The following is a 54,802-nucleotide window of genomic DNA, read 5'->3' on the forward strand; positions in this document are numbered from 1 at the left end:
TCGCCGGCTTCTACTTCTGGTGGCCCAAGTGGACTGGCAAGATGCTCAACGAGCGGCTCGGAAAGATCCACTTCTGGCTCCTGTTCCTCGGCTTCCACGGAACCTTCCTGATCCAGCACTGGCTCGGTGTCGAGGGCATGCCCCGTCGTTACGCTGACTACCTCGTGGAGGACAACTTCACCTGGATGAACCAGTTCTCTACCATCTCCTCCTTCGTTCTGGGAGCTTCGCTGATTCCGTTCTTCTGGAACGTCTACATCACGTGGCGCAGCTCGGAGCGTGTCGAGGTAGACGACCCCTGGGGCTTTGGAGCTTCGCTTGAGTGGGCCACGTCCTGCCCGCCGCCGCGCCACAACTTCACGTCCCTGCCGCGGATCCGCTCGGAACGTCCCGCATTGGACCTGCACCACCCCGAGCTGGCGCAAATCCACACCGTCGAGTCTCCGTCTGCGGCTGCAGCGGTGCTCGGTAACGCCGACCAGAAGGACACTGCCAAGTGAAGATCGAATCATGGATTTTTGGAGCCGGAGTCTTCTTCTTCGTGCCGGTCTCCCTGGTTTACGGTTTCCTGACCAACTGGCATGAATGGGTAGGCACGCTGGGCATCCTCCTGGTGGGCGGGCTCGCCGGAATGATCGGCGGCTACCTGGGCTTCACCGGCAAGCGTGTGGGTATGCGTCCCGAGGACCGCAACGACGCCGAGATCCACGAGGGTGCCGGCGAACAGGGGCACTTCAGCCCCTGGAGCTGGTGGCCCCTGGTACTCGGCCTTGCCTGCGCGGGCGGGTTCCTTGGCTTGGCCATTGGTTTCTGGATTACGTACGTCGCGGCCGGACTTGCTCTGGTAGCGCTCGTTGGCTGGGTCTACGAGTACAGCCGCGGAGACCACGCACACTAGGTCTTGCCAGACTGGCAGCAAAGACTCGATAACGACGGCGGGCCCCACCTTGAAAAGTGGGGCCCGCCGTCGTTATGCGTTAAATCGTTGGGGGAGGGGCGGCGCCACTGTGCCGCCAGGGGCGCCGCGTTACCTCGGCACAGGCTGCACGGCCCTTACTGAGCGCCCTGTGACTCCAAGAGCTCCACGAGGGCCTGGAGGGCTGCGTCGGCGGCGAGAAGGCCATGAGAGGCGTCCACAGCCGATTCATTGATGCTCAGCTCAACCTCGCAGCCGTGGTGGAAGTCCGCGGTCATCACTTCCAGCAGCGACCGGGCGTCAACGCTTTCGATACCGGCCTTGCGGATGGTGACGGGCAGTCCCGTATCCGTTACTGCCCGGACGAACACCGCGGCGGGACGGGCGTGCAGCCCGATCGATGCCGAAACCACTGCCTTGTGAACTGGCAACGCAACTCCTTTTCCCTGACGGCCCCCTCCGTCTGACGACAAATTTCCTGTCCAATATAGCCGTCCGCATGCGGCTGCGCCCAAACCGAAGCATAGAGGATGGCCGCTGGTCTAGACCTGCCGGCGTTTGACTTAAGATTGAGGGGTGAAGAGACAAGCAGGGAACCTGCATCATGGCTGCTAGCGCGGCCGCCGTTGCCGGTGAAATTGATCGCAGCAGTGGGACCGCAATCTATGTCCAACTCCGTGAGATTCTCAGGCAGTACATAGCGGACTCCTGTCCGCCCGGATCTGCGCTGCCGTCGGAACGGGATCTTGCGGAGCGCTTCGGGCTGGCCCGGATGACTGTACGCCAGGCCATCGATGCCCTGGTGGGTGAAGAGGTCATCGAACGCGTAGTCGGACTTGGCACCTTCGTGCGGAAGCCCAAGCTCGACCTGCAGGTGAAGCTGACCTCCTACAGCGAGGAGATGCAGCGTCGCGGGATGGTTCCCGCGGCCAGGGTCCTCAGTTTCGAACAAATTGGCGCCAGCGCCTTCCTGGCCCGCGAACTCCAGCTCGATGAGGGCACGCCCCTCGTCCGGTTCCGCCGGCTCCTGCTTGCCGACGGTGAACCCATGAGCGTGGACGAAAACTTCATCCCGGCCCACCGCGTTCCTGGGTTGCTGGACGGCGAACCGCCAACGTCGCTGTACAACGTCCTCAGTGAACAATTCGGCCTGGTGATGGAGTGGGGGGAGGACATGATCGAAGCTACCGCCGCCTCACCCTCCACCGCACGCCTCCTCAACGTCGATGTCGGTGCACCGCTGCTCAAGATCCAGCGCCATGCCTTCGTTGCCCGTTCCATGGTGGACTATTCGGTGTCCTACTACAGGGCAGACCGTTACAAGCTTTGGGTACCGCTGCAGCGCCCGGGGGCCAGGCCTGCCAGGCACCACGGCTCCGGCTACCGCAACACCTAGTCGCGGCCGCCCGAAACGACGATCAACGAGAAAGGCCCGGTCCAAACGGACCGGGCCTTTCTCGTTGACACCGAAGGTGTCCCTTAGTGGCTGAGGCTCTTGCTTTCCTCGGCAGCTTCCACTGCAGGGTGTGCATGGTGGCCGTGGGCGGCCTCCAGCTCTGCGGGGGTGGCCGGGGCTACCCGGTCCTCGAAGAACCACCTGGACAGGAACGCACGCTGCTTTTCCTTGCGAGTGACGATGCCGTGGTCGTTGGGGACTGCAGGCAGCGGCACCGGCGACTCGAAGCCGACCAGCTTGTAGCGCTTGTATTCATCCAGGGGAGCGTGCACCTCAATGAACTCACCGTGAGGGAGGCGCACGATGCGGCCGGTTTCGCGGCCGTGGAGTGCAATTTCGCGGTCCTTGCGCTGGAGGGCCAGTGCAACGCGCTTTGCAACAATGAACGCGATGATGGGGCCGATGAAGAACAGCGCGCGGAGCCAGTAGGTGACATCGTTCAGCGACACATGGAAGTGCGTGGCGATGAGGTCCGAGCCTGCCGCCGCCCACATCACGCAGTACCAAACGAAGCCTGCCACGCCAATGGCGGTGCGGGTGGGGGCGTTTCGCGGACGGTCCAGTACGTGGTGTTCGCGGTTGTCCTTGGTGATCCAGCTTTCGATCCATGGGTACATGAACATCACTGTGAACAGGATGCCGGCCGGCACCAGGGCTGGCAGCAGGACGTTCAGCGTCAGCGTGTAGCCGAAGATGACGTACTCGAAATGGAAGTCGCCGATGACGCCGGGCATCAGGCGCAGTGCGCCGTCAACGAAGCCGATGTACCAGTCAGGCTGGGTACCCGCGGACACCGGTGAGGGGTCGTACGGGCCGTAGTTCCAGATCGGGTTGATCGTGAAGAAGGCCGCCATGAGGGCGACGACGCCGAACACGATGAAGAAGAAGCCACCGGCCTTCGCTGCATAGACAGGACCCAGGGGGTAACCGACGACGTTGCCGTCGTTGCGGCCCGGACCGGGGTACTGGGTGTGCTTGTGCACAACCACCATAAAGAGGTGCAGCACGATCATCAGCAGGATGAGGGCAGGCACCAGCAGGATGTGCAGCATGTAGAGGCGGCCGATCACGGCAGTGCCGGGGAACTCGCCGCCGAAGAGGAAGAACGACGTGTACGTACCGATCACCGGGATGGACTTGATGACGCCGTCGATGATGCGCAGGCCGTTGCCGGAGAGCAGGTCATCGGGGAGGGAGTAGCCCGTGAAGCCGGCCGCCATGGCCAGGATCAGCAGGACCCCGCCGACAACCCAGTTCATTTCACGGGGTTTGCGGAAAGCGCCGGTGAAGAAGACACGCAGCATGTGGACTGCGATGGACGCCACGAAGAGCAGGGCTGCCCAGTGGTGGACCTGGCGCATGAACAAGCCGCCACGAACATCAAAGGAGATGTCCAGCGACGAGCTGTACGCTACGGACATTTCGACGTTCTGCAGCGGAATGTACGAGCCGTCGTAGTGCGTTTCCGCCATGGACGGATCGAAGAAAAACGTCAGGAACGTGCCCGACAGCAAGAGGATGACGAAGGAATACAGCGCCACCTCGCCGAACATAAACGACCAGTGGTCGGGGAAGACTTTGCGTCCGAATTCCCGCAGGATTCCAGAGCCTCCCACACGTGCATCCACGAAATCGGTGATGCGTCCGGCTTTTGTCGTGGCGACGAAGGCGGGGGCTTTAGCTGTTGATGATGCGCTCATGCTCATCACGCTCCCAGTAACTCGGTCCAACAGGTTCTTTGAAGTCGCTGGTAGCGACCAGGTAGCCCTCGTCATCAACTGCGATCGGCAGCTGGGGGAGTGGCCGGCTGGCGGGGCCAAAGATCACCTTGCACTCATTCGTGAGGTCAAAGGTGGACTGGTGGCACGGGCACAGCAGGTGGTGCGTCTGCTGCTCGTAGAGAGCAACGGGGCAGCCAACGTGGGTGCAGATCTTGGAATACGCAACGATTCCGTTGTAGCCCCAGTCTTCGCGGCCCGGTGACGGGTTCAGCGACGCGGGGTCGAGGCGCATGAGGAGCACAACGGCCTTGGCCTTTTCGTTGAGCTTTCCCTCATGGAGCTCGTTGAGCCCTTCCGGAATAACGTGGAAGGCCGAGCCAAGGGTGACATCGGAAGCCTTGATGGGGGTGCCGTCAGGATCGCGGGTAAGGCGCTTGAGTTTGCCTTCCACGGGTGCCCACATGGTGTGCGACAGCGCCTTATCCGGGCGCGGGCCCAGGTCGCCGAAGATGGCGAGGGCGGGCAGCGGTGCCAGTGCGACAGCTCCCAGGAGGGTGTTGCGGATCAGCGGGCGGCGCTTGATGCCCGTCTCGTCAACGATGTCGTCGACGATGCGGACTGCGGCCTGGCGGTCGTCCTCTGTGCGGATCGCGTGGCGTTCCTCGGAGACTTCGTGGTCAGGCATCAGGGCCTTCGCCCAGTGCACGATGCCCGTACCGATGCCAAGCATGGCGAAGGCGGTGCCTACGCCGAGCAGGGCGTTCTGCAGCCGGATGGTGGCGATGTCGGCGCCTTCACCCAGGTCGATGGCGAAATATGCCACCAGGAAGATCAGTGTGCCGACAACGGAGGTGCCAAAAAGTAGCGCGACCTGCCGTTCTGCACGCTTGGCGGCCTTCGGGTCCGTGTCAGCCAGGCGCAAACGGTGCGGAGGAAGCCCAGGATCCTGGAACTTCTCCACCTCATTCTGACCAGCCGTAGCTACGGTGCCCGAGTGGTTCGGACTGCCGTCACTATGGTTGCCCATAATTCGCCTCATCCTTCTCTCGTCCCGGCTTATGCCGAGTTAGTTTTGCAATTTCAAACTGCTGACGGATCAGCAGGAGTTCTAATGTGTCGCGGAGCGCCTAGGACGTCCGGGACGTCAGCCAGATGGTGAACGCAATGATGACGCCCAGACCGGCAACCCAGACAAACAGGCCTTCAGCCACGGGGCCGAGGGAGCCCAGGTCAGCGCCGCCGGGGGAGCCGTTGGACTCGATCTGCTTGAGGAAGGTGATGATGTCGCGCTTGCCTTCAGGGGAAACGTTGGCGTCGCTGAACACCGGCATGTTCTGCGGGCCGGTGACCATGGCCTCGTAGATGTGCTTCTCAGAAACATCTGCGAGAGCAGGAGCGAACTTGCCTCGTGTCAGGGCACCGCCTGCTGCGGCAGCATTGTGGCACATTGCGCAGTTCACGCGGAACAGCTCGCCACCCTCGGCGGCATTGCCCTTGCCGTCGAGCAGGTGTTCTTCAGGGATTGCCGGGCCGGCTCCCAGGGAGGCTACGTACGCTGAAAGCTGGTGGGTCTGCTCATCGTTGAACTGGGCCGGCTTCTTGTAAGCCTGCGGTCCGTTCATCTGCATCGGCATACGGCCGGTTCCGACCTGGAAGTCAACCGCTGCTGCACCTACACCGACGAGCGAGGGACCATCCTGCGTGCCGCTGGCACCCATGCCGTGGCAGGTCGCGCAGTTCGCTGCAAAGAGCTTCTCGCCCTCCGCGGTGTCGTTGGCGCTGTAGCTCGTGGTGGATGCCTTCGCCTCGTTGACGGTAGTGGCGACTGCGTAGAGCCCACCCGTGACGAGTAGCCCCATCAGGAGCAGCGCTATTGCTGCTAGTGGGTGACGCCGCTTTTGCGAGAGTGCCTTCACGTGGTGGTTCCTTTTTTCGATCGTGCGCCGGCTCCGAGAGCCGCTTCTTGAAATTCTGCCTCTTGTAGAAAAAGAATCAAAGCGTGGCTACTTGAGGACGTAGATGACCAGGAAGAGGCCAATCCACACGACATCCACGAAGTGCCAGTAGTAGGACGTGACAATCGCTGACGTCGCCTCGAAGTGGCCGAACTTCTTGGCTGCAAACGCGCGGCCGATGATGAAGAGGAACGCAATCAGGCCGCCGATGACGTGGAGGCCGTGGAAGCCCGTCGTGATGTAGAAGGCGGAGCCGTAGGCGTTGGACGACAACGAGACGTGCTCGGAAACGAGCATTGCGTATTCGGTGGCCTGGCCTGCAACGAAGAATGCGCCCATGAGGAAGGTCAGCGTGAACCATTCATTCATGCCCCAGCGGGAGAACTGGAACGGGCCACCGGTCTTGCGGGGCTGCAGCCGTTCGGCGGCGAAGACGCCCATCTGGCAAGTAAAGGAACTGGCCACGAGGACGATCGTGTTGACGAGCGCAAAGGGGAAGTTGAGCTTGGCCGTCTCTTCCGCCCACATCTGTCCGCTCGTGGAGCGCAGTGTGAAGTACATGGCGAAAAGACCGGCGAAGAACATCAACTCGCTGGAGAGCCACACTACGGTTCCAACGGAAACCATATTGGGGCGGTTCAGCGTGGGGTGCGCCGGGGTACTGGGGGCATGGGTCGCAGATGTCACATAGACATTATGTCTATAAAAGTCCGTACTTCCCAACGCAAACCGCCTTTTGGGGGGACTTTTTCTACAAAGACGCGAAATCACTGGGAAAAGTTCCCGGAGGGGTTCACATTGGTCAGGGCGCGGCGTCGCTCGATAGCATCAGGGAGTGACTTCACTCGCATCCGCACCGGCGGCAGGCAATACTTGGCCACGGCTCATCTCGGCACTCATCAGCGGCACGGACCTCACTGCAGATAACACGGCGTGGGCAATGGACACCATCATGTCGGGCGAAGCGACGCCCGCCCAGATCGCCGGGTTCCTGGTTGCGCTCAGTGCCAAGGGTGAGACCGTGGAAGAGCTGTCCGGCCTGGTGGAAGCCATGCTGGGCCACGCGAATCCCGTCAACATTTCCGGTGAAAAGCTGGACATTGTGGGCACCGGCGGTGACCAGCTGAACACTGTAAACATCTCCACCATGGCCGCACTGGTGGCGGCCGGGGCAGGCGCCAAGGTGGTCAAGCACGGCAACCGGGCGTCGTCGTCCTCCTCTGGTTCCGCCGATGTTCTGGAGGCGCTGGGCGTCCGGCTGGACTTGCCCATCAGCCAGGTTGCACGGAACGCCGAAGAGGCGGGAATCACTTTCTGCTTCGCGCAGGTGTTCCACCCTTCGTTCCGCCACACGGCAGTTCCGCGCAGGGAACTGGCCATCCCCACTGCCTTCAACTTCCTCGGCCCGCTGACCAACCCTGCCGGTGTCCAGGCCTCGGCTGTCGGTGTGGCAAATGCCAGGATGGCGCCGCTGGTGGCAGGGGTGCTGGCCCGCCGGGGCAGCCGTGGCCTGGTTTTCCGGGGCAATGACGGTCTTGACGAACTGACCACCACGGGCCCGTCCACTGTGTGGGAAATTAGGGACGGCGCCGTGACCGAGCTGATGTTTTCGCCGTCCGATCTGGGTATCCGCCGCGCAACCGTGGAGGAGCTTCGCGGGGGAGACGCGCAGGTGAATGCCGCCGTCGTGCGTGATGTCCTTGCGGGCCATCCCGGGCCTGCCCGAGATGCGGTCCTGCTCAACGCCGCCGCCGGGCTCGTGGCTTTTGACCCTTCGGCTGACGGCGACTTTTTGGAGCGCATGCGTTCAGCGCTTGCGCGTGCGGCCGCGTCTGTGGACTCGGGCGCCGCGGCGGCCGTCCTCGACCGCTGGGTGTCGCTGAGCCACGGCTAGAAATGCCCGGAAATGAGCAGGGCCCGGTTGGAAGCCGGGCCCTGCTCATTTAACTTTTGACGCTACTGTTCGAAACCGAGAGAGAAAGCGGCGTCGAGATCGTGTTGGGAGTACGCGCGGAAGGCGATGTGCGTGGTGGTGTGAACCACCGCGGGGACCTTGGAGAGCCGGTCGGCGATGACATCGGCGAGGTCCTCGTGCTTGGCCACCCTGGCGACGGCAATCAGGTCCCATTCCCCGGTTACCGAGTACACCTCACTGATGCCCTGGATCGCGGAGATTTCCTCGGCGGTTTCAGGGATGCGGGCGGCGTCTGTTTTGATCAGAACGAATGCGGTGATCACTTCAATCCTTCCGGATCTGTTGCGCCGTAGCAGTGCCCGGCAAGACTGGTCAGTGCTGCCAGCCTATTACATGGCCACCGGCGGCAGGCCCTTGTTTCGAGTGCCTCAGGAATTCCTCATCCTGCGGACCAAAGCCAGCAGTGCCCGGTAGCCCACCAGAAAGAGTCCCAGGCTCAGCAAGGCCACGGTCACAAAGGCCACCACCACTGTCTGGCCGGTGAGAGCCCGTAGGATCATGCCGCCGGCAACGGCGCTGAGCCACACGGCCACACCCGTTGAAAGTGACAAGGGACGCCGTCGTACCTTGCCCGACATCCATGCGAGCGCTGCTCCGGCGAGGAAGGGCCAGGCAGTGAGAAATACTCCTGTGACGATTTCACCCCTTTGGTGCGCGTCCCTCCCTATCGCCGCAAAAACCAGGATCAGGACCACGTCGGACAGGGCTGCGGCGATGACGGCCATGGGGCGGGAAGAGGTCTTGAAAGTCATGACTTCGAGCCTAGCGTTGCGGCCAGGACGTTCGGGAACCCATGGTTGCTCCCTGCTTCCCGATTGCGGAAGATTGCAGGGAAAGACCGTGGGCATACCACCAGGGAGGCAGCATGCGCTTGATTCAGGTGGCCCAGCAGGCCAAGGACCTGCAACGCGCCTCCGCCTTCTATGCCCAATTGCTCGGGGTGCAGCCAACCGCTGTCTATGACCCGCCCGGGCTGCTGTTTTTCGATCTCGACGGCGTCAGGCTGCTCCTCGAGCGCGGGGCGCCGTCGTCAGTGCTCTATTTGGAGGTCACCGACGTCCGCTCCACGATCGAGTCACTCCAGGACACGGCTGTGGAAGTTATTGCCCCGCCGCAGGTGATTTATCACCATACTGACGACAAACTGGGCCCCGCCGGAACGGACGAATGGATGGCCTTCATCAAGGACTCTGAAGGGAACACTGTGGGTCTGGTCAGCCGGCTTCCCCCCGCCGTTGTGCCATAAACGCCCCCGGACTAGGCTCAAGCCGGAAGGGAGCACCCATGCAGAAGATTTCCACTTGCCTGTGGTTCGAGAACCAGGCCGAAGAGGCTGCCGAGTTCTACGTCTCGGTTTTTGATGATTCCAGGATCCTGGACGTGTCGCGTTACGGCGAGGGTGGTCCCGGACCGGCTGGGGAGGCCATCACCGCCGAGTTCGAGATCGAGGGGCGCAGGTTTCTGGCTCTGAACGGTGGAGCGGCGTCCAACTTTACCGAGGCTGTCTCGTTTGTTGTTGACTGTGCAGACCAGGAAGAAGTGGACCGCTACTGGGAGGCCCTGACGACTGGGGGAGCGGAGAGCCAGTGTGGATGGCTCAAGGACCGCTATGGCGTGTCGTGGCAGATCGTCCCCTCAGTCCTGTCGTCCCTGATCGCCGGACCGGATCCCGAGGGCTCACAGCGCGCCATGCAGGCCATGCTGGGAATGCGCAAGCTGGATATTGCCGCACTTCGAAGCGCCTATGAGGGCTAACGGCCTTCCTGTGACGCGCCGATGAACAAGGCTTTGTGGATCGGGACGCTGCTGGGAGCTGCCGTTGGCATAGCTGTTGGACTGGCGTATTTCGACAGTCCTTTTGTTGGCGTGGCCGTTGGAGACGGTTTGGGAGCCGTCGTCGGTGCCGGGGTTCGACCGCGACGGTGAGCCAGCCCACCCACCGACCGGGGGCCGTCACGCGGTGATGCCGATTCCAGGAGTGTCGTTCAGCGGAGCTCCTCAACCTGCCTGATGACGTCGCGACCGCGTCGGCGACGAACGTGAAGCGAACGGTGCCCGGCACGTTAGAACTATTCTCAGCTGGTACAGAGCCCGCATTTAACCGGTAGAGCCGATAGTCCCGCCCAGCGGTCTGGTGATGGCCAGTTGAGGAACTCTGCCACCGAGGTTATCTGGCCGAGACAAGCCCAAGGATCGCAATGGCGACGCCGATCCCAACCCAAGCCCCAGCCATGATCCGCAGTATTCTGACGTTTCGACGCTTGAATGCCAGCCGGTTCAGATTTGGCTGAAACCACTCGACGCGGATCCTCGCCACCCGTTCCGTCAGGGCAGCTGAAATAGCGAACAGAATGATTCCTGCCCCCACCAGTACCAGGCCGAATATAGTTCCGGGCGCCATGCGTTCTCCCTAGTAGCGGAGTATCTGTGCGGCCATTATCCATGCCATCTCTGTGCTTGCGTAACGCGACCACGGTTCTGCCGCTGCGGCGGCGTGTTTCTGGGTGACTCGGTAGCTGTAGCCGAGCATTTGGGCAACCAGCGGGGTGTCGATGTTGCCGGTGAGGCAGGCTTTGGGCATGGCGAGCCGCCGAGTCCTATGCGGGCGCTGGGCGCTGCAGATCCCGCTTAGCTGTCGGTTTCCCGATCGTTCCTCGCTGCCACCGGCTATTAGAAATACGTACCGAATATGGACGCCACGTAAGCAAGGAGCAGGACGTATCCCAGTGCGAAGGCCGTTTGGTAGGGCCATCGAGTGCGGCGAAGTTCAGGTTCACCTACTGAGTGCTTCGCTGCCGTCCCGGGGCGGACCGGCCGAATTGGCGGCAGCTGGACTCGAAAGATGCTCACAGCGAAAACTTGGAGGATTGCGGCCGCGTAGGCCAGCAAGGGCTGACCAAGAAAACCTGTGACGGCGGGAAGCAGGAGTTCCACTCCGATGGCGACTACGTTCCCTGCCAACTGGAGCCGTTCGAAGAAGTGATCTGCTCGGGATCCTTCTTTGATGGGGTATCGATAGCGTCCGGCTGTGCAGACTGCCACTGAAGCTAGGACTATGGCCAGCAGTATCAGAAACCGTTCCAGTCGGGTCACCTCCTGCGTGTCGTCGGGGCATCGCGATCATGAATTCGGAACACGCGCTGCACTCGGCCACGTCCCCGGGGAGAAACCGTGCAGACCACCCGTCACAAGACCGACCTTAGTTGTGCGGGGACCCACGGTGCTGCAGCTGAGGAGGACGGGGATGTTCCAGGCTTATTGATTCATCTGATGAGATACGCAGAGTCCTACTGGTAAGTGTGCATATTCAATTCGGCACTATTCGAAGACCACCACGCCGCAGTGAAGGACTCCATACAGGGCTGGCGGGATGGTTGGCCGGACGGTGCGCTTGTGAAACGCCGGGTTCACACGGGCGCGACGCTCACACGAACTTTGCGTAAATCGTTGCCACATACCATGCAGCCAGAAAGTAGCCTGTGGCCCACGCAAAGGAATATGGCCATTTAGTCCGACGCTGCTCTGGCACCGGCTTCGCCCTTGAGCCCGACGCAGGACTGAGCGACAGGATAAGGCTTTTCGTTTTGAGATTGAAGAGCGCGAGGGCTGCTATTAGTACAGCTCCGGAGGAGTAGGCAAGCTCAGGACGACCATGAAAGTCAGTCATGGGTGGCAACGCAAACATGAAGACCGCAAGTAGCGCCATCAGCCCGAGATGTATGGTCTCTAGGACCAGTTCCGTTGTCGAACCACTTTTCAGATCCAGTCTGAAGCGTCCGCTCCAGCCCAGCGAGTATCCGAATATCAGGAACGTCACAAGTATCATTATCCTGATCATCACTAGTACTTCCGGGTTGTAACGATGTCTTGGCCCGATACAGCGCGGCCTCTCGCGCTGATCCTAGTCGCTTGGCAATGTAGCGGGACCAAAGCTCGGCAGCGCCGTGTTTTTGGGGTGACCTGGGTAGCTGCAGGGCCTGAATGATTCATCTGATGAGATACGCGGTGGAACTATTCAGCGTCGGCCGACGGAAACCGCTCCGGATGTTTAGGATCTCTTCCTCGTTCTCGCCAGTACTCGTCCCTCTGCCATAGCGAGAATCTGGTTATTTGGGCGCCCATTACGAGGACTGCGATGCCGAAGAGAATGGTCCGAGTCCAGAGCCAAGGCTCCGAATCGACACCAACGAAGCTTAGGACGGTGGAGATCAGCATGATGACCACTATTGGAAGGGACCAGCGGAGGATGCGTTGAAGGCTCCGTCGCAATTCTTCCTTTGTTGCCACCATTGTCTCCAGTAGTCGGGCTGCCATCCGTGAGGCCCGTCGCAGATCTCTAGGGAGTGGCTATCGATCGATTCCGATGGTGTCAGTCATTATCCGCGTCGCCTGGATTCTTGGATAGCGAGACCAGGGCTCGGTGGCCGCGGTTACGTGCTTCTGGGTCACGTGGTAGCTGTAAGCCGAGCATTTCGGCGACGAGAGGCGCGGGCACTCGCGGGGGTGCCGGGTGGCAACGGGCGGAGGAAGGTCGATCGCGCACCAGATGCAATAATCACGTTTTACTTTACATAATGTAGATTATCGGCGTAAAAAGCACTGGAGTGGAAGTGGATGCGAGAACTGCCGGTCAGGCACAAGTCGACACCACCGAGCTAGAGTCCACGCACTTATTTCAGCCTTCAATGCCGACTCAAATCTGTCGCTTCTAAATACGCGCCGTACGGTTTGAGCCGCCGGGATGCGTGCGAGATGGCAGTTCGAGGCAATGCAGCCGTTGACCATTGCCTCGAACTGACACCTCGCGGCCGCACCAGGTTGACATAACTCAACCCGGCTTCACCCCCCCTGTTATTTGCCTAACTGACGCAGGCCGCAGAGTGGTTGCCTGTCAGGGTGGACCTGGCCGCTACAAGCTCGCCGCAAACCTTGGCCACGACCCACCCCCTCGCACTCCAACACCGACTGGGCTTTCCGTCCTCAGTCGACGAGCGCGGTGGCCTCGACCTCCACGAGCACGTCCTTCTCGAACAGGGCCTCAACGCCGATGAGCGACGTGGGTGGCATCGGGAGTGCGAGGCCGATCTCGTCGGCGACGGCTTCCACGCCGGCCATGAAGTCGCCGATCCGCTCGGGCCGCCACTGCGTGACGTAGAACGTTAGCCGCAGCACGTCCGCAAACGTCGCGCCGGCACCTGACAGGCCTGTGGCTGTGTTCCGCAGGGCCTGCGCCACCTGCCCCGCCAAATCGCCCACCGCGACGGGCGTGCCATCGGCCTGGCGCGCAACCTGCCCGCTGACGTGCACGTGCCTCGCACCCGTGCCGACGGCGACGTGGTGGTACGGGACCGGCCGAAGCATGCCCTCAGGGGTAAAGTGTTGGACCGTCATATCGAAACTCCTCTTCTCGTCCAATGTGTATCGTCATGGTGCCTATTCCTAGGTATCATCAAGATACTTAGGCGCCAGAGGACACTTCAACGAGACCAGGTTTCACCATGGATACCCCCACCGAGCTCCGCATCGCGACCGCGCACCGAGACCTCCTCGACCAAGTGCTCGACAAGTGGTCGCTCAGCGTCCTGAACGAGCTGTGCGAACGGCCTTCCCGCTTCAACGAGCTCCGCCGCGCCGTCCCGGAGGTCACGCAGAAATCGCTCACCGGGACGCTCCGGCGGCTGGAACGCAACGGCATCGTCGAACGTGAAGTGACCTCGTCGCGACCGGTCGCCGTCACCTACCGGATTACCCCGCTCGGCAAGACGCTCCGCCACCCGGTTGACGTGCTGCTGGAGTGGGCGGAGCAGAACATGCCGCACATTGAGGCGGCACGCGACCGCTTCGACGAGGAGCTCGACCGCGTCTGATGCTCGCCAGGGCACAGGCCCAAGTTGAGATAACTCAGTCCGGCCTAATCCCTTGGCTGTTCAGTCCTAGGAACCGACGTAGGCCGCGAGGTGCTTGCCGGTCAGCGTGGAACGGGCGGCCACCAGCTCGGCGGGCGTACCCTCGAAAACGATCTTGCCGCCGTCGTGACCTGCACCGGGACCGAGGTCGATAATCCAGTCAGCGTGCGCCATGACCGCCTGGTGATGCTCAATGACTATCACGGACTTGCCGGAATCAACCAGCCTGTCCAGGAGGCCCAGCAGGTTCTCGACATCGGCAAGGTGGAGGCCGGTGGTGGGCTCGTCGAGTACGTAAACGTCGCCCTTCTCAGCCATCTGGGTGGCCAGCTTGACGCGTTGACGCTCACCGCCTGAGAGCGTGGTGAGTGGCTGTCCGAGCGTGAGGTAACCGAGCCCCACGTCGACGAGCCGGTCGAGGATCTTGTGGGCGGCAGGCGTGTTCGCCTCGCCGTCGCTGAAGAAGGCCTCAGCCTCCGTCATGGACATTGCCAGCACCTCGGAGATGTTTCGCCCGCCGAGCGTGTACTCCAGCACTGATGCTTGGAACCGGCGGCCTTCGCAGTCCTCGCAGGTGGATTCGACGGTGGCCATGACGCCCAACTCCGTGAAGATGACGCCGGCGCCGTTGCACGTGGGACAGGCGCCCTCGGAGTTGGAGCTGAAAAGCGCCGGTTTCACGCCGTTTGCCTTAGCGAACGCCTTGCGGATTGGCTCGAGCAGTCCGGTGTACGTGGCCGGGTTGCTGCGTCGTGAGCCTTTGATGGCACCCTGATCGATCACCACGACACCGTCGCGTTGCGCCACGGAGCCATGGATGAGCGAGCTTTTTCCCGAGCCGGCGACACCGGTCACGACGCAGAGCACGCCGAGCGGGACGTCGACGTCCACGTTCTGGAGGTTGTGGGTGGAGGCGCCGCGGACTTCCAGTTTGCTGGTGGCCAAACGGACCGCGTCCTTCAAGGCCGCCCGGTCGTCGAGGTGGTGACCGGTGATGGTGTCGCTCCCCCGCAGCCCCTCCAGGCTTCCCTCGTAGCAAACGCTGCCGCCTTGGGTTCCAGCACCCGGACCGAGGTCGACAACGTGGTCGGCTATGGCGATGGTCTCAGGCTTGTGCTCCACGACGAGAACGGTATTGCCTTTGTCCCGGAGCTGCAGCAGGAGCTGGTTCATCCGTTCGATGTCATGCGGGTGCAGGCCGATGGTCGGCTCATCGAAGACATAGGTAACGTCAGTGAGGGAGGACCCGAGATGGCGGATCATTTTGGTCCGCTGGGCCTCTCCCCCGGACAGCGTCCCGGCCGGCCGGTCCAGCGACAAATAGCCGAGCCCGATTTCTGCGAACGAGTCGAGCAGGTGCCGCAGGCCTTTGAGCAGTGGCGCCACCGACGGTTCGTCGAAGTCGCGGACCCATTCGGCCAGGTCGCTGATCTGCATCTCGCAGAGGTCGGCGATGTTCTTGCCCTGGATTCTCGAAGACCTGGCCTCAGGGCTGAGCCGCGTTCCCTCACACTCGGGGCAAGCCTGGAAAGTGATGGCGCGCTCCACGAAGCGCCGCACGTGTGGCTGCATCGCCTCGACGTCCTTGGACAGCATGGACTTCTGGATCTTGGGGATGATGCCCTCGAACGTGAGATTGATGCCCTCAACCTTGATCTTGGTGGGTTCGGCGTACAGCATCGTCTCAAGCTGCTTTTTCGTAAACGTGGCAATCGGCTTGTCCATCGGCAGGCCCATTCCCTCGAACAGCCGGCCGTACCATCCATCCATGCTGTAGCCGGGGACGGTTAGCGCACCGTCGCCAAGCGACTTGCTGTCGTCGTACAGTGCGGTGAGGTCGAAGTCGGAGACCGAACCCATGCCCTCGCAGCGAGCACACATGCCGCCCAGATAAACAGCATTCTGGACTACGGCCTTCTCCACCCGGCCGCCTGCCTTCTCGGTGCTCATCACGCCGCTGGCCTTCCGCGTCGGGACGTTGAAGGAAAAGGCCGTGGGTGGCCCAACGTACGGCTTGCCCAGGCGGCTGAAGAGGATCCGGAGCATCGCGTTGGCATCAGTGGCAGTGCCCACCGTGGAGCGCGGGTTGGCTCCCATCCTCTCCTGGTCGACGATGATCGCCGTCGTCAGTCCTTCGAGAAAGTCCACGTCGGGCCGCGCCAGCGACGGCATAAACCCCTGCACGAAGGCACTGTAGGTCTCGTTGATCATCCGCTGCGACTCCGCGGCGATGGTAGCAAACACCAGCGAGCTCTTCCCGGATCCCGAGACACCGGTGAACACCGTCAGACGGCGTTTGGGGATCTCAATGCTGATGTCCTTCAGGTTGTTCTCCCGCGCGCCCTGGACGCGGATCAGATCATGGCTGTCGGCAACGTGCAGTTCAGACGACTGCTTCTCCGACCTCGTGGCGATGCTCATTGTTGTCTCCCTGTTTTACCGCGGTTTTGCGCGGCGGCGCCCCGGCAGCCCCCTGCAGCGTGCCCTGGGTCTATCTAACCAGCTTCCCCCACTCTGTCGAAGGGTATTTGCGCTCTTCAGAGGCCGTTCCCGCGACCCGACCCATTGTCATATCCGCGGACCTCGCCAAGAATAAGCCAATGACGGTCTATGTGCGTTCCCTGGAAACAGCTGTCCCGCCAACGATGCTGGTTCAAACAGAAGCGCGTGACGTTTTCGCCGCCCAGCCCGGACTGACCCGTCTTGGCTCGAGGCTGGTGAGCACATGCTTCGACTCGGCGGCAATCGACACCCGCTACACCGCCGTCGAGGAGATGACGAGGGATTTCCGGGCTGATGATCCGCAGTTCTTCGACCCGGCAACCAGCCTGTTGCTGAACCCCAGCACTAAAGTCCGCAATGAGATATTCGGCCGCGAAGCCACCAAGCTGTTCATCGAGGCTGCACGGTCCGCCATCGACGCCTGCCCGGACTTGGCAGCACAGGAGATTACCCACCTCATTACGGTCTCCTGCACCGGGTTCTACAATCCTGGCCCTGACTATAAGATCGTCCGCGCGCTGGGGCTGGACCCTTCCGTACAGCGCTACCACCTCGGGTTCATGGGCTGTTACGCAGCGTTTCCTGCCCTCCGTGCCGCAAAATCCTTTTGTGAGGCAGATCCGGAAGCGGTGGTCCTTGTGGTCTGCGCCGAGCTCTGCTCCCTGCACGTCCGAACCTCGAACGATCCGGACACCATCATGGGGTCGGCGCTCTTCGCAGACGGCGCAGCGGCCGCCGTCGTCACCGCCCGCGAAGCACCGGACGCCCCTGCGCTGATGCAGTTAGACCACTTTGAAACCGTGCTGACACCCGTGGGCGAGGAATCCATGGCCTGGAATATCGGCGATCACGGATTCGAAATGATCCTGGGAAACTACGTGCCCCACATCATTGATGACCACATCATCGGGGCACTGCAGCCCCTACTCGCCCGCGACCCGTCAGTGCAGGCACTCCCCTACCGTGAAATCCAGCATTGGGGCATCCACCCGGGCGGCCGGAGCATCCTGGACAAGGTCCAATCGAGGCTGGAACTGACCGATGAGCAACTCGTGCCGGCACGGGAGACGCTGCGGAACTATGGCAACATGAGCAGCGCCACTGTCCTCTTCGTCCTCAAATACATCCTCGACCAGCCGTTGGACGGAGGTGGCGAGCGTATCTGCTCCATGGCTTTCGGCCCGGGGCTTACGGTGGAAACCGGCCTGTTCACCAAATTGCGGCAGGGCACAGGACGAATGCCCTCAGCTGCCTCAGCCGTAGGGGAAAAAGCCGCAGAATCTTCGCTGGCTTGAGCCCCAGGTGTGGTTGATGCGCCGACGCGCCTCCGATGCTTTTGAACAGATGGACTTGCCTGACTGCGATCCAAACCGGCTGGAACGGACCTACCGGCAGTTCGCTCTGGTCAACGGCGCACTATCAGGCTGGCACCGGCTGTATGTGCGGGAAATTCGACCCCTACTGCACGCCGGGAGTACCACCACCGTGCTGGACATCGGCTCCGGGGGTGGCGACCTCGCCATCCGACTGTCCCGGTGGGCGGCAAAGGACGGGTTGAGGCTGCACGTCACCGGCATAGATCCTGACGGCCGCGCCCATGCTTTCGCGTCCTCCCGCCCGCCTGTTCCCGGGGTCGAATTCCGGCGCGCGCACACCACAGAGCTCCTCGGGGAAGGACTGACCTTCGACGTAGTCATCTCCAACCATGTCCTTCACCACCTTCAACCGGCCGAGCTGCAGCAACTGCTGTCAGACTCGCAGGAACTCGCGCGCACGAAGGTGCTGCACAACGACCTGCGCCGCAGCCCGGCTGCCTATGCACTGTTCTCCGTTGCCGCATTGCCTTTCCGTGGTTCGTTTATCCGGGAGGACGGCCTCACCTCCATTCGCCGCAGCTATACGCAGCAGGAACTTGAGGCTTTGGCTCCGCCGGGTTGGCATGTGGAATCCAGTTCTGCCTTCCACCACTTGCTGGTCTGCTGCAAGGAACCCCATGACTGATGTGGCGGTAGTGGGCGGCGGCCCGGTGGGCCTTTACCTGGCCGCGTTGTTGCTGCAGGAAGGCGTGGGTGTCCGTGTACTGGAACAACGGTCTGAGCGTGACCGGCATTCGCGCGCTATAGGCATCCATCCGCCCGCCCTCGCTGCGCTTGAGCGCGCCGGGGTTGCCCGGGCTCTGGTCGCCGACGGGGTGCCGATCCGCCGCGGCCGGGCCTACAGCGGCGGGAAACTTGTGGGCACTATGTCGTTTGAATCGGTTTCACGGGACTTCCCCTTTGTGCTGTCTCTGCCGCAGTGCAGCACGGAAGCGCACCTTGAGCGCCGTGTACAGGACCTGGATCCCACGGCGCTGGCCAGGGGCGCCCGCGTCACTGGAATAACGGACGACGGCGACAGGCTGGCTCTCGCAGTGACTTCCGGCGGGGCTTCCACGCAGCTGGCGTCCGCACTCGCCGTGGCAGCGGACGGCACTCACTCCACGGTGCGCCAGCTGCTGGGGATTCCGGTGACCGCGAGACGATACCCGGACCACTACGTCATGGGAGATTTCGCCGACGCCGGGATTTTTGGCACGGACGCCGTCCTGTTCTTGGAGGAAGGCGGAATCGTGGAGTCCTTCCCGCTGCCCGGTGGCTTACGGCGCTGGGTCGTCCGAATCGGCGAGCCCCGCACTGCCTCCGCCGCAGACCTTGCTTCCCTGGTGCAGGAACGGACTGGAATAGGCCTCGATGCCGGCAGCAGTACGATGCTCAGCAGCTTCAGTGTCCGCTCGGCTCTGGCACGCAGCATGGTGGCCGGCAGGACTGTGCTGATTGGTGACGCCGCCCATGAGGTCAGCCCGATCGGGGGCCAGGGAATGAACCTCGGATGGCTGGACGGCGAAGCGTTGGCGCCCATCATCTGTGGCGCCATGGCGGGCGGGCCCGTTGAGCGCCGCCTTCGGGACTTTGAGGTCCTGCGCCGCCGGGCAGCAGGTATTGCGCGCCGGCAGTCCGAAGTCAACATGATGCTGGGGCGTCCTCTTACGGGGCCATGGCTCCGCCTGAGGAACTTCGCCATGGGGGCGGTCGCTTCCGTGCAGCCACTCAACAGGGCAGTGGCGCGCCGTTTCACGATGCAGTGAGGTCGATGCAGTGAGGTCCTCACGCAGCCGGGGCGGAGCGGGCCGTTTGAAGGTGGCGTTCAGGAACCGATGAAGTAGCAGTCGTAGCTGTCCTGGCTCACGATCAGCCCGTCACGGACCTCAAAAACAGATGACGTGCGCGCCCGGATGGTCTCCCCGGCATCCCAATACCGCAAGTCCATCAGGGACGTCGCCGACCAGTCAGCCTCCAGGACAACGCGCCCCTGTTCACAGGTGGTCCGCCGGATCTCGAACTTCTGGTTGGCAACGACGCCGCCGCTGTGATCGGCACCCGCCAGGACCTGATCGCGGCTCCGGGTTGAACCTTCGGGCGCCTGCAGGTGCGGCGCCTCAACGAGGACAAACCCGTCCGCCAGGAAGGGCCGGATGTCGGCACCCACGCCTCCCGCCTCCAAAGTCCGGACAAAATCAAGGACCAGTTCCAGCGGTGGTTTTTCCGACGACGTCTCTTCAGCCATGGAACCGACACTAACCGATGGCTGCTGCAGCCGCTTCTTTTGCGCCGCTAGGCTGTTCCCCATGAGTCACGCATCGTTGCCGACGCCGTTCAGTCCCGCCCGCATCCAGGAGACCGTGCAGGAAATCCTTGCGGCAGGACCACTGCCGCCGATCGTGCAGGCCGGACATCCCGTGCTGCGGCAGCAGGCGGCCGCTTTTGAGGGCCAGATAACGTCCAGCGAACTGGACCAGCTCATTGATCTGATGCGGCGGGTGATGCACGAAGCCCCCGGAGTTGGTCTGGCCGCCCCGCAGTTGGGCATCCCCCTCCAGCTCGCGGTCATGGAGGACAAGTTCGACGTCGATCCGGAAGCTGCGGCCGTGCGGAACCGGACACCGCTCGAGTTCCTCGCGGTCCTGAATCCGCGTTACCGTGCGGTGGGCACGCAGGCTGCTGCCTTTTTCGAAGGTTGCCTCTCGCTGAACGGCCTGCAGGCCGTGGTGGTCCGACCAGAACGCGTCCGGCTGAACTTCGTTGAGCCTGGCGGCTTGCCGGCCGAAAGGGAGTTTACCGGCTGGCAGGCCAGGATCGTCCAGCACGAGACCGATCACCTCCAGGGGACGCTGTATGTTGACCGGGCCGAGCTGAGGTCCCTGAGTGGCAATGCCGAATATGCGGCGCACTGGGCGGAGCCCGGCATCGGCAAGGCACGCGCTGCGCTGGGTTTCCTCCCTGGCCTCCCGGACCTGCCACGGCATTAGATCTGTTGCCGCCGTCGGGCCCTCAGGCGTCGGTCCCGGCGGGGTTCGCCGCCGTCGGCAGGTATCGGGACCACCAGCGGAGGATGTGCTCGAACCGGAGGCGACGGTGGTGTGGCGTACCTGTCCTGGAAAGTTCATGGTCCTCGCCCGGGAACAGGAGCAGCCCGGTCGGGACCCCGTTCCGCTTCAGGGCAGTGAAGTAGCGCTGGCCCTGCTCCACCGGGCACCGCAGGTCATTCTCGCTGTGAATGACCAGCGCAGGAGTCCGGACCTCGTCCACATGTTCCATTGGGCTCTGCGCCGCCACGGCAGAGCGCGACCGGCCCAGGTACTCTGCACCGAAGTACCACCCAATGTCCGCCGATCCTTCAAAACTGACCGGATCGAGGAATCCACGCTCCACGACGGCAGCTGTGAAACGGTGGTCGCGGGCAATGGTCAGCGCGGTGAGATAACCGCCATAGGAGCCGCCCACCATGCCAAGCCTGCCGGTGTCCAGGGCCGGAAATTTCTCCAGTGCCCCATCAAGGAACGCCAGGACATCCTGCATGTCGAGCGTGCCCATGGCCCCCTTGATGGCGCGTCCGTGGTCCTGGCCATAGCCTGCGGAGCCTCGCGGGTTGCACATCAGCACCGCATAGCCGGCACCCGCATAAACCTGGGCTTCGTCATGAATGGCCACCGTGTACTGGGCGAACGGCCCGCCGTGAACGGACAGGAGTACAGGATGGGGCCCCTTGCCCGCAGGCATGAACAGCCAGCCGTGCACAGGATATCCGTCCGCTGAAGGGAACGTGAGCTCCTGGGGAACGGTGAGCTCCGCCTGCCGGCGAAGCGCAGCGGAAAAATCCGTGAGGAGCCGCAATTGCCCGTCCTCGAGGATGGCCACATCGCCGGCGGTGGACGGGCCGCTGAACGAGACGAACATGGATCCGCCGGCCCAGGCGGCCCCGGTAACAACCTGGTCCCCATGAACCAGCAATGCATGCTCACCTGTGGCATGCAACTCCAGCAGTTCCACGGTGCCCTGGGCGTTGTTCAGCACTACGGCTCCGGCCGGCCCGCGCAGTTCGAGGCGGTCGCCTGGGCAGGCAACGTCCATGATCTCCGGGTCTGTGAGCGCTGTTGCTTCGCCGCCCCCCGTGGGCATGCAGTAAAGTACCGCGTTGCGGGCCACGAAGTCCGTTCCGGATTCACCGACATCCCTGGCGACAAAGAACAGCCACATGCCGTCCCTGGACTGCCGGACGGCGTGAACGGTTTGCCGCGGCGCTCCTGCCTGCTCCACGTGCAGTGGTTCTCCACCCCCGGACGGCACACGGTAGATGCCGGTCTCCAGCGATTCGTCGCTCCCGGGCGGTGCGGAAACATAGTAGACAAAGGCACCGTCGGCACTGAATGCCGCGCTCTCATGGTCGGTGGCGGCGGAAGTCAACTGCGTGGCGAGGGGGACGTCGCCAGCTGGCTTGTGGTCCTGCTGGGCACGTCCGCGCGGAACAACGCGCGGTTCCTCGCCAAATTCCGGGACGTCCACGACAAAAAGCTGGGCAGGTTTGTCTTTCGTGTACCCCACCCCGTTGAGCCGGTACTGGAACTCGGTGACGAGCCGCGGATCCTCAGCTGCGTGTCCTACGTTCTCCCAGGTACCGTAGCGGCCTGCGGCAGGTTCCCGGGAGCTGAAGACAATCCGCTGGGAATCCGGTGACCAGGAAAAGCCGTCGACGCCCAGGAGCCGGTCAGTCAACGCCCGCGGTTCACCGCCACCTGCTTCCACAACAAACAGCTGCGGCTTCGCGGACGGCCCCGTTGCGCGCAGAAAAGCCAATGCCAGGCCGTCCGGGGAGAAGGAAGGTGCCGAATCCTTGAAGCCCCGGGTGATCCGGCGCGGCAGGAGCCCAGGATCCAGGGGGACAGTCCATAGCTGTCCGACATAGGCGTCGGCATCAAAGTCGGGTCTGGTGACCGAAACCACGGCACGGCTCCCGTCAGGGTGGACGGCCGGAGCCGATACGGTGTTTAACAGCGGGAGGTGTTCTGGCATCACCCCGTGAGCCTAACCTGCGCCCCTCCACGGGAGAAGAACGCCGAGTGGTCCCCGCGCGCGGTGTCTGCCCGGCCAGCCGCCATAAGATGGTGGACATGCTCTCCTCCCCTGTACTGGCGCTGCGCTGCCCAGTCTGCCGTTCGCAGCTGAACATGACCCGCGACGCCGGTACGCCAGTCCTGGCCTGCGCTGAGGGACACAGCTTCGACGCCGCCAAACAGGGATACTTCAATCTCCTCGTCGGGAAAGGCACCGCATTCGAGGCCGATACCGCCGAAATGGTGGCCGCCCGCGTGAGCTTCCTGGCGACCGGCCACTACGGTCCGCTCGCCGAGGCAGTGGCTGCCGCCGTCGTTCCCTTCCTTCCCACGGAAGCGGCGACCCTGCTGGACTCCGGCACCGGCACTGGCTACTACCTGCGGGTGATGCTTGACGCGGCCGCGGCAGCGTCCTCCCATGTCACGGCCATCGGCTTGGACATCTCAAAATTCGCCCTGAGGCGGGCGGCCCGCCTTAATCCCGAAGCCGTCAATCTCGTATGCGATGTGTGGCAGCCGCTGCCCGTGGCGGACCATGCCATCGACGTCGTGACGGTGATCTTCGCGCCCCGAAACCCGGGGGAATTCGCCCGCGTCCTGCGGCCCGGCGGACGGCTGGTGGTGGTCACGCCCAGGGCAGGCCACCTCGCGGCCATAGCCGGGCAGACGGGGATGCTCGGGATCGAAGAGGGCAAAGACGACAAGCTCGTTGATGCGATGTCTGCCCAGTTCAGCCTCGAAGCCGTCCACGACCTCGACATTCCACTGGTCCTTTCACCCGAGGAAGTTGCCGACCTCGCCTACATGGGTCCAGCCGGTCATCACCTGGACCGCACGGAGCTCTCAGCACGTCTGGCCGGACTGGAATCAAACACCGCCGTGGCGGCGCGGTTCCGCATCAGCGTCTTCCGCCTGACACCGTCGCGGTAACGACTTGGCCACTATCCCCGCGAAAGTCGGCGCAACCTAACGCCCTGCTGCCCTTCGGACTACGATTGGAGGACAGTACTGAGGGCCTGCCGTCGTTGCACGCTGCACGACCGAAGGCTGTCGAAGGGGGACGGAATGTTTGAGTGGCTTGGCGAGAACTGGTGGGCACTGTGGCTCACCGCCTTCCTCGCTTTTGCAGTGATCGAGATGATCACACTTGACCTGTTCTTCATCATGCTCGGCGGCGGCACCCTCGCTGCCCTGGTCGCAGACTTCGCCGGCGCCGACCTCTGGCTGCAGATCGTGGTCTTCTGCGTGGTGTCACTGTTGATGATTGCCTTCGTGCGGCCAGTGGCACTCACGCACCTGAAAAAAGGGCCCAGCGAACAACGCACCAACGTTGACCGGCTCATCGGCGAGCAGGCGCTGGTGATGGAACCTGTCAGTTCCACCGGTGGCCTCGTAAAGATCGGCGGCGACGTCTGGACCGCCCGCTCGGCAGCCGGAGTCCTGGCGGCCGGCGAGAAGGTAGTGGTTTCCGCTATCGACGGCGCCACCGCGGTGGTTGCAGCCCGGCCGGAACCTGCCGGCCCGGCCTAGATACAGCTTCAATAACAACTGGGGATAAGAGGAGATGTATGGATAACGCAGGAGGAGCCGCAGTGGCCATTGTGCTGGTGGTCCTGATCGTGTTCGTGATAATTGTTCTGGTCCGCTCGGTGCGTATCATCCCGCAGGCGCGGGCCGGTGTTGTAGAACGCCTCGGTAAGTATCAACGGACGCTGAACCCCGGCCTGACCATCCTGATTCCCTTCGTCGACCGACTCCTGCCCCTCCTTGACCTTCGGGAACAGGTGGTGTCATTCCCGCCGCAGCCGGTCATCACCGAGGACAACCTGGTGGTATCCATTGACACCGTGGTCTATTTCCAGGTCACCGATCCACGGGCTGCCACATACGAGATCGCGAACTACATCCAGGCCGTTGAGCAGCTGACCACCACCACGCTGCGAAACGTCGTCGGTGGGCTGAACCTGGAAGAGGCCCTGACCTCACGCGACCAGATCAATGGACAGCTGCGCGGTGTGCTGGATGAGGCAACCGGCCGATGGGGCATCCGGGTCTCGCGCGTTGAGCTGAAGGCCATTGATCCGCCGCATTCCATCCAGGACTCCATGGAAAAGCAGATGCGCGCCGAACGCGACCGCCGCGCTGCCATCCTCACTGCAGAAGGCACCAAGCAGTCGGCGATCCTCACTGCCGAAGGCCAGCGCCAGGCATCCATCCTGGCCGCAGAGGGTGACGCAAAGGCGGCCATCCTTCGTGCTGACGGTGAAGCGCAGGCCATTCAAAAGGTCTTCGATGCCATCCACAAGGGCAATCCCGACCAGAAGCTCCTGGCCTACCAATACCTTCAGACCCTGCCTAAGCTCGCTGAGGGAAGCTCCAACAAACTGTGGATTATCCCCAGTGAAGTCGGCGAAGCACTGAAGGGAATCGGGAACGCACTCGGCGGCACCAACCCCGACCCTCAGGCCAGCGGGGGTTTGTTCGATGAGGTGGCTGCCAAGCAGCCAGGGTCCTGACCCGAAACACCACATACTGATGGGGATCCGTGCTTTGGCGCGGATCCCCATCAGTTTGGTGACCGGTCCCCAAAACCCGTATAATTGAATATTTGTCCGGTCCGGTGAGAACCGACGGAACAAGAAAGCTTCGCAATGCGTTGAATCTATTGATGCAGCACAGTGCACACAGTAGTCCGGGCGGCCTGTACCGCCCCCGGCTAGCGTGGGGCCTTGCTCCGCGAACCGACCAGAGGGAGAAAACATGAGCGATCGCAGCCTGCGGGGTATGCGCCTTGGCGCGCAGAGCATGGAGACCGAGTCAGGCGTGGAGCCGGCTCCGCGTCAGCGTGTCGAATACAGGTGCGAGGATGGCGAGCAGGTCTTTGTTACCTTCTCCTCCGAGGCGGAAATCCCCCCGGTCTGGGTTTCCAAGACCGGCAAGGAAGCGCTTCTGGTTGACGGCGAGCGTCCGGACACCAGCAACGAAAAGGCCGTCCGCACTCACTGGGACATGTTGCTTGAGCGGCGGACCCTTCCCGAGCTGGAGCAGATCCTTGAAGACCGCCTCACAATCCTGCGCGAACGCCGTGGCGAACGGCGCACAGCCTAACTCCGCAGACCAGTAAATGCCGCCTGGCGGCATACTAAAGGGCCGTCCCGCACCAACAGGTGCGGGACGGCCCTTTTCGGGTTTGACCAAAAGCCGGGCGGCGGCCGCCGCCCGGCGCGGCGGTCATGGTTGGGAAGAATCCTTGCCGGTCAGCTTGTTCCAGCGGGCCAGCAGACCCCACTTGGTGACGTTGATCATTGCTTCCACAACGATGTTTCCGCTCATCTTGGACGCACCCAGCTCACGCTCCACGAATGTGATGGGCCGTTCCTCAATCCTTAGCCCCATCTTCGCGACGCGCCAGGCGAGGTCGACCTGGAAGCCGTAACCCACGGAGTCCACCTGGTCGAGGTTCAGCTTTTCCAAGGTGGTCCTGCGGAAGGCCCGGTAACCGCCGGTGACGTCCTTGATCTTCAGGCCCAGCATGATGCGGGCGTAAGTGCTGCCGATCCGGGAAATGGCCTGGCGGTACAACGGCCAGTTGACCACGCTGCCGCCAGCGACCCACCGCGAACCCATCGCCAGGTCTGCGCCCTGGTCAATGGCGTCCAGGAGGAGCGGCAGCTGTTCGGGCTTGTGGGAGCCATCCGCGTCCATTTCCACCAGGACGTCGTAGCCGGCGTCCAAACCCCATTTGAAGCCCGCAATGTATGCAGCGCCAAGGCCTTCCTTACCCTTGCGGTGCAGAACGTGGACCTGGGAGTCTTCGGCAGCGAAGCCGTCAGCCAACTGCCCCGTCCCGTCAGGGCTGTTGTCATCGACCACCAGTACATCCGACGCCGGCACGGCTGCCCGAAGGCGTTGGAGGGTCTTGGGAAGCGATTCCAGCTCGTTGTAAGTAGGAATGATGGTGAGGACGCGCACAGAGAGCCTTTCCTGGATGAAAGCGGTCAGAGCACCTGGTGCGCAGCGGAGGCACTGGCAGGCGCAACTTCCCATTATAGAGTGATGCCCGGTGGGCCGTGTTCAGGAGCGGAGGGCCGGGTTGCAGTACAGCTCGGCTCCGTCACGGACCGTCTGGAGGCAAACGGGGTCCGTATCCGTGTCCAGGGCGGGGAGGAGGGGGGTGCGGGCACGGGGGTCGGTGCTCCACGACTGAACCCTGCCGTCAGCCACCTGGACCATAAGTTCTTCGACGTCCCACACGGCAAAACTTGCCGGAGCCCCCGGAACTAACTGCCCGGCCATGGGGTTGTGGTACTTCGCAGCCCGCCAGCCGGCGCGGGTGTGGCCAAGGAAGGCGGCGCGGGCCGAGATCCGCTGATCGGGATTGTGGTGTTCCAGGCATGCGCGGACACTGGCCCACGGGCGCAAAGGCGTTACCGGGCTGTCGCTTCCGAAAGTGATGGGCACACCGGCTGAGTAGAACGAGGCGAAGGGGTTCATGCTCCTGCTGCGGCTGCCAAGGCGTCGTGCGTAGAGGCTTCCATCTGCGCCCCAGGCGGCGTCAAATCCAGGCTGCGAACTGACCGTGACTGAGTAGTGCGCCAGCCGCTCCACTGCCTTGGAATCTGCGATCTCGACGTGCTCAAACCGGTGGCCCGCAGACCGGATACGTTGTTCGCCCACTTCAGCGGCGGCAAGGTCCAGGGCCGCGAGGGCGGTGTCCAGCCCGGCGTCGCCTATGACGTGGAACCCGCCCTGGATTCCAAGCACGGAGCACGCGGCGAGATGGGCAGCAGCCTGGTCCACCGAAAGGTACAGGCTGCCCCGCTCCCCCGTCGCGTCGCTGTAGTCGGAACGGAGCGCCGCGGTTCTGGAACCGATGGATCCATCGATATTCAAGTCGCCCGCAAGTCCACGGACGGGCACACCCAGTTCATCGAGGATCGACTGTGCGTGTTCCGGGGTCAGAGCCAGTTCTCCCCAGTACGGGAGGACCTCCGGCAACGCTTCTGTTCCGGGCCAGCCAAGGTTCCAGGACGCAGCCAGTCGAAGGTCAGCCATCCCGCCAATGTGGGGTGCCCCCATTTCGGCGGCCGCGACGTAGCCGTTCGCTGCCGCCTCAGCCAGTGCGCGCCGTTGGTAGTTGCGCAAGGCTTCCTCCGGCAGGTTCCGGGTGGCCTGCCGGGCAGCGTTATGGGCCGCACGCTTTAGGTGGCCTTCCGGCGAAAATCCGTCCAGTTGTGCCAAGCCGGCGGTGGCGGAGAGGGAACGGGACACGAGGGCCGAGTGAACATCCACCCTGGACAGGTAGACAGGCCGGCCCTGCGCAGCGCGCTCAAGTTCATCGGCGGTGGGCAGGGAAGGATCGTGCCAAGTGGATTCGTCCCAGCCGTGTCCGAGCACGGTACCCTCCCCGGGCGCGGACTGGACTGCGTCCAGCAGCTCCCGGGCGGACTTGACCAGGCCGAGTTGGAGGGAATCCAGGGCGATCCCCGTTTCGGTCAAATGGATGTGAGAGTCGACAAATCCCGGCGCCACCAGGCCACCATGGAGGTCGATGACCTCCATGGTGCTGTCAGCGATGGATGACGCCGCCTGCTCAGATCCCACCCACGCCACTGTTTCGCCGTCCACGAGCATGGCAGTGGCAAAAGGATCCGCCGCCGTGTACACGGAACCGTTGCGGTAAAGCACCACCTTGCGCTCGTTCGGGGGCGGCGTGGCAGACTTTGCTTCGGTCATGTGTTGTAAGGCTCCTCGAGATAGTGGGCCGCGCGCGGAGGTGGCAGCGGCAGGTGGGTCAGACGACGGACGAGTAGGCCACCACGCCACGGCGGACTAAGGAAATGGCTTCGGTGCAGAGCCGGGCGAGGCGGGGTTCCAGCCCGGGAATCTTGGCGAGCTGGTCAAGCAGGTCGATGACCTGCTTGACCCACCGTACGAAGTCGCCTGCGGCAAGGTCCGTGCCGTTAAGCACCTCCTGCAGGTGCTTGCCCTTTGCCCACTTGTACATCGGCCACACCAGGCCCAGTTCCGGCTCGCCGGTCAAAGGAAGCTTGTTCTGTTCCTCCACATCCTCAAGCGAGGACCATTCCCGGATGACGACGTCCACGGAGGACTCCAGCGAGATGCTGGGCATTCGCGGCCGGAGCCCCCGGTCCTCGCGCTTGGCCTGGTAGACCAGCACGCTGGCAAGGGCCGCAACTTCGACGGCGTCCAGGTCGTCGAAAGCACCCAGTCGGAGGGACTGGGAGATCAGCAGATCCTTTTCACCGTATATGCGCCGCAGCCGCTGGCCGTCCGCGCTGATGGACTGCCGTCCGTCAGCCGTGGTTTCCAGGTAGCCGTAGGCCGAGAGCACGTCGCAGACGCGGTCGAACGTTTTGGCGATGGTGTTGGTCCGGCCCTGGATCTGCCTGACCAAGGCGTCGGTTTCCCGGCGCAGCTTCCACCAGCGTTCGGACCACCTGGCGTGGTCTTCACGCTCACTGCAGCCATGGCAGGGGTGAGCGCGAAGCGCCCGCCGGAGGTCAGCGATGCGCTTTTCCTGGTTGGGCAGCGCTGTAGCCAGGCCGAAGTCATTGTTTCGGCTGCTGGTAGCCGCAGGTGGCCGGTTCTCCCGCAGGGCATTCCGTGCTGACGAGGCAAGGTCACGCCGTGACTTGGGCACTTTGGCGTTGAAGGACTTCGGGATCCGGATCCGGGTCATGGGCGCAATGGGCCCTTCCAGATCCTCGGTCCCGATTCGGCGCAGCTGGTTGTCCAGCGTCAGGACGGCCGGCCGCGGTTCCCGGCTGCTGTGATCGGCACTCAGCACAATAGCCGGCCCTGGCGCGCGTCCGCCGGGTACATCCACAACGTCCCCCGGCAGCAGCCGCGCCAAGGAGTCGTCACTGAGTGACTTTCTTGCTCGCGACTTGCTCCGGGAGGTCATGTTTTCGGCGTCTGAGAGCTCCCGGCGCAACCTTGCATATTCGGTGAAGTCCCCGAGGTGGCAGGTCATCGACTTGGCGTAGCCGGCCAGTGATTCCTCCCTGCTGCGCACTTGCCTGGCGAGGCCCACCACCGAGCGGTCTGCCTGGAACTGTGCAAAGGAGGATTCCAGGATTTCGCGGGCCCGTGCGCGGCCGAACTGCGCCAGCAGGTTGATGCTCATGTTGTAAGTCGGGCGGAAACTGGAGTTGAGCGGATATGTCCGGCGCGATGCGAGCCCGGCCACCGCCGTCGGATCCGTTCCTGGCTGCCAGAGCACCACAGCATGGCCTTCGACGTCGATTCCGCGCCTGCCCGCGCGGCCCGTCAGCTGGGTGTACTCCCCTGCTGTGATATCCACGTGGGCTTCGCCGTTGAACTTGTCCAGTTTCTCCAGGACTACGGACCGCGCTGGCATGTTTACACCCAGGGCGAGCGTTTCCGTGGCGAAAACTGCTTTGACCAGGCCCTCAACGAACAGTTTCTCCACGACCTCCTTGAAGGTGGGCAGCATTCCCGCGTGATGGGCCGCAAAGCCCCGGAGCAGGCCGTCCCTCCATGTCCAGAAGCCAAGCACGTCAAGGTCTTCGGAGGGGATGTCCTGCCCGGCCTCGTCAACGCGCTGGGCAATAATGCGCTGCTCTTTCTCCGTGGTCAGCCATAGCCCGGAGGAGACGCACTGTGCCACGGCTGCATCACAGCCGGCACGGGAAAAGATGAAGGTGATGGACGGCAGCAGGTCCTGCCGGTCGAGGCTGGCGATGACCTGGGGGCGGCTGGCCTTCCGGACGCCGACTGGCTGGGCGCCTTGGCCCGGCCTGTCGTCTCCGCGCTGCCTGTGCTGTCGGCGCTGGCTGCGGCCGCCGTGGCCGAAGCGTCCGCGGAAACTTTGCTGGCTCTCGCTCCTTGCCATGGCTAACAGGTCCGGATTGACCTCGAATCCACGGCCGGGCATCTCCTCCGGCACTGCTGCAGGTGCCGGTACTCCGGTCTCCGCGTCTGCGGGCGGGGCGATTTCGTCGAAAGTGGTCTCGCCGGCGAAGAGATCCACGATTTCCTTGCCCACCATGACGTGCTGCCACAATGGCACGGGCCGATGCTCCGAGACGATGATGTCGGTGTCGCCCCGGACGGTGTCCAGCCAGGCCCCGAACTCTTCTGCGTTTGAGACCGTGGCGCTCAGCGAAGCTACCTGCACCTCACTGGGCAGGTGGATGATGACTTCCTCCCACACGGCGCCACGAAAGCGGTCCGCGAGGTAGTGCACTTCATCCATCACCACGAAGCCAAGGTCATCCAGTGACGCGGAGTCGGCGTAGAGCATGTTACGGAGGACCTCGGTGGTCATCACCACCACCGGCGCTTCGCCGTTGATGCTGGTGTCCCCCGTCAGGAGGCCAACGTTTTCCGGTCCATACTTTTCCGAGAGCTCGGCGAACTTCTGGTTGCTCAAGGCCTTGATGGGGGTGGTGTAGAAGGCTTTGAGGTTGCGCTCGAGTGCGAGATAGATCGCGAACTCACCCACGATGGTTTTTCCGGCGCCGGTGGGTGCGGCGACCAATACGCCCCTGCCTTCCTGCAGGGACCTGCAGGCCTGGCGCTGGAAGTCGTCCAGCTCAAAATCGAGGGTGCGGACGAAGCCGCCCAGATAGCTCGCGGCCTCGGCTGTCCGCTCCGTGCTGGCCCGGTAACTCTCAGAGGGCGAGGGCTGCTCTGGAACGGTAGGCCGGGAAGGGAACGGACCCGCTGGGTGCGGCCCGGAAATAGAGGACATGACTCCAGCCTAGTGGGCGCGGGGCTACAGGTTCTTCAGTTGGTTTCCGGGCGTCGCGACGTCGGCTGTCGCCTCGGTCTCGGCTTCGCGCTTGGCCACTCGCCGGGCACGGCGCTTGTCGTTCAGCAGGCAGAGGCCGATGGCTGCGAAAAAGAGCACCAGCAAGGGCCCTGCCAGCATGAACATCGAGATAGCGTCAGCACCGGGGGCGGCGATGGCCGCGAGGACGAACACCAGGAATACAGTGATCCGCCAAGCCTTAAGGATGGTCCGACCAGTGACGATGCCGGCCATGTTGATCCCTACCAAAACCACCGGGACCAGGAAGGCAAACCCGAGGACAAGGACCATCCGGGTGACAAAGTCGATGTAGTCCCTGGCGTCGATGATGTTGGAGAACCCGGCGGGGGTGAACTGTGTGAGGGCGCGGACGACCTGTGGGACCACAAGCCAGCCTGCCCAAATGCCGGCAAGGAAGAGCGGAACGGCGGCAGCCATGTAGCCCAAGGTGTAACGGCGTTCAGTGCTGGTCAGTCCCGGGGTGATGAAAGCCCACAGCTGGTAGATCCAGATGGGACTCGATATGACCAAGCCGATGATGAGAGACATCTGCAGCTGGAAATCGAATGCCGACCCGATGTTCGAGAAGTTGACCGACGATACTCCACCGGTCTGCTGTGCGATCCGGTCCACCGGCTCCTTGAGGGCCGACAGCAGCGGGTTATAAAGTATCCATCCGCCGATCGCGCCGACCAGGACACCGATCCCGGACTTGATCAGCCGGTTCTTGAGTTCCTTGAGGTGGTCCCAAAGGGCCATGCGGCCCTCAGGGTTGGCTTTGCGGCCCCTCGTCAGTGCCACCGTGGGTTAGGCGCGGTTCGACGGCGGTACATCAGTACCGTCCGTCGCGTCACCGGGCTTTGCCTGCGGGTGGTTGACGATCTTGCCCTCCACCGGTCCGGTCGTGTCAGCGGGGGTTTCGGTCTTGCCGTCGTTCTTCATTTCCTTGACCTCGGACTTGATGATCCGCATGGACTGGCCAAGGCTGCGAGCCATGGCAGGAAGCTTAGGGGCGGCGAAGAGCAGCAAAGCAACAACGATAATAATGACGATCGGCCAGGGGCCATCAAAGAGTCTTCCCACGGGAATTCCTTTCCTCTTAAAACATCCTACGTCTAAGTGAAGTCCAGATCGCCAAGCGACTGCCGCTGGCCACGGTCAGTCCTGCGCTGGACCCGCCTCAGGCGGCGGTCTTCCCGGCGGGCTGATTTGGATGTGTGGTAATCATGTCGCATTTGCACAGGAGAGGCAAAAACCGCTGCACCCGGAAGGGTTGCCGGTGGAGCCTGCGACGGTGCTGGGGCGGGGCTGAAATGACCAAGCTTCTCCCCGGCTGCCCCCAGATCCTTCAGCGTCGCCATGAACTGGCGGAACAACCGGATGCCCAACAGGACATAAAACAGCACAGACACCGCAACAAGCGCTATCCAGATAAGGATCCAAGACCACCAAGGCATGCTGAGAAGTCTAGCCGCCGTACCGGGTCAGTGCCGCCGCAACCCAGGCGCGGGACTGGTCGGCAAGCTCCCGTGGCTCCAGGATGCGCACCGCCCCGCCGTGCTGTGCTACGAACATTGGCAGCCACGCCGTGTTGCCAAAGCGGATTTCAGCCAGCAGACCGCCGTCGGGCAGGGGCGAAGTCCGCTCGGCGTAGTAGTCCTCTGCCAGCCCGGCGCCCCGCCTGGTGAGCTGCACTGTCACAGTCGTGTCGTCGTCGTTCGGTGTAAACAACTTGGCCGGGAAGCCTTCGTTGGGCTGCAGCATTGTCGACGCCGCGTTGCCGTTCGGGTGCAGCTCCTGCACGCGGTCAAGACGGAAGTTCCGCAGGCCTTGGGCGGAGTGGCAGTAGGCTTCGAAGTACCACGTATTGTCCAGCGAATAGAGCCGAAGGGGGTCCACGTTCCGTTCGGAAACGCGGTCCCGCAGCGGCGACAGATATACCAGGCGAAGCTGCGACCGGGACTCGATTGCTTGGCGGACGACGTCCAGCGTGGCCGAATCAGCGGGGCCGACCTCCGGCCCGGCCAACGTTCCCGCGCGCAGCCCTTCCTCTCCGGCTGCAGCCATCAGTTTCAGGGTGACCGACTCCAGAGCGCCGCCTTCAGCGAGTTCCGGCAGCCCGTTCAGTGTTTCCAAGCCCGTCAGGAGTGCGCAGGCTTCCTCCACGGTGAACCTGACCGGTCTTTTGAGGTCCAGGTCCTGCGTGATGTAAACGTGGTCGTCCTCCCACTGGATATCCAGGAGGTCGTCAGGATATCCCTCAGGCAGCCCGGAGCAGATCAGGATCTGCAGGTCCCCTTCTAGTTCCTTGCGCGTGACGCCAAACCGTTCAGCGACCTCCTGGATGTGCAATCCCTGGTTGTGGACGAGAAACGGAACAAGCTGGAGCATGCGTTTGAGCTGGTCTTCGGAAGTCCGGGTCCGGACGCTGCCCGGCCGGGGCTGGTTCGGGAAGTCAATGACCGGAATCGGAGCCGCACAGAAGTCGGCTGCGGCCCGCAGCCGGCGCCGGACAGCCGTGACGAGGTCATCAGGCGTCACAGCGGTGGCGTCCGGACCGTAGGAGGCCAGTTCCTCTGCAAGTACCTCCACGTCCCGGTACTGGACGCTCAGGCGGTCGTAGCCGGCGTCGGGCGTTCCCGATGGGCCAATGTCGCCTGACAGGGCCCGCTGGCGAAGCCCCAGCAAGCGGCCGACCCGCACATCCACCTCGGCGGTCCGGAGCGGCAGTTCCGGCAGCCGGTCCAGCTCCGCCCGGATGTTGAAGTCCGCTGGCGGCGAGTAGCGCTCTTTATCCAGGACGGTGACGGCGCTGGTCAGACGGGACAGCCGGAAGTGCCGAGGAGCCTGTCGGGTCCGGTCGTAGCCGGCAAGGTACCACTGGCCGAAGCGACTGCCCAGGCCCCACGGTTCAACGATCCGCTGTTCTTCTTTCCCTGTACTTCCCGCGAGGTAGGAAAAGGAGACCGGGTGCTGGGCGTGCATGGCTGCGACGAGGTCGTCGAAGGCCTTTCCGGCGGGTTTGATCCGCGGCTGGACCCCGAGAGGCAGTTCAACGTCAGTGAGGCGGCTGGACGCCTGGAGCTTTCGCAGGGCATTGGCCGCGGCGGTGCCCAGGGCCGCACGCTCCCAGAGCTGCGAGGCCAAGAGAATCACCGTCCACTCCCCTGGGCTGAGTTCGACGTCCGGAAGCCGGTTGGACTCCTTGCCGATCCGGTATCGCGTGGTTGCGGGGTCGTCCTCGCTCCATCCGAGGTCGGTGACGGTTTCGACGTCGAACCCGAAGTTTCGCAGGTCAGTCTTGTCTCGTTCGAACATCCGCCCGAAAGATACGTCGTTGCCGGCAATGTCACGGTAGACCGTTTCGCGCAGATCGCTGCGGTGCAGGCCATACCTGGTGTTCAGGAGGGCTATCAGGAGATTAAGCAGGCGTTCTGTACGGGATGGGGACACCCTCGCTACGTTACTAAAATCCGCGGGGGAAAGCAGAAGGCGCGGTAATGAACGGATGAGCTCATCCGATCATTACCGCGCCCTGGGGCCTGGAGGGCTCCGCTTAGCGGACGCCCACGAGGTCAACCACGAAGATCAGGGCTTCGTTGGGCTTGATCGCTCCCCCGGCGCCGCGGGAGCCGTAAGCCAGCTCCGAGGGGATCTCCAGGCGACGACGGCCGCCAACCTTCATGCCCAGCAGGCCCTGGTCCCAACCCTGGATGACCTGGCCAACGCCGACCCGGAAGTCCAGCGGAGCGCCCCGGCCCCAGGAGGCGTCGAATTCCTCGCCCGTGGACCAGGCGACACCTACGTAGTGGGTGGACACGGTGTCGCCGGCTTTCGCTTCGGCACCGTCGCCCTCAATGAGGTCGGTGATGACCAGTTCCGTGGGAACATCACCTTCCGGGAAGTCAATTTCCGGCTTCTGGCGGTCGAATTCGCGCTGACCAAATGACATGCTTGCTCCTTTTATTTGTTGGGCGGGTGAAGTTTGCCTGAAGTCTTGCCGGGCCCGGTTTGGGGGCCCGCGATGGGGCTATTTGGCGCCGAGGATATCCACGACGAAGACAAGGTCGCCCTTGGCTTCGCCCTGGCCTGCATCACCATACGCGAGGTCCTTGGGGATGACCAGAAGGACCCGGGAGCCCACCGTCTTGCCTGCAAGGCCCTTGGTCCAGCCCGGAATGACGCCGGTCAGCGCGAAGCTGGCCGTCTCGCCACGGTCAAAGCTGGAGTCGAATTTGGTGCCGCCAACCAGGGTGACGCCCACATAGTTCACCGTCAGTGTGTCGGTTTCCTTGACTTCCGCGCCGGTGCCCTTGATCAGGTCCTGGGACACGAGGGCAGTCGGGGCTGCGACACCCTCAACGGAGATTTCCGGCACGCCTTGGTCGTTGTCCTTGACCGTGGGGAGGCCAGCGGGCGGGGTCACTGTTTCACCCTCGGGCTTTTCGAGCACCGGGGTTACATCCGTGGCGGAAAGTACCTTAATCAGCAGCAGCTGGGTGGGCTGCGCTGCGGCGCCTTCAGCGGCTGCCGCCTTGCCAGGAATGGCCAGGGCCAGGGTCGAGCCGATCTTGGAACCGACAAATGCGTTATAGATGACGGCGCCGCCGGTCTTTAGCTCCTCGTTCAGTTCCAGGGGCTCGGGTTCGCCTGCGTAGGTGTCTTCGAGCGTGGCCCCGTCAGTGCCGTTCAGGGCGAGGATGGAAATGTTGGCCACCTGGTTCGCCTTGAGGGAATCGCCGGTGCCTTCGGTGACGACCTTGATGGTGGGCTCCGCTACGTCCAGCGGCTTGGTGAACTCAACACCGGGAGCTTTTTTGTCCCCGTTGTCCGTCAGTTTCAGGGAGTCGAACTTGGCAGTATCACCTGCGGACTGGCTGGTGGGCTCCGGTGCTGCGGGCGTCCCGCCTCCACAGGCGGTAAGCAGCAGCAGACCGGGGATAAGGATTGCTAGTAGTCGGCGCACGTAAGAACTTTCGTCGGGGCAGGATGGACGCTGCACCGGAAAATATCGCTCGGCACAGCTCAGGACCGAAGAACGGCCCCATCCAGAATAGCCCCTGAAGCTGGGTGTCAGCCCATAGAGTCCAGGAGCGCATCCACACGGTCATCAACGCTTCGGAACGGATCCTTGCAGAGGATGGTCTGGTGGGCGCGGTCATTGAGTTTCAGGTGCACCCAGTCAACTGTGTAGTCCCGGCCGAGTTCCTGGGCACGCCGGACGAAGTCGCCGCGCAGTTTGGCGCGCGTGGTCTGCGGCGGAGCGTCCACTGCATCCTTGACCACGGTGTCGTCCACCACGCGCCGGACGGCGCCCCTGGACTGTAGGAGGTAGTACAGCCCCCTCGTCCGGGAGATGTCATGGTAAGTGAGGTCCAATTGTGCGATCCGCGGTGCATCAAGGCCGAGCCCGTGCCGTTGCCGGTAGTTGTCCATCAGCTTCTTTTTGATAGCCCAGTCGATCTCGGTGTCAATCGAACTGGTGTCTCCGCTCTCGATGGCCCTCAACGTCCTGCCCCACAGGTCCAGTATCAGCGGCACGTGCGGGTTGTGCGCCCCATGCTCCTGGACGAAAGCAGTGACCTTCGTCAGGTACTCCTGCTGGATCTCCAGGGCAGTGAGTTGGCGTCCGTTGGCCAGCCGGACCAAGGCCCGTCCACTGAGGTCGTGGGAGATCTCCCGGATGCTCCGGATGGGGTTCTCCATGCGCATGTCGCGCATGATCACACCCGCCTCGATCATGCGGAGGATCAGGTCCACCGTTCCCACTTTGAGGAGGGCGGTGGTCTCGGACATGTTCGAGTCGCCCACGATCACGTGGAGCCTGCGGAAGAATTCGGCGTCGGCGTGGGGCTCGTCCCGGGTGTTGATGATCGGACGGGACCGGGTGGTGGCCGAGGACACGCCCTCCCAGATATGGTCTGCACGCTGCGAAAAAGCGTACGTGGCGCCGTGCGGGGTCTTGAGGATTTTTCCTGCGCCGGCAATCAGCTGGCGCGTCACGAGGAACGGAATGAGGATTTCGGCGAGCCGTGAGAATTCCCCACGCCGTGGAATCAAGTAGTTTTCGTGGCTGCCGTAGGAGTTGCCGGCGGAATCAGTGTTGTTCTTGAACAGGTAGACGGTGCCGTTGAAGCCTTCTGCCGCCAGCCGGGACTGGGCTTCGTCCACGAGGTCATCGAGGATCAGTTCGCCGGCCCGGTCATGGGCGATCAGCTGCGCGAGGTCGTCGCACTCGGCGGTGGCGTACTCGGGGTGCGATCCCACGTCGAGGTAGAGGCGTGAGCCGTTGGTCAGGAAGACGTTGGACGAGCGTCCCCAGCTGACTACCTTCCGGAAAAGGTACCGGGCCACCTCTTCCGGGGCCAGCGGCCGCGAATCGGGGCTCGAATACGAAATGCCGAATTCGGTCTCGATACCGAAGATCCTCTTGTCCATCTCAGTCCTCCTCAGCCAGCAGCGCCGTGATGTCGGCGTCGTTCAATCGTCGGAACGCACGCCGGGACCCGCGCGAGCTCTCCGAGAGCCGGTCCAGGACAGCGACTTCCACCGCCGTGGCCGGCAGCGCGCCGGCTTCGGCGTCGGTGACGAGTCCTCCCATCGCCAAGCGGATCGCTCCCGGGAAACGCAACGAAGCGCGCCAGCCGTCCGCGATGGCGGCTGAGACCCGGTCCGCCTGGCCGCCCATCACGATGAACCCCTGTTCGTCTGCGATGGACCCGTCAAAGGTCAGGCGGTAGAGGTGGTCCTCTTCCTGGGTTTTGGCGACTTCGGCGACTGCCAGCTCCACCTCGAAGGGCTTCTGCTCCGCAGTGAACACTGCGCCAAGACTTTGGGCGTAGACACTGGCCAGTCCGCGGGCGGTGACGTCCTCGCGGTCGTAGGAGTAGCCCCGGACGTCGGCATACCTCACCCCGGCCTGCCGGAGACTCTCGAACTCGTTGTACTTTCCAACGGCGGCAAAAGCGATTTTGTCGTAGATTTCGCCGATCTTATGCAGGGACGGCGAGGGGTTCTCGGCCACCAGCGCGATGCCGTCCTGGCAGCTGACCACCACGACGGACCTGCCGCGGGCAATGCCTTTCCGTGCGAAGTCCGCACGGTCCTTCATCAGCTGCTCGGGGGAAACATAAAACTGCTGGGTCATTCTAGGCCTCCCGCCGGGCGATGGTCCGCGCTTCAATGATGCTGCCTGCAACCGCAGCGAGCTCGGACTCGGGTACGCGCCGGGCTCCGCTCCGGCTGACGGTATACACCACGGGCCACAGTTGGCGGACGGGGTCGGGGCCGCCTGTGGCAGAGTCGTCGTCGGCTGCGTCGTAGAGGGACTCGACGGCGACAGCGACCGCTTCGGCTTCGGTCAGGTTAGGCCGCCAGAGTTTCTTCAGGGCGCCGCGGGCAAACACGGAACCGGAACCGACCGTGTGATGTTCGCGTTCTTCGTACCGGCCGCCGGTCACGTCATAGGAAAACAGCCGGCCCAACCCCGCGGCAGTATCAAATCCGGCGAAGAGGGGCACCACCGCCAGCCCCTGCAGCGCCATGGGCAGGTTCCCCCGGATCATGGCCCCCAGTCGGTTGGCCTTACCTTCGAGGCTGAGCAGCGTGCCCTCTATTTTTTCGTAGTGCTCAAGTTCAACCTGGAATAATCGGGTGAGGTCGATCGCGATGCCGGCCGTGCCCGCAATGCCCAGCACCGAGTAGTGGTCGGCCGGAAACACCTTCTCTATGTGGCGGCTGGCAATGACGTTGCCCATGGTCGCCCGGCGGTCTCCGGCCATCAGGACTCCGCCTTCGTAGCTCAAAGCCACGATGGTGGTGGCGTGCGGCACCTGCAGCGGCGTGGCGGCTGCCCCGGCGGGTAAGTCCCGGTTGTACGGAAGCAGTTCCGGCCGATCCCGCTGCAGATGCTCGGTGAACGAGGATGTCGCGTTGGCGGCTACCTGGTGGGCGGTCGGTTCCTGCACTGATGCACTCCTTCAACGTAGTAAGTCAACGTCTTGCCAGATCTGCGGCCGTCCGCGGCTCCCGCCGCCGTGTCGGACCGGTTACTGACCGCCCTTTTGGACGAACGCCCGAACGAATTCTTCGGCGTTGGATTCCAGGACGCCGTCGATTTCGTCAAGGAGGTCATCCACGCCCTGGGTCGCTGCGGATGCCTGCGCTTCGGGCGGCGCGGGAGGGGCCTCCGGCACGTCCTCTTCGACCTGGCTGTCGTGCGACTGCGGCTGCTGCTGCTCCTGGCCTGCCATTGTTATCTCCCTCTTCCTTAAAGCTCGGGTCCGGGTGGAACATCCGATACGCCCATATTGCCACGCTCCGGGGCTGCCGGGGTGGTTTACGCCCCCGGCGGATTGGTGTTATGTCCGAGCAGTTCCGCCAGGAAAGGACCAGCCTCCCGGTGCCGGGCAAACAGGCCACTTGTCAGTGCTTTGGTCCCCCTCAGCGGCTCGCGGGTGGGCACCCGCTGGAGACGTCCGTAGCCCGGCACATCGAAGATTACCGAGTCCCAACTGGCCCCCACGACATCCTTTCCGAAGCTGCTGACGCAGCGGCCGCGGAAGTAGGCCCGGGTGTCCGACGGCGGTTCCGTGACCGCTGCGGCGATGTCGGCGTCGTTCACAATCCGCTGCATCCGGTCCCTCGCCAGAAGGCGGTAGTAAAGGCCCTTCTCTGGCCGGATGTCCGCCCACTGGAGGTCCACGAGGCCCAGCCTGGCATCGTCCCAGGCAAGTCCGTCCCGATCCCGGTAGCCGTCAAGGAGCGAGAGCTTGGCGAGCCATTCGACCGAGGAAGCCGCTGCCGACCTGTCGCTGTCGAGTTGCGTCAGGGTGTTGGCCCAGCGCTCCAGTACCTCGTGCGTGTGGCCGTCGCCGTCGAGGGCGTCGGAAACCCCGGTGTCCTGGGCGAGCTTTGCCGCTGCTTCGTGGTAGATCCACTGCAGGTCCAGCGCAGTGACGCGGCGCCCGTCCAGCAACCGCAGCTTGGTGGTCAGGGACGTGTCATGGCTGATGGCCTGCAGAGCGGCGACCGGTTCATGCACCTCCAGCTTCGGTGCCAGGCCCGCCTCGATGAGACTGAGGACCATGGCAGTAGTGCCGAACTTGAGGTAGTTGGACGCCTGACTCAAGTTGGCGTCGCCGATGATGACATGCAGCCGGCGGTACTTGTCCGCCGTGGCATGCGGTTCATCGCGGGTGTTGATGATGGGCCGCCGGATGGTGGTTTCAAGGCCGACCTCCGCCTCAAAAAAATCGGCCCGCTGGCTGATCTGGTACCCCGGAACAGAACTGTCCTGGCCCAGGCCCACCCTGCCCGCGCCGCAAAATATTTGCCGCGTAACGAAGAAGGGCGTCAACCCGCGCACGATGTCCCCGAACGGAACGGAGCGTGGCATGAGGTAGTTCTCGTGCGAGCCATAGGACACGGACTTGTTGTCCGTATTGTTCTTGTACAGGTTTACCGCGGGCAACTCGGGGTCCATTGTGAGCCGGCGTACCGCGGCCAATGCCACCAGGTCGCCGGCGGCGTCCCACGTCACGGCGTCGCGGGGGTTGGTGACCTCGGGGCTTGAGTACTCCGGGTGGGCGTGGTCCACATACAGGCGGGCGCCATTACCGAGCACCATGTTCATCAGCAGTGTCCCGGACTCGTCCTGTCCGTCCAGTTCCAGTTCTTCGCGGCCGTAGGCAAGGGCGACGGCCTCCGCATCCAGGACCGGCGGCTGGTCCGTGAGCTGGCTCGGGTGCGCCGAGGCCCGGTCAAGGGTCCAGCCGCGGGCGTCGTGCAGCGGCTCCTCATCCGTGTAGTCCCACCGCGTCTCCGCTCCGCCGGCCGCGCGCTGGCGTGTCACCTGCGCATATGCCTGCACCACCCGGGCCGACATCATGGTGGCGTTAGCCGAGGGAGCAGCCGGAGCGTGGATCCCGTATTCCGTCTCCGCGCCCATAACCCGCATGGCCCCGCCGACAGGGAGTCCTCCTCCGCTGGCGGGTTCCGCAGCAGCCGTCACAGGTACTGTCCTGTGCTGGGCATCGTTTCGATGGACTTCCCGGGTTCCTGTCCGGCCTTGCCCTGGACGATGGTCCGGATATAGGTGATCCGCTCGCCCTTCTTGCCCGAGATGCGGGCCCAGTCATCCGGGTTGGTGGTGTTCGGCATATCCTCATGCTCGCGGAACTCGTCCACGACGGCTCGGAGGAGGTGCTCGATCCGCAGGCCCTTCTGGTGGAGGGTCAACAGGTCCTTGATGGCATACTTCTTGGCCCGGTCTACAACGTTTTGGACCACCGCACCGGAGTTGAAGTCCTTGAAGTAGAGCATCTCGGTGTCCCCGTTGGCGTACGTGACTTCCAGGTATTCGTTGGACTTCTCCGTGGAGTACATGGCTTCCACCGTGCGCTGGACCATGGCGTCCACAGTGGCCTGGACATCGCCGTCGTATTCGGCAAGGTCAGACTCGTGGAAGGGCAGGTCTGTAGTGATGTATTTGTTGAAGATGTCCGCGGCTGCTTCGGCATCCGGCCGCTGGATCTTGACCTTGACGTCCAGCCGGCCCGGACGAAGGATCGCGGGGTCGATCATGTCTTCGCGGTTGGACGCGCCGATGACGATGACGTTGTCCAAGCGCTCCACGCCGTCGATCTCGCTCAGAAGCTGCGGCACGATGGTGGTTTCGACGTCGGAGGAGATGCCCGTACCGCGTGTGCGGAACAGGGAGTCCATTTCGTCGAAGAACACCACAACGGGGCTGCCGTCCGAGGCCTTTTCACGCGCACGGGAGAAGATCAGCCGGATGTGGCGTTCGGTTTCACCGACGTACTTGTCCAACAGTTCGGGGCCCTTGATGTTGAGGAAGTAGCTCTTCAGGTCGACGTTCCCGGACCGCTCGGCTGCCCGGGCTGCCAGCGAGTTTGCCACCGCCTTCGCGATCAGCGTCTTACCGCAGCCCGGGGGGCCGTACAGCAGAATGCCTTTGGGGGCCTTCAGTCCATGCTCGCGGTAGAGGTCGGGGTGAAGGAACGGCAGTTCGACGGCGTCGCGGATCTGTTCGATCTGGGGGCCCAGCCCGCCGATGTCCTCGTAGGTGATGTCGGGAACTTCCTCCAGGACCAGGTTCTCAACCTCGGACCGCGGGACTTTCTCCAGCGCATAGCCTGTCCGGGAATCAATGGACAGGGCGTCCCCAACCCGGAGCTTTTCGCCCAGCAGGGCGCCTGAGAGCCTGATGACCCGTTCTTCGTCGGCGCGTCCGACGACGAGGGCCCGGTCCGTACCCAGCATCTCCTTCAGGGTTGCCAGCTCGCCGGCGCGTTCGTAGCCAAGGCCGGCAACAATCAGAAGGGCCTCGTTGAGGAGGACTTCCTGGCCAACGGCCAGCTGGCTGATGTTGACCAAGGGGCTGATGCCTACCCGCATCTTCCGGCCGGCATTGAAGATATCCGCTGATTCCTCGGTGGTGGCTTGGCCGCTGTTGCCGGCGGACGGCTGGCGCTTCGGATTGAGTTGGAGAATGGTGCCGAAGCTGTATGGCGGCTGCCCCTCCTGGTCGAGGGCGTTCTTGAGCCGCAGGATCTCCGCTTTCGCGGCTTCCAGCATGGTGACCAGCTTGGCGTTGTTCTGTGTTGCGGCCGCGAGTTGGCGGTCAATGTGCCTGAGCTTGTCCCGGAGGATGTTGACCTGCCTGTCAGCAACAGACAAATCATTAACGGCAGACTGCTCTGCCGGTGTACGTCCGGAGTCCTGGTTCGGAGTCTCCATGATGCATCAGCCCCTTCCTGCGCTTCTCTTAAGACCTTAGCCCCAAGTTGGCAGGTACAGCTGAAGACTCCCGAAATCTGGACTAGTTCGTGATCTCCGGATCGTCCTTGACGTTGGTCCCCGCGATTGCGTCGCGGGCGGCTCGGCGGAGCTTCTTGTCTGAGACCAGCCGCTCCCCCACTGCTCCCGGTGTCCAGGCATTCACATCGGCTTCGTCAAAGTCGGTTTTCGACGGGCGCCGCTTGACAGAGATCCCGGTCACGCCGTCGGCCAAACGCCGGGTGACCAGCAGGAAACCTGTGTGGGCAACCATCCGGTGGTCGGGGCGGACCGCGAGGCCTTCAAGGTGCCAGCCGCGGACCATGGACTCCCAGGCGTCGGGCTCGGTGAAACGGCCGTCGGCGCGGATAGCTTCAGCCGTGCGGGAAAGCTGGGTCACTGTGGCCACGTAGTTGATCCAGACGCCGCCCGGAGCAAGCACTGTTGCTACGGCGTCGAGGCACTCCCACGGGGCCAGCATGTCCAGAACCACCCGGTCAACGGATCCGGGGGCTTCGCTGCGGACAACTTCCTCCTGGAAGTCACCGAGTGAAACTTTCCACGCCGGGTGGGGTCCGCCGAAGATTGTTTCAACGTTGCCGCGGGCAATGTCGGCGAATTCTTCCCGCCGTTCAAAGGAGTGCAGGTAACCGTTGTCGCCCACCGCCCGCAGGAGGGAGATGGACAGTGCTCCGGAGCCGACGCCCGCTTCAACGACCCTGGCCCCGGGGAAGATATCCGCCATGGTGACGATCTGGCCGGCGTCCTTGGGGTAGACAACGGCGGCGCCGCGGGGCATGGACAGGACAAAGTCGGAGAGCAGGGGGCGCAGCGTCTGGTACTGCTGGCCTACGTTGTTCACCACAACGGAGCCGTCAACCTTGCCGATGATCTCGTCGTGGTTGAGGAATCCCCGGTGGGTGTGGAAGGCGCCACCCACCTCAAGAGTGATGGTGTTCATGCGGCCGCGCTCGTCGGTCAGCTGGACGCGTTCGCCCTCACGGAAGGGTCCCCGGCGCCGCGCAGCTCCCACCGGCTGGGCTCCGTTGGCGGCAACACCTGTCTGGGGTTTTGCTGCGGCTTCGGTGGCGGCAGATTCGCTGCTCATGAATTTTCCTCGCTCCTGTAAAACTGTGGGGCTGCGCACTTGGTGGGGGCTGTCCTGTCCGGCCTGGCCCCACAACGGAAACCGTGTGGCAGCTAAACGCGACCGGCAGGTAACTCTACCGGTTCTGGCGCTGTGGATACCTATTGGGGCGCACGCTCTTACCGGTGATGGCTGCCACCACAACATCCTGGGCCAGCAGCCCGGTCACTGTGCCGCGGTGGTCAACCACCGCATACTCCTGGCCTTCCAGCTGGCCGAGGTACTGGATGAGCTCCTGGCCTTTTGACCACTCAGGCACGTAGGCGCCTGCACCAAGGGCATAGGACACCGCCGTTACTGGCGTGGAACTTGTGGCGTGCGGCGGAACTGCGGCCACTGCCGGGACGTCCACTACGGCCTGCGGGCGTCCATCGGGTCCGCACACCACCACGGCAGGGACACCGGTCGGTGACAGCCGAAGGACGTCCGCCACCGTGGAAGTGTTGGGAATTCCGACGGCGGGCCTGGCCAGTGCGGCAGCATTGACGAGGTGCAGCCGCCCGCGCATGGTTCCCTGCTGGATAGACGCCGATGCCCCCATCCAGAGGAATCCACCCACCAGGACGGTGATCATGAGCAGGCTGAGTTCGGTCGTTTCTCCGGCCAGGACGGGGCGGGCCAGGAACCAGAAACCCAGGGCGACGACGATGACGCGGCCTGCCCAGCCTGCCGCGACCGTGCCTTTGGCTTGGCTGCCCGTGGCTTTCCATACGGCGGATTCGACGATCCTGCCGCCGTCGAGGGGCAACCCGGGAAGGACGTTGAAAATACCGATCAGCAGGTTGGCCCACATAAAGATGTTGGTCAGGAGTTCCGCGACGCTGGGAAGGCTGGCGCCGGACAGGACCAGCCACGCGCCACCGGCCAGCGCGAAGTTCGCGGCTGGTCCTGCAAGCGCCACCAGCACGGACCGGCCCGGGGTGGCTGTGAAGTTCTCAAACTGGGTGTGCCCGCCCCACAGGTTCAGGACGATCTTTTGCGTCGGCCAGCCGTAGATTTTCGCGGTCAGTGCGTGGGCGAGTTCGTGCACCAGCACAGAAATCAGTAGCAGGATGGCGTAGGCAAATGCCACCGTGTAGGCGGCTACGCCGAGAGCCGGATTGTTCTCCCGCAGTACCGGTCCGTAAACAATCACGGTGAAGGCGGCGATGACGAACCATGAGTAGGCCAGGATGACAGGGATGCCCGCGATCCTGCCGAGTGGGATTCCTTCGCGGCGTGCCGGCGTGGTTTTCTCACCCATCTGCGGGGCTCCCCTGCGCCGCTTCCAGCAGACGCCCGGCGCCGCCTGTTCGGTTGCGGTCCTCGGCAATGGCGACCAGTTCGGCCACTGTCCGGCCCGCCAGGGACTCCCAGGTGGTGTGCCGGGGGCTGTCTGGGATAGGCACGATGTGGGGAATGGCCACCGTGGATACGCCGGAAGCCACTGCCGCTGCAACGCCGGGCGCGGAATCTTCCAGGGCGATGCAGTGATCGATGGTCAGGGCCGGATCAGAGCCCTGAAGCAGTTCAACCGCGGTCAGGTACGCCTCAGGGTGCGGCTTGCCCTGGGTGACGGTGTCCCCTGTCACCACAAATTCAAAGTAGGGCCTGGGGAGGTTCGCAACGATTTCCCGGGCCAGTGGACCCTCGGACATGGTGACGAGGGCGCACCGGATACCCTCCTGGTGGAGCTCGTCCAGGAGTTCACGGGCGCCGGGCCGCCACGGCACACGGCGTTGCACGCCACGGATGACTTCTGCCGTGAGTGTGTCGATGATTTCCCGGGCTTCCAGGTCCACTCCGGCGTTCTGGAGGATGCCAGCCGAGTAGGTCAGCGACTGGCCGACGAGCTGAATGGCTTGTTCGTGCGACCAGGTGCCGCCATGGGCTTCCACCAGCGCGTGTTCGGCCGCGATCCAGTAGGGCTCCGTGTCCACAATGGTGCCATCCATGTCCCAGAGGACTGCTTTGAGGGGGGAAATTGTGGCTGGGGATCGCATGTGTTCAGTCTACGGTGCCCTGCTGGACGCGGGCTGTGGGCTACGCCCTCGGCGAATACATGGCATCCCGCAGGCAGGCGTGGCGCGGCGCCGATCATTTTTCGGCGCTTCATTCTATGCGTGACGCGGGTTCTTGGACGTAGGGTGATGGGATGAATAGCTTCGACGGAGACACCACCGAACCGGGTGCCGAGGCCGGGCCGGAGCGGTTCCTGCAGCCAGTGGCTGAGGGTGAACGCATCACCGTAATGCTGGCCGCCTTTGAGGGCTGGAACGACGCCGGGGAAGCGGCCAGCGATTCCCTGCGGTACCTGAACAAGCTCTGGGGCGGCAAGAAAGTTGCGTCCATCGACGCCGACGAATATTACGACTTCCAGTTCACCCGGCCGACGGTACGGCGCAACGCGGCCGGCGAACGGAAGATCAAGTGGCCATCCACCAGGATCTACAAGGCCAGCGCGCCCGATTCCAACGTGGACGTCATCTTTGTCCAGGGCACCGAGCCGTCCTACAAGTGGCGTGCCTATACGGCAGAGCTGCTGGTCCACGCGGAAGCCCTGAATGTGGACTATGTTGTGCTGGTCGGAGCCCTGTTGGCTGATGTGCCCCACAGCCGCCCCATCCCGGTCAGCACATCCTCGGACGATGCACCGCTGCGGGAACGGCTGAACCTGGAGGCATCCCAGTACGAGGGACCCGTGGGCATAGTGGGAGTTTTGGCCGAAGTGGCGCTGCTGGCCGGGATCCCCACCGTCTCCCTGTGGGCTGCCGTGCCGCACTACGTGGCCCAGGCGCCGTCGCCCAAAGCTCAGCTGGCCCTCCTTCACCGAATTGAAGAATTGCTCCAAGTGCCGCTGGACACCCATGAACTGGCCGAGGAAGCTGATGCCTGGGAACGCGGCGTGGACGAGCTCGCCACCGAAGATCCGGAGATCGCAGCCTATGTGCGCCAGCTTGAGGAAGCGAAGGACACCGCCGATCTGCCTGAGGCCAGCGGGGAGTCCATCGCCCGGGAGTTTGAGCGCTACCTGAAGCGCCGGGGCAAGGACAAGCAGTAAGACTTCCACAGCAGAGGAGTCCTGATGACGAAGTACCTGATCTCGTTCCCCAGTGAAGCGATGGTGGTCCCGGAGGAGGAGTTCGAGGCGGTGGTCGAAGCCTCGCACGCCGTCATCGACGAGGCCAAGGCGGCGGGCGTCTACGTTTTCGGCGGCGGGATTGATGAGAGCTCCGGTGCTCGTCGCCGGTGACGGCACCGTCAGGACGGCGGTCTAAAGGACGACGCCGAGCAGCGCCTCGACGGCGTCACTGACCAGGGCACGGTCCTGCTGGCTGCCCGCTGCCGCGGCGGAAGCGGCTCCGGCGGCCCAACGGTCGACCGCCCCAACCGCCGCCGGCGCGTCCAGATCCGTTGCGAGGGCGGCACGCATTTCCGCGATCAGCCCGAGGGCAGAACCTTCCGGAGCAGCCTCGAGTGCGTTGCGCCACGCTGAGAGCCGTCCTTTCGCCTCCGCGAAACCGGCGTCGGTCCAGGACCAGTCAGACCGGTAGTGGTGGGCCAGGATCGCCAGCCTGATGGCCGCGGGCTCCTCCCCCGTGGCCCGGAGCCGCGACACCAGGACCAGGTTGCCTTTGGACTTGCTCATTTTCTCGCCGTCCAGCCCCACCATGCCGGCATGTGCATAGTGGTGGGCCAGCGGCACGCCCGCTAGGGAGTAGGCGTGGCCCGCCCCCATCTCGTGGTGCGGGAAAATGAGGTCGGAGCCCCCACCCTGCACCGTAAACGGGGCGGGGAGGTACTTCTGGGCGATGACAGTGCACTCGATGTGCCAGCCAGGGCGTCCGTCTCCGAGCTCTCCCCCGGGCCAGCTGGGTTCACCTTTTCTGGCGACTCGCCACAGGAGCGGGTCCAGCGCCTGCCGCTTGCCGGCACGTCCGGGGTCGCCGCCGCGTTCGGCGAACAGTTCCAGCATCTCCGTTTCCACAAGGCCGGAGATATCACCGAGGGTCCAGGCATCGGCGGCGGCGGACTGCTTTCCGGCCGCCTCGACGTCGTAATAGACATCGCCGTCCGGCTCGCCCGCTCCGCCGGGTACGCGGTAAGCGAGGCCTTTGCTGAGGAGCCGCTCAATGGCGGGAACGATCAGCGGGACGGATTCCACAGCGCCGACGTAGTGGTCCGGCGCGAGGACATTCAGGGCCACCATGTCCGTCTGGAAAAGTTCGATCTGGCTGGCGGCAAGGTCCTGCCAGTCGACGCCCGTGGCAGTGGCCCGCTCCAGCAGCGGGTCATCGACGTCGGTGACGTTTTGTACGTAGGCCACGCGCTGGCCGGCATCACGCCAGGCCCTGTTCAACAGGTCAAACGCAACGTAACTGGCCGCGTGACCCATGTGTGTGGCGTCGTAAGGCGTGATCCCGCAGACATACAACGACTGGTCGCCGTCGCCCTGGAGTTCAACTTCCCGGCCTTGGACAGTGTCAAAAAGCCTCATGGCAGGCATATGGCCGGGCAGGTCAGGAACGGGGCGGGATATCCAGGATTTCACAGGCCAAGCCTACTGTCAGGCGCTGATCACATTGAAACCGAGCAGCAGATACAGGGCAAGGCCCAGGAAGATCCGGTACCAGACAAAGAGCCGGTAGCTGCGCGTCGAGACGAACTTCAGGAACCAGCCAATAATGACGTAGCCCACCACGAAGGCGATGACGGTGGCCATGGCAGTCTCCGGCAGGCCGTAGGGGCCGGTGATGCCTTCCTTCGATACCGTCTTGTAGAGCTGGAACAGTCCGCTGCCGAAGACTGCGGGAATGGCCAGGAGGAACGAATAGCGGGCGGCGGCTTCACGGGTGTACCCCATGAGCAGGCCCGCGGTGATAGTGCCACCGGAGCGGGAAACGCCCGGAATCAAGGCCATTGCCTGGGCGAAACCGAAAAGGATGCCGTGCTTATAGGTTAATCGGGTCAGCTCCCGTTCCTGTTTGCCCACGGCATCCGCCACGGCGAGTACCAGGCCGAACACGATCAAGGTCGTTGCAACAATCCAGAGACTGCGCAGGACTGATTCGATCTGGTCCTGGAACAGGAGCCCCAGGACGATGATGGGAAGGCTGCCGAGAATCACGAGCCAGCCCATCCGCGCGTCAGGGTCCTGTCGCGAGACTTTTCCGGTCAGCGAGCCGAGCCACGCCTTGACGATGCGGACGATGTCGTGCCAGAAAAAAACGAGGACGGCTGTTTCGGTACCGAGCTGCGTGATAGCGGTGAATGCGGCACCGGGATCGGCAGCGTTGGGCAGGAATTGCCCGACGATCCGTAGGTGCGCGCTTGATGAAATCGGTAGAAATTCGGTCAGTCCCTGCACTAGGCCCAGCAGGGCCGCCTCAAACCAGTTCACGCTAAGACCCTACGTCATGGACCCCGCTGATTCCCCGTAAGCTTGCTGCTATGCAGCAGCGTTACGTCGGCAACAGTGGATTGCGAGTCTCCGCCCTATCTCTCGGGACCATGTCATGGGCTGGCGAAACCGATGAGCAGGACGCCACCGAATTGCTGCGGACGTTTGTGGACGCGGGCGGCCGGCACATCGATACGGCGGCCTCTTATTCCGACGGCAGGTCGGAGGCGCTGATCGGCTCGCTGCTGGGCGACGTCGTCTCCCGCACCGAGGTCTCGATCTCCACCAAAGCCGGAATCTCGACGCCGGACGGCCGGCGGACCGTGGACACGTCGCGTAACGCGATGCTGTCGGGGCTCGATGCCAGCCTCGCACGACTGGGCACCGATTACGTCGATATTTGGTTTGCCCAGGCCTGGGATCCCAACGTCCCCCTCGATGAGACATTGTCCGCCTTGGAGTTCGCCTTACGGAGCGGCCGTGCCCGTTACGCCGGCATCTCAAACTTCAACGGCTGGCAGAGCGCCAAGGCCGCCGCCATCGCCGGATTCCCGCTGGTCGCCGCCCAGGCAGAATATTCGCTGCTCCGGCGGAGGCCTGAAGAAGAATTGATTCCTGCGGTGGAGGATGCCGGGCTGGGGCTGCTGGCGTGGGGGCCGCTGGGGCGTGGAGTGCTGACGGGCAAGTACAGAGGCAGCATCCCGGGCGATTCGCGGGCCGCCAACCCTGGCCTTGCCTCCTATGTGGAACCGTATCTCGGCCAGGAGGCCTCCCGTGTGGTGGAGGCTGTTTCAATGGCTGCGAAGGGTCTGGGGCGCACGCCGCTCGACGTGTCACTCAGCTGGGTGCTCTCCCAGCACGGAGTGGCCTCGGCCATCGTGGGCCCCCGGACGCCTGTCCAGCTCAAGGAAATCCTTGACGCGCAGCTTTCCCCGCTACCGCCGGAAATTTCGCGGGCCCTGGAGGACGTGTCCGAACCGGCCCAACGCTGACTGGCGGCCGGTTGACCGGGTCTTAGTCCTCGAGGATCTCCAGGTCCTCTTCGTCGTCGACATCCCGTTCTTCGTCTTCGTCCTCTTCGTCGTCAAAAACCTGCAGCGGCGTCACTTCGCTGTAGGCCTCGTAAAGGGCGTCCTCATAAACTTCGAACGCATCCGCGACGGCAAAAAAAGCCGCCTCTACGGCGGGGTCCCCATCACCGCGGCGGTTGGACGCTGCTATAAGGTGTTCTTCCAAGGAGGAAGTTAAGGACTGAAGCGCGACACGCGGATCGATGCTCATGACTTCACGTTAGCCGGAAAAGGACGAAAATGGAGAGCAATGAAGGAACATTTTCTCACCAGCTCGGTCCAGCGGGAACGGGACTATCTGAGGCAGTACGAGTACCTCGTACTGACGGTCAGTCCTGACGATTCCCTCCCTGACGCCCGGCGCCGTCTTGTGGAACATTCCGAATACGGCAAGTGGGAGTTGGAGCGCAGCAAGCTGTACGTGGGCGGAGGCAGGCGCTTTTGGCTCCGCCGCCGGGTGATGCAGGTCCAGCGGACTGTCTAGGGGTTCGCTGCCGAGGCGGTTCAGGCTTCGAGCGGGCCGAGCCAGGCGTTGGCAACCGTGTTGTGTGCCGACTCGTCATCCGACGGGTGGAATATGCCGGCCAGCACGTCGCGGTAGAGCCGCTCCAGTTCCGAGCCCCGGAAATAGCTTGAGCCGCCGCTTACCCTGATGGCAAGGTCCACCACACGGCGTGCAGTTTCGGTTGCGTTGACTTTCAGCCCCACGAGCTTGGGGAACCACTGCGGTCCATGGTCGACGAGGGCATCAACATCCCGGGCCACTACGGCCAACTGCGGATAGAGGCAGTCCATGGCCATGGCCGCCTCTGCCACTTTCCAGCGGATGTCAGGATCCTGGGCGTAGCTTCGGCCGCCGTTCTTCACCGAAGTCCGCCGCTTAACCGCTGCGACCCCCAAATCCAGGGCCCGTTCTCCGATTCCTGTGTAGACGGCGGCCAGCAACGTTTCGAAACACGCGAAGATGGCGAAAATCAGCGGATCGGCGTTGGGGCCGACGGGCAGTTTGCGGAAGATCCGGTCCGGCGGGATTTCGGCGCCGTCCAGCACGGTGCTGTTGGACTGGCTCGCACGCATCCCCAGCGTGTCCCAGTCGTCCAGGATCCGGTAGCCGGGGGCGTCCCGGCGGAGGAAACCGTGGACCAACTCCCCTTCGCCGTTCCGGGCCTCGGTATCTTTGCCGAAGATCCCCAGCTGTGTCCAGGCCGGTGAGAGGCTTGTGAAGATCTTTGTTCCCGTGAAGCTGTAACCGCCATCCAGCAACGGCGCCGCCACCGTGCGCGAATCAAACAGCACGGAGTCGTTGCCCGCCTCCGAGTTCCCGAACGCGAAGATCTCGCCTCCGGCCGCTTCCCGCAGGACATAGTCCAAGGACTGATCGCCCCTGGCCGCGAGCACCTGTGCGACGCCGGTCCAGACCAGGTGCATGTTCACGGCCAGGGCGGTGGCTGGCGCCGCCGTTGCCAGCCGCCGTTGGCACTGTGCCGCCGATTCCAGCCCAAGCCCCAGGCCGCCGTCGGACACGGGGACAAAGAGCCTAAGGTAGCCGGCGGCGGCGAGCTCCTCAAGGTCTTCGTGGAAAAACGCATTATCGCGGTCATAGGTTGCGGCGCGCCCCCTGAACCGCTCCAGCAGGGCGTCCGGCAACACGTCCTCGGGTGTCATGCTGGGCCTGTCTCAGTAGTTCGTAAGGAGTGTGTTGAGTACGCGCGCACCGAACTTCAGCGAATCCGCCGGGACGCGCTCGTCGACGCCGTGGAACATGCCGGTGAAGTCGAGGTCGTCCGGAAGCTGCAGCGGCGCGAAGCCGTAGCCCGTGATGCCCAGGCGGCTCAGGGACTTGTTGTCCGTGCCTCCAGAGAGGGTGTAAGGCAGAACTTTGGCTCCCGGGTCTTCGGCATGCAGCGCGTCAATCATGGAATCCACCAGGTTGCCCGCGAAGGGAACCTCCAGGGAGACATCGTTGTGCACGTAGCTGACGTCCACCCCGGTTCCGGCGAGCTCACGGACTATTTCGAGCACGTGGTCCTGCTGGCCAGGCAGTGTGCGGCAGTCAACAAGGGCCTCGGCCGATTCCGGAATCACGTTGTGTTTGTAGCCGCCGTTCAGCAAGGTCGGGTTGGTGGTGTTTTGCAGTGTTGCCCCCACGAACCGGGCCACCGTGCCGAGTTGGTTCAGGAGGATGTCCGGGTTGTCCGGATCGAATTCCACTCCCGTGAGTTCTGTCACGCCGTCCAGGAACTGACGGGTGGTAGGAGTCAGCTCAATGGGCCATTTGTATTCCCCGATCCGGGTCACAGCGGCTGCCAGCCGTGTGATCGCGTTGTCAGTATTGATCTGCGAACCGTGGCCGGCCCGTCCGTGGGCAACGAGGCGGAGCCAGGAGATCCCCTTTTCCGCGGTCTGAAGGAGGTAGGTGCGCTGCCCGCCAATGGTTGCCGAAAACCCGCCTACCTCGGAGATGGCCTCCGTCGCACCTTCGAAAAGTTCCGGGCGCTTGTCCACCGCGTACCGGGCCCCGTATTCGCCCCCAGCCTCCTCGTCAGCGAAGAAGGCGAAGATGATGTCCCGCTTCGGTTTCCGTCCCGTTCTGGCGAACCCGCGCAGCACGGAGAGGATCATGGCGTCCATGTCCTTCATGTCCACTGCGCCGCGCCCCCAGATGAGGCCGTCCTTGAGCTCCGCGCCGAACGGATCTACCGACCACTGCTCCCTGATAGCGGGGACCACGTCAAGGTGGCCGTGGACCACGAGGGCACTTGCGCCCGGGTCCTCCCCAGCCATCCTGGAGACGACGCTTGCCCTGCCAGGGGCCGACTCGAAAATTTCGGCGGACAACCCGACTTCCTCGATCAGGCCGGCTGTGTACTCGGCTGCGGCGCGTTCGCCGGGTCCGGACCCGTCGCCGTAATTGGAGGTGTCAATCCGGATGAGTTCCTGGCAGATCCGGACGACTTCATCTTCGGGACGGATTTGGGTCATTGGGCACTCCTCATGAAGGTGGCGGCTGCTGGGAACCTGGGCGGATTTCCGTGCCTTCAGCCTACCCATCGGGCCCGATTTCATGTTCCAGGAAAGTTCATGTAGAGTCTTTCTCGCTGCTTCGGAGAAATGCGAAACGCTGAAAGGCGGAAACGTTGTCCGAATTACCACCTGCGCGGGTGGCGGAATGGCAGACGCGCTAGCTTGAGGTGCTAGTCCTCGAAAGGGGGTGGGGGTTCAAGTCCCCCTCCGCGCACAGAAGGGAAAGCCCCTGGAATCCAAGGATTCCAGGGGCTTTTTTCTATGGCGGCAAACTTCGATCCGGCTGCGGCCGCCGTCGGCCTTGTGCTGATTGCAGGTTCCATGCTTTAGTAGCCCGCAGCAATGCCGTTGGTCACATTCGGATCGAATATCGCGCGCCACACGTGTAGTGGAGCGTTAGCCCGTTGGGGAATACCAGCGCCATGCTGTACGTTGCATACGCGACAGACTGAACCAAAGAAAAGAGAAACACCTAAGTGGCAACCGATTACGATGAACTCCGCTCCGACGTCAAGGAGTCGCAGGACAACTCGCTCGAGGCGCTCCAGTCCGCGAACGCACCGGACGCCCGCAGCGTTGTGCTGGAACTCGATGAGGCAGATGGACTGGACGGCGCAGGCGTTCCGGGCGGCGAATTCGTTGCCGAGGAACTGATCGTCCAGGTCATCCCCCAGGCCGATGACGAGTTCACCTGCTACTCCTGCTTCCTTGTCCGGCACCGCTC

General features: G+C 63.4%; 56 protein-coding genes, 1 tRNA gene and 1 pseudogene (1 of these 58 cut by a window edge). 21 read left to right on the plus strand and 37 right to left on the minus strand.

Translation table 11 applies throughout. From position 1 onward, the window contains the following. Together V9L18_RS16420 and V9L18_RS16425 are read left to right on the plus strand one after the other, a co-directional pair. The coding region (locus tag V9L18_RS16420; protein ID WP_337348230.1) for a cbb3-type cytochrome c oxidase subunit I at positions 1-500 on the plus strand (500 nt) is incomplete at its 5' end. Next, on the plus strand, positions 497-898 hold the full coding sequence (locus tag V9L18_RS16425; protein ID WP_337348231.1) for a cytochrome c oxidase subunit 4: 402 nt from the start codon (positions 497-499) through the stop codon (positions 896-898). The genes V9L18_RS16420 and V9L18_RS16425, both read left to right, overlap by 4 nt. 155 nt (positions 899-1,053) lie before the next feature. Here the strand turns inward: V9L18_RS16425 and V9L18_RS16430 are convergent, their stop codons facing one another. After that, entirely contained in the window at positions 1,054-1,347 is a 294-nt protein-coding gene (locus tag V9L18_RS16430) for an HPr family phosphocarrier protein (RefSeq protein ID WP_337348232.1), read from the minus strand. 173 nt (positions 1,348-1,520) lie between these two features. Here V9L18_RS16430 and V9L18_RS16435 point away from each other — a divergent pair, with 173 nt between their 5' ends. Next, complete coding sequence (locus tag V9L18_RS16435; RefSeq protein ID WP_337348233.1) at positions 1,521-2,312, plus strand: GntR family transcriptional regulator; 792 nt, start codon at positions 1,521-1,523, stop codon at positions 2,310-2,312. Positions 2,313-2,395: 83 nt separating this feature from the next. On the opposite strand, the gene qcrB is transcribed toward V9L18_RS16435, so the two are convergent. From qcrB to ctaE, 4 genes are all read right to left on the minus strand, one after another. After that, positions 2,396-4,072 (minus strand): cytochrome bc1 complex cytochrome b subunit, encoded by a 1,677-nt coding sequence (gene qcrB, locus V9L18_RS16440; RefSeq protein WP_337348234.1) that lies wholly within the window; start codon positions 4,070-4,072, stop codon positions 2,396-2,398. Further along, positions 4,050-5,120, minus strand: a complete 1,071-nt coding sequence (qcrA, locus tag V9L18_RS16445) for a cytochrome bc1 complex Rieske iron-sulfur subunit (protein ID WP_337348235.1) — start codon at positions 5,118-5,120, stop codon at positions 4,050-4,052. The genes qcrB and qcrA overlap by 23 nt, the downstream gene beginning before the upstream one ends. A 100-nt stretch (positions 5,121-5,220) precedes the next feature. Then, positions 5,221-6,009, minus strand: coding sequence for a cytochrome bc1 complex diheme cytochrome c subunit (gene qcrC / locus V9L18_RS16450; protein WP_337348236.1), 789 nt, complete (start codon positions 6,007-6,009; stop codon positions 5,221-5,223). Between the two features lie 87 nt (positions 6,010-6,096). After that, entirely contained in the window at positions 6,097-6,735 is a 639-nt protein-coding gene (ctaE, locus tag V9L18_RS16455) for an aa3-type cytochrome oxidase subunit III (protein ID WP_436473916.1), read from the minus strand. A 148-nt stretch (positions 6,736-6,883) separates the two neighbouring features. Here ctaE and trpD point away from each other — a divergent pair, with 148 nt between their 5' ends. Next, positions 6,884-7,942 (plus strand): anthranilate phosphoribosyltransferase, encoded by a 1,059-nt coding sequence (trpD, locus tag V9L18_RS16460; protein WP_337348238.1) that lies wholly within the window; start codon positions 6,884-6,886, stop codon positions 7,940-7,942. 62 nt (positions 7,943-8,004) lie between these two features. Here trpD and V9L18_RS16465 read toward each other — a convergent pair whose 3' ends face one another. Next, on the minus strand, positions 8,005-8,286 hold the full coding sequence (locus V9L18_RS16465) for an Lrp/AsnC family transcriptional regulator (RefSeq protein WP_337348239.1): 282 nt from the start codon (positions 8,284-8,286) through the stop codon (positions 8,005-8,007). A gap of 105 nt (positions 8,287-8,391) precedes the next feature. Next, complete coding sequence (locus V9L18_RS16470) at positions 8,392-8,775, minus strand: DUF3054 domain-containing protein (protein WP_337348240.1); 384 nt, start codon at positions 8,773-8,775, stop codon at positions 8,392-8,394. 113 nt (positions 8,776-8,888) lie between these two features. Between V9L18_RS16470 and V9L18_RS16475 the strand changes: the two genes are divergently transcribed. Together V9L18_RS16475 and V9L18_RS16480 are read left to right on the plus strand one after the other, a co-directional pair. Continuing rightward, positions 8,889-9,269 (plus strand): VOC family protein, encoded by a 381-nt coding sequence (locus V9L18_RS16475; protein WP_337348241.1) that lies wholly within the window; start codon positions 8,889-8,891, stop codon positions 9,267-9,269. 38 nt (positions 9,270-9,307) lie between these two features. Then, entirely contained in the window at positions 9,308-9,778 is a 471-nt protein-coding gene (locus V9L18_RS16480) for a VOC family protein (RefSeq protein WP_337348242.1), read from the plus strand. 412 nt (positions 9,779-10,190) lie between these two features. Here the strand turns inward: V9L18_RS16480 and V9L18_RS16485 are convergent, their stop codons facing one another. The 4 genes from V9L18_RS16485 to V9L18_RS16500 form a co-directional block, all read right to left on the minus strand. Continuing rightward, a complete protein-coding gene (locus V9L18_RS16485) occupies positions 10,191-10,424 on the minus strand; it encodes a hypothetical protein (RefSeq protein ID WP_337348243.1) in 234 nt (77 codons plus the stop codon). A gap of 9 nt (positions 10,425-10,433) precedes the next feature. After that, positions 10,434-10,604 (minus strand): hypothetical protein, encoded by a 171-nt coding sequence (locus tag V9L18_RS16490; RefSeq protein WP_337348244.1) that lies wholly within the window; start codon positions 10,602-10,604, stop codon positions 10,434-10,436. A gap of 843 nt (positions 10,605-11,447) precedes the next feature. Further along, positions 11,448-11,864 carry a hypothetical protein gene (locus V9L18_RS16495; RefSeq protein WP_337348245.1) on the minus strand — a complete coding sequence of 139 codons (417 nt, stop codon included), beginning with the start codon at positions 11,862-11,864 and terminating at the stop codon, positions 11,448-11,450. 1,139 nt (positions 11,865-13,003) lie between these two features. Next, positions 13,004-13,414 (minus strand): RidA family protein, encoded by a 411-nt coding sequence (locus V9L18_RS16500; protein WP_337348246.1) that lies wholly within the window; start codon positions 13,412-13,414, stop codon positions 13,004-13,006. 107 nt (positions 13,415-13,521) lie between these two features. On the opposite strand from V9L18_RS16500, the gene V9L18_RS16505 reads away from it, so the two are divergent. Next, positions 13,522-13,890 carry a winged helix-turn-helix transcriptional regulator gene (locus V9L18_RS16505; protein ID WP_337348247.1) on the plus strand — a complete coding sequence of 123 codons (369 nt, stop codon included), beginning with the start codon at positions 13,522-13,524 and terminating at the stop codon, positions 13,888-13,890. A 66-nt stretch (positions 13,891-13,956) separates the two neighbouring features. Here the strand turns inward: V9L18_RS16505 and V9L18_RS16510 are convergent, their stop codons facing one another. Beyond that, the gene (locus V9L18_RS16510) at positions 13,957-16,350 is read right to left on the minus strand and encodes an excinuclease ABC subunit UvrA (protein ID WP_337348248.1); all 2,394 of its coding nucleotides are present in this window, start codon (positions 16,348-16,350) and stop codon (positions 13,957-13,959) included. Positions 16,351-16,529: 179 nt separating this feature from the next. On the opposite strand from V9L18_RS16510, the gene V9L18_RS16515 reads away from it, so the two are divergent. The 3 genes from V9L18_RS16515 to V9L18_RS16525 are packed head-to-tail and all read left to right on the plus strand — an operon-like array spanning position 16,530 to position 19,555. Then, the gene (locus V9L18_RS16515) at positions 16,530-17,726 is read left to right on the plus strand and encodes a type III polyketide synthase (protein ID WP_337348249.1); all 1,197 of its coding nucleotides are present in this window, start codon (positions 16,530-16,532) and stop codon (positions 17,724-17,726) included. A gap of 16 nt (positions 17,727-17,742) precedes the next feature. Continuing rightward, the gene (locus tag V9L18_RS16520) at positions 17,743-18,432 is read left to right on the plus strand and encodes a class I SAM-dependent methyltransferase (protein WP_337348250.1); all 690 of its coding nucleotides are present in this window, start codon (positions 17,743-17,745) and stop codon (positions 18,430-18,432) included. Beyond that, the gene (locus V9L18_RS16525; RefSeq protein ID WP_337348251.1) at positions 18,425-19,555 is read left to right on the plus strand and encodes an FAD-dependent oxidoreductase; all 1,131 of its coding nucleotides are present in this window, start codon (positions 18,425-18,427) and stop codon (positions 19,553-19,555) included. The genes V9L18_RS16520 and V9L18_RS16525 overlap by 8 nt, the downstream gene beginning before the upstream one ends. Before the next feature lie 59 nt (positions 19,556-19,614). On the opposite strand, the gene V9L18_RS16530 is transcribed toward V9L18_RS16525, so the two are convergent. Further along, positions 19,615-20,034, minus strand: a complete 420-nt coding sequence (locus V9L18_RS16530) for a nuclear transport factor 2 family protein (RefSeq protein ID WP_337348252.1) — start codon at positions 20,032-20,034, stop codon at positions 19,615-19,617. 61 nt (positions 20,035-20,095) lie between these two features. On the opposite strand from V9L18_RS16530, the gene V9L18_RS16535 reads away from it, so the two are divergent. Beyond that, the gene (locus V9L18_RS16535; RefSeq protein ID WP_337348253.1) at positions 20,096-20,776 is read left to right on the plus strand and encodes a peptide deformylase; all 681 of its coding nucleotides are present in this window, start codon (positions 20,096-20,098) and stop codon (positions 20,774-20,776) included. Between the two features lie 22 nt (positions 20,777-20,798). On the opposite strand, the gene V9L18_RS16540 is transcribed toward V9L18_RS16535, so the two are convergent. Beyond that, on the minus strand, positions 20,799-22,817 hold the full coding sequence (locus V9L18_RS16540; protein ID WP_443197963.1) for a S9 family peptidase: 2,019 nt from the start codon (positions 22,815-22,817) through the stop codon (positions 20,799-20,801). A 98-nt stretch (positions 22,818-22,915) separates the two neighbouring features. Here V9L18_RS16540 and V9L18_RS16545 point away from each other — a divergent pair, with 98 nt between their 5' ends. The 4 genes from V9L18_RS16545 to V9L18_RS16560 all read left to right on the plus strand — a co-directional run bounded on the left by V9L18_RS16545 (position 22,916) and on the right by V9L18_RS16560 (position 25,966). Further along, complete coding sequence (locus tag V9L18_RS16545; protein ID WP_337348255.1) at positions 22,916-23,788, plus strand: putative RNA methyltransferase; 873 nt, start codon at positions 22,916-22,918, stop codon at positions 23,786-23,788. 135 nt (positions 23,789-23,923) lie between these two features. Further along, positions 23,924-24,388, plus strand: a complete 465-nt coding sequence (locus V9L18_RS16550; protein WP_337348256.1) for an NfeD family protein — start codon at positions 23,924-23,926, stop codon at positions 24,386-24,388. Between the two features lie 38 nt (positions 24,389-24,426). Then, positions 24,427-25,374 (plus strand): SPFH domain-containing protein, encoded by a 948-nt coding sequence (locus V9L18_RS16555; RefSeq protein ID WP_337348257.1) that lies wholly within the window; start codon positions 24,427-24,429, stop codon positions 25,372-25,374. Positions 25,375-25,618: 244 nt separating this feature from the next. After that, positions 25,619-25,966, plus strand: a complete 348-nt coding sequence (locus tag V9L18_RS16560) for an RNA polymerase-binding protein RbpA (protein WP_066291394.1) — start codon at positions 25,619-25,621, stop codon at positions 25,964-25,966. Between the two features lie 123 nt (positions 25,967-26,089). Here the strand turns inward: V9L18_RS16560 and V9L18_RS16565 are convergent, their stop codons facing one another. The 18 genes from V9L18_RS16565 to V9L18_RS16650 form a co-directional block, all read right to left on the minus strand. Then, positions 26,090-26,830 carry a polyprenol monophosphomannose synthase gene (locus tag V9L18_RS16565; protein ID WP_337348258.1) on the minus strand — a complete coding sequence of 247 codons (741 nt, stop codon included), beginning with the start codon at positions 26,828-26,830 and terminating at the stop codon, positions 26,090-26,092. A 102-nt stretch (positions 26,831-26,932) separates the two neighbouring features. Then, positions 26,933-28,594, minus strand: a complete 1,662-nt coding sequence (locus V9L18_RS16570; RefSeq protein ID WP_337348259.1) for an amidohydrolase — start codon at positions 28,592-28,594, stop codon at positions 26,933-26,935. 58 nt (positions 28,595-28,652) lie between these two features. Further along, entirely contained in the window at positions 28,653-31,598 is a 2,946-nt protein-coding gene (locus V9L18_RS16575; protein ID WP_337348260.1) for a DEAD/DEAH box helicase, read from the minus strand. A 24-nt stretch (positions 31,599-31,622) separates the two neighbouring features. Continuing rightward, entirely contained in the window at positions 31,623-32,417 is a 795-nt protein-coding gene (gene tatC, locus V9L18_RS16580) for a twin-arginine translocase subunit TatC (RefSeq protein ID WP_337348261.1), read from the minus strand. A 48-nt stretch (positions 32,418-32,465) separates the two neighbouring features. Then, the gene (tatA, locus tag V9L18_RS16585) at positions 32,466-32,741 is read right to left on the minus strand and encodes a Sec-independent protein translocase subunit TatA (protein WP_337348262.1); all 276 of its coding nucleotides are present in this window, start codon (positions 32,739-32,741) and stop codon (positions 32,466-32,468) included. 32 nt (positions 32,742-32,773) lie between these two features. After that, positions 32,774-33,115: a hypothetical protein gene (locus V9L18_RS16590; RefSeq protein WP_337348263.1), complete on the minus strand. Its 342-nt coding sequence runs from the start codon at positions 33,113-33,115 to the stop codon at positions 32,774-32,776. A gap of 10 nt (positions 33,116-33,125) precedes the next feature. After that, a complete protein-coding gene (locus V9L18_RS16595) occupies positions 33,126-35,111 on the minus strand; it encodes a helix-turn-helix transcriptional regulator (protein WP_337348264.1) in 1,986 nt (661 codons plus the stop codon). 103 nt (positions 35,112-35,214) lie between these two features. Further along, a complete protein-coding gene (locus V9L18_RS16600) occupies positions 35,215-35,610 on the minus strand; it encodes an FKBP-type peptidyl-prolyl cis-trans isomerase (RefSeq protein WP_337348265.1) in 396 nt (131 codons plus the stop codon). A gap of 78 nt (positions 35,611-35,688) precedes the next feature. Then, positions 35,689-36,624: an FKBP-type peptidyl-prolyl cis-trans isomerase gene (locus V9L18_RS16605; RefSeq protein WP_337348266.1), complete on the minus strand. Its 936-nt coding sequence runs from the start codon at positions 36,622-36,624 to the stop codon at positions 35,689-35,691. A gap of 107 nt (positions 36,625-36,731) precedes the next feature. Continuing rightward, positions 36,732-38,096 carry a Pup--protein ligase gene (gene pafA, locus V9L18_RS16610; protein ID WP_337348267.1) on the minus strand — a complete coding sequence of 455 codons (1,365 nt, stop codon included), beginning with the start codon at positions 38,094-38,096 and terminating at the stop codon, positions 36,732-36,734. 1 nt (position 38,097) lies between these two features. Beyond that, positions 38,098-38,805, minus strand: a complete 708-nt coding sequence (gene prcA, locus V9L18_RS16615; protein WP_337348268.1) for a proteasome subunit alpha — start codon at positions 38,803-38,805, stop codon at positions 38,098-38,100. Between the two features lies 1 nt (position 38,806). After that, on the minus strand, positions 38,807-39,625 hold the full coding sequence (gene prcB / locus V9L18_RS16620) for a proteasome subunit beta (RefSeq protein WP_337348269.1): 819 nt from the start codon (positions 39,623-39,625) through the stop codon (positions 38,807-38,809). A gap of 81 nt (positions 39,626-39,706) precedes the next feature. Then, the gene (locus V9L18_RS16625) at positions 39,707-39,910 is read right to left on the minus strand and encodes a ubiquitin-like protein Pup (protein ID WP_337348270.1); all 204 of its coding nucleotides are present in this window, start codon (positions 39,908-39,910) and stop codon (positions 39,707-39,709) included. Positions 39,911-39,996: 86 nt separating this feature from the next. Beyond that, positions 39,997-41,616 (minus strand): depupylase/deamidase Dop, encoded by a 1,620-nt coding sequence (dop, locus tag V9L18_RS16630; protein ID WP_337348340.1) that lies wholly within the window; start codon positions 41,614-41,616, stop codon positions 39,997-39,999. Positions 41,617-41,666: 50 nt separating this feature from the next. Further along, entirely contained in the window at positions 41,667-43,418 is a 1,752-nt protein-coding gene (arc, locus tag V9L18_RS16635) for a proteasome ATPase (protein WP_337348271.1), read from the minus strand. An 82-nt stretch (positions 43,419-43,500) separates the two neighbouring features. After that, the gene (locus V9L18_RS16640; protein ID WP_337348272.1) at positions 43,501-44,565 is read right to left on the minus strand and encodes a tRNA (adenine-N1)-methyltransferase; all 1,065 of its coding nucleotides are present in this window, start codon (positions 44,563-44,565) and stop codon (positions 43,501-43,503) included. A 115-nt stretch (positions 44,566-44,680) separates the two neighbouring features. Continuing rightward, positions 44,681-45,847 (minus strand): site-2 protease family protein, encoded by a 1,167-nt coding sequence (locus V9L18_RS16645; protein ID WP_337348273.1) that lies wholly within the window; start codon positions 45,845-45,847, stop codon positions 44,681-44,683. Next, positions 45,840-46,586, minus strand: a complete 747-nt coding sequence (locus tag V9L18_RS16650) for an HAD family hydrolase (protein WP_337348274.1) — start codon at positions 46,584-46,586, stop codon at positions 45,840-45,842. Before V9L18_RS16650 ends, V9L18_RS16645 begins: the two co-directional genes overlap by 8 nt. A 152-nt stretch (positions 46,587-46,738) precedes the next feature. Between V9L18_RS16650 and V9L18_RS16655 the strand changes: the two genes are divergently transcribed. Both V9L18_RS16655 and V9L18_RS16660 read left to right on the plus strand, forming a co-directional pair. Further along, complete coding sequence (locus V9L18_RS16655; RefSeq protein WP_337348275.1) at positions 46,739-47,644, plus strand: PAC2 family protein; 906 nt, start codon at positions 46,739-46,741, stop codon at positions 47,642-47,644. 24 nt (positions 47,645-47,668) lie between these two features. Then, positions 47,669-47,846: pseudogene (locus V9L18_RS16660) on the plus strand (transcription initiation protein); the annotation flags it as partial. An 11-nt stretch (positions 47,847-47,857) separates the two neighbouring features. On the opposite strand, the gene mshC reads toward V9L18_RS16660, so the two are convergent. Together mshC and V9L18_RS16670 are read right to left on the minus strand one after the other, a co-directional pair. Continuing rightward, complete coding sequence (mshC, locus tag V9L18_RS16665; protein WP_337348276.1) at positions 47,858-49,135, minus strand: cysteine--1-D-myo-inosityl 2-amino-2-deoxy-alpha-D-glucopyranoside ligase; 1,278 nt, start codon at positions 49,133-49,135, stop codon at positions 47,858-47,860. Between the two features lie 15 nt (positions 49,136-49,150). Further along, the gene (locus V9L18_RS16670; protein ID WP_337348277.1) at positions 49,151-49,984 is read right to left on the minus strand and encodes an undecaprenyl-diphosphate phosphatase; all 834 of its coding nucleotides are present in this window, start codon (positions 49,982-49,984) and stop codon (positions 49,151-49,153) included. A gap of 50 nt (positions 49,985-50,034) precedes the next feature. On the opposite strand from V9L18_RS16670, the gene V9L18_RS16675 reads away from it, so the two are divergent. Next, the gene (locus V9L18_RS16675) at positions 50,035-50,976 is read left to right on the plus strand and encodes an aldo/keto reductase (RefSeq protein ID WP_337348278.1); all 942 of its coding nucleotides are present in this window, start codon (positions 50,035-50,037) and stop codon (positions 50,974-50,976) included. A gap of 22 nt (positions 50,977-50,998) precedes the next feature. On the opposite strand, the gene V9L18_RS16680 is transcribed toward V9L18_RS16675, so the two are convergent. Further along, entirely contained in the window at positions 50,999-51,265 is a 267-nt protein-coding gene (locus V9L18_RS16680; RefSeq protein WP_337348279.1) for a hypothetical protein, read from the minus strand. Positions 51,266-51,304: 39 nt separating this feature from the next. On the opposite strand from V9L18_RS16680, the gene V9L18_RS16685 reads away from it, so the two are divergent. Then, positions 51,305-51,538: a DUF5703 family protein gene (locus V9L18_RS16685; protein ID WP_337348280.1), complete on the plus strand. Its 234-nt coding sequence runs from the start codon at positions 51,305-51,307 to the stop codon at positions 51,536-51,538. Between the two features lie 20 nt (positions 51,539-51,558). Here V9L18_RS16685 and V9L18_RS16690 read toward each other — a convergent pair whose 3' ends face one another. Together V9L18_RS16690 and V9L18_RS16695 are read right to left on the minus strand one after the other, a co-directional pair. Continuing rightward, positions 51,559-52,719, minus strand: a complete 1,161-nt coding sequence (locus V9L18_RS16690; protein WP_337348281.1) for an acyl-CoA dehydrogenase family protein — start codon at positions 52,717-52,719, stop codon at positions 51,559-51,561. Positions 52,720-52,731: 12 nt separating this feature from the next. Continuing rightward, the gene (locus V9L18_RS16695) at positions 52,732-54,036 is read right to left on the minus strand and encodes a M20/M25/M40 family metallo-hydrolase (RefSeq protein WP_337348282.1); all 1,305 of its coding nucleotides are present in this window, start codon (positions 54,034-54,036) and stop codon (positions 52,732-52,734) included. 173 nt (positions 54,037-54,209) lie between these two features. On the opposite strand from V9L18_RS16695, the gene V9L18_RS16700 reads away from it, so the two are divergent. Beyond that, positions 54,210-54,292, plus strand: a tRNA-Leu gene (locus tag V9L18_RS16700). A gap of 262 nt (positions 54,293-54,554) precedes the next feature. Then, positions 54,555-54,802: the 5' portion of a DUF4193 domain-containing protein gene (locus V9L18_RS16705; RefSeq protein WP_131132986.1), read on the plus strand. Its footprint extends 55 nt past the window's final position; 248 of the gene's 303 nt are visible here — the first part of the coding sequence; the start codon lies at positions 54,555-54,557; the stop codon falls past the right edge of the window.

The sequence above is a fragment of the Pseudarthrobacter sp. CCNWLW217 genome, from assembly GCF_037203985.1.
In the GTDB taxonomy this organism is placed as follows: Bacteria; Actinomycetota; Actinomycetes; order Actinomycetales; family Micrococcaceae; genus Arthrobacter.

What these genes read in the sequence shown, in the direction of transcription:
- V9L18_RS16435 (WP_337348233.1), top strand. Translation starts at nt 1,521, where the DNA reads ATGGCTGCTAGCGCGGCCGCCGTTGCCGGTGAAATTGATCGCAGCAGT.
- qcrB (WP_337348234.1), bottom strand. Translation starts at nt 4,072, where the DNA reads ATGAGCGCATCATCAACAGCTAAAGCCCCCGCCTTCGTCGCCACGACA.
- qcrA (WP_337348235.1), bottom strand. Translation starts at nt 5,120, where the DNA reads ATGGGCAACCATAGTGACGGCAGTCCGAACCACTCGGGCACCGTAGCT.
- V9L18_RS16470 (WP_337348240.1), bottom strand. Translation starts at nt 8,775, where the DNA reads ATGACTTTCAAGACCTCTTCCCGCCCCATGGCCGTCATCGCCGCAGCC.
- V9L18_RS16475 (WP_337348241.1), top strand. Translation starts at nt 8,889, where the DNA reads ATGCGCTTGATTCAGGTGGCCCAGCAGGCCAAGGACCTGCAACGCGCC.
- V9L18_RS16480 (WP_337348242.1), top strand. Translation starts at nt 9,308, where the DNA reads ATGCAGAAGATTTCCACTTGCCTGTGGTTCGAGAACCAGGCCGAAGAG.
- V9L18_RS16485 (WP_337348243.1), bottom strand. Translation starts at nt 10,424, where the DNA reads ATGGCGCCCGGAACTATATTCGGCCTGGTACTGGTGGGGGCAGGAATC.
- V9L18_RS16490 (WP_337348244.1), bottom strand. Translation starts at nt 10,604, where the DNA reads ATGCCCAAAGCCTGCCTCACCGGCAACATCGACACCCCGCTGGTTGCC.
- V9L18_RS16500 (WP_337348246.1), bottom strand. Translation starts at nt 13,414, where the DNA reads ATGACGGTCCAACACTTTACCCCTGAGGGCATGCTTCGGCCGGTCCCG.
- V9L18_RS16505 (WP_337348247.1), top strand. Translation starts at nt 13,522, where the DNA reads ATGGATACCCCCACCGAGCTCCGCATCGCGACCGCGCACCGAGACCTC.
- V9L18_RS16510 (WP_337348248.1), bottom strand. Translation starts at nt 16,350, where the DNA reads ATGAGCATCGCCACGAGGTCGGAGAAGCAGTCGTCTGAACTGCACGTT.
- V9L18_RS16515 (WP_337348249.1), top strand. Translation starts at nt 16,530, where the DNA reads ATGACGGTCTATGTGCGTTCCCTGGAAACAGCTGTCCCGCCAACGATG.
- V9L18_RS16520 (WP_337348250.1), top strand. Translation starts at nt 17,743, where the DNA reads ATGCGCCGACGCGCCTCCGATGCTTTTGAACAGATGGACTTGCCTGAC.
- V9L18_RS16525 (WP_337348251.1), top strand. Translation starts at nt 18,425, where the DNA reads ATGACTGATGTGGCGGTAGTGGGCGGCGGCCCGGTGGGCCTTTACCTG.
- V9L18_RS16530 (WP_337348252.1), bottom strand. Translation starts at nt 20,034, where the DNA reads ATGGCTGAAGAGACGTCGTCGGAAAAACCACCGCTGGAACTGGTCCTT.
- V9L18_RS16535 (WP_337348253.1), top strand. Translation starts at nt 20,096, where the DNA reads ATGAGTCACGCATCGTTGCCGACGCCGTTCAGTCCCGCCCGCATCCAG.
- V9L18_RS16540 (WP_443197963.1), bottom strand. Translation starts at nt 22,817, where the DNA reads ATGCCAGAACACCTCCCGCTGTTAAACACCGTATCGGCTCCGGCCGTC.
- V9L18_RS16545 (WP_337348255.1), top strand. Translation starts at nt 22,916, where the DNA reads ATGCTCTCCTCCCCTGTACTGGCGCTGCGCTGCCCAGTCTGCCGTTCG.
- V9L18_RS16550 (WP_337348256.1), top strand. Translation starts at nt 23,924, where the DNA reads ATGTTTGAGTGGCTTGGCGAGAACTGGTGGGCACTGTGGCTCACCGCC.
- V9L18_RS16555 (WP_337348257.1), top strand. Translation starts at nt 24,427, where the DNA reads ATGGATAACGCAGGAGGAGCCGCAGTGGCCATTGTGCTGGTGGTCCTG.
- V9L18_RS16560 (WP_066291394.1), top strand. Translation starts at nt 25,619, where the DNA reads ATGAGCGATCGCAGCCTGCGGGGTATGCGCCTTGGCGCGCAGAGCATG.
- V9L18_RS16570 (WP_337348259.1), bottom strand. Translation starts at nt 28,594, where the DNA reads ATGACCGAAGCAAAGTCTGCCACGCCGCCCCCGAACGAGCGCAAGGTG.
- V9L18_RS16575 (WP_337348260.1), bottom strand. Translation starts at nt 31,598, where the DNA reads ATGTCCTCTATTTCCGGGCCGCACCCAGCGGGTCCGTTCCCTTCCCGG.
- tatC (WP_337348261.1), bottom strand. Translation starts at nt 32,417, where the DNA reads ATGGCCCTTTGGGACCACCTCAAGGAACTCAAGAACCGGCTGATCAAG.
- V9L18_RS16590 (WP_337348263.1), bottom strand. Translation starts at nt 33,115, where the DNA reads ATGCCTTGGTGGTCTTGGATCCTTATCTGGATAGCGCTTGTTGCGGTG.
- V9L18_RS16600 (WP_337348265.1), bottom strand. Translation starts at nt 35,610, where the DNA reads ATGTCATTTGGTCAGCGCGAATTCGACCGCCAGAAGCCGGAAATTGAC.
- pafA (WP_337348267.1), bottom strand. Translation starts at nt 38,096, where the DNA reads ATGGACAAGAGGATCTTCGGTATCGAGACCGAATTCGGCATTTCGTAT.
- prcA (WP_337348268.1), bottom strand. Translation starts at nt 38,805, where the DNA reads ATGACCCAGCAGTTTTATGTTTCCCCCGAGCAGCTGATGAAGGACCGT.
- V9L18_RS16625 (WP_337348270.1), bottom strand. Translation starts at nt 39,910, where the DNA reads ATGGCAGGCCAGGAGCAGCAGCAGCCGCAGTCGCACGACAGCCAGGTC.
- dop (WP_337348340.1), bottom strand. Translation starts at nt 41,616, where the DNA reads ATGCGGGTTATGGGCGCGGAGACGGAATACGGGATCCACGCTCCGGCT.
- arc (WP_337348271.1), bottom strand. Translation starts at nt 43,418, where the DNA reads ATGGAGACTCCGAACCAGGACTCCGGACGTACACCGGCAGAGCAGTCT.
- V9L18_RS16640 (WP_337348272.1), bottom strand. Translation starts at nt 44,565, where the DNA reads ATGAGCAGCGAATCTGCCGCCACCGAAGCCGCAGCAAAACCCCAGACA.
- V9L18_RS16645 (WP_337348273.1), bottom strand. Translation starts at nt 45,847, where the DNA reads ATGGGTGAGAAAACCACGCCGGCACGCCGCGAAGGAATCCCACTCGGC.
- V9L18_RS16650 (WP_337348274.1), bottom strand. Translation starts at nt 46,586, where the DNA reads ATGCGATCCCCAGCCACAATTTCCCCCCTCAAAGCAGTCCTCTGGGAC.
- V9L18_RS16655 (WP_337348275.1), top strand. Translation starts at nt 46,739, where the DNA reads ATGAATAGCTTCGACGGAGACACCACCGAACCGGGTGCCGAGGCCGGG.
- V9L18_RS16675 (WP_337348278.1), top strand. Translation starts at nt 50,035, where the DNA reads ATGCAGCAGCGTTACGTCGGCAACAGTGGATTGCGAGTCTCCGCCCTA.
- V9L18_RS16680 (WP_337348279.1), bottom strand. Translation starts at nt 51,265, where the DNA reads ATGAGCATCGATCCGCGTGTCGCGCTTCAGTCCTTAACTTCCTCCTTG.
- V9L18_RS16685 (WP_337348280.1), top strand. Translation starts at nt 51,305, where the DNA reads ATGAAGGAACATTTTCTCACCAGCTCGGTCCAGCGGGAACGGGACTAT.
- V9L18_RS16690 (WP_337348281.1), bottom strand. Translation starts at nt 52,719, where the DNA reads ATGACACCCGAGGACGTGTTGCCGGACGCCCTGCTGGAGCGGTTCAGG.
- V9L18_RS16695 (WP_337348282.1), bottom strand. Translation starts at nt 54,036, where the DNA reads ATGACCCAAATCCGTCCCGAAGATGAAGTCGTCCGGATCTGCCAGGAA.